This window comes from Pseudomonas sp. BS3767 (assembly GCF_900099665.1).
In the GTDB taxonomy this organism is placed as follows: Bacteria; Pseudomonadota; Gammaproteobacteria; order Pseudomonadales; family Pseudomonadaceae; genus Aquipseudomonas; species Aquipseudomonas cerasi.
In genome coordinates, this window is record NZ_FNCX01000002.1 from 748476 (window position 1) to 806146 (window position 57671).

Here is a 57671-nt window from a genome sequence, read left to right on the forward strand (position 1 = left end):
CCTTCCAGGTGTCCAATATTTGTTTTAACCGAGCCAATACCGCAGTAGTTCTTCCTGGACTGCGGGTCATCGACAGCGTGGCTCGCCTGAGCGAAGGCTTTCTTAAGCCCATGGATCTCGATAGGGTCACCCAACGGCGTGCCGGTGCCATGGGTTTCGATATAGCTAACATCGCGAACATCAATATTACTGCGTCGATAAAGCTCTGCGATCAGGTCCGCTTGCGCCTGAGGGTTGGTCACGGTCAGTGAGCCGGTTTTACCCCCATGGTTGTTGGCAATACCTCGCACCACGGCGTAGATGTTGTCCCCGTCCTCAATGGCCTTGTCCAACGCTTTGAGCAGCAAAAGCCCGCCGCCCTCACCGCGTACATAACCATTGGCGCGGTCATCGAAGGTATAGCTCTTGCCATCTTTAGAGAGCATTCCATTTTTGGTAAAGGCGATAAAATGCTGCGGGCTCCAGATTAAATTCACCCCCCCGGCCAAGGCCAGCTCACACTCGCCGGACTTGATGGCATTGACCGCTAACGCCAACGACACCAGCGAGCTTGAACAGGCGGTATCAATGCTGATACTGGGGCCTTTGAGGTCAAAGTAATAAGAGATCCGGTTGGATAAAATCGAGTACGCCGTTCCCGTCGGAAAGTAAGGATCAATCGGCGTGTGATTCAGCGCCAACAGCTCAGCGTAATCCCAGTGACACACCCCCATAAAAACGCCGGTGTTCGTCCCCTTCACGCTGGATGGGCATATCCCTGCGTCTTCAAAGGCGTGCCAGGCCATTTCCATGGCAATACGTTGCTGGGGGTCCATGAACTTGCTTTCACGGGGCGAAATCCCGAAGAAATTGGCATCGAAGCACTCGATATCGTCGACGAACCCGCCCCAAATACTCGATGTTTTATCGCCGCCGGTTTTAGGATCACCGTAAAGCTCAGCCTTCGACCAACGCTTTTCATTCACCTCACTAATCAGAGACTTTCCAGCTTTAAGCTTGCTCCAAAAGGCATCAATAGAGTCTGATTCAGGCAGGCGAAGGCCAACCCCGACAATAGCGACCTGGGTGCTATCTAGGTCAGTTTTTGTGCTTGACATAAACGTTGTCCCTTTGGTTTCTAGTGCCTTGCGTCTACGGCTTGAACCAACAACTTATCCACCCGGCAAGGATTGATATAAGCCGCGCCCTGACGTTTGACAAACCATTTATCCAGCTCGATCAAGGACATCAGATAGACAAACGCCTGGTTGTCTCTGACTGTTATGTCTTCACCGCCGGCAAGGGTTCGTTCGACCACTTTTTTGATCAGTGCTTTTGCAAACACCGGATTAATCAGCTCGATGGCGTCCAGCGCATTGGACTCGCAAAGATGATTGAGATAATCGAGGGCGTGTTCGACAAACGGCCCGCTGTCCGGCGCACGATACGGTGTTTTGGCTTTATGAATGATACGGTCCGGCAGAATTCCATCGTAGGCCATGCGCAGCATGTACTTTTCAGTAAAGCCATCGTCAAAACGCAAATTGATGGAAGAGGCGAGTTTCTGCACATTGATGTCGAGGAATGGACAGCGGTTTTCAATACCATGAGCAAGGCCCATACGCTCGCCCTGGCTACTGAGGAGATACCCGGAAAGCAAGGTATTGAACTCCAGCCACTGGGCTTTTTGTGTTGGGCTTAACGCGCTGTACACCGAGTCTTTCGCCACCCATGCCTGAATGCCAGCAAATGGATCATTCTTGGTTTTCAGCAACCGACTGGCAAAGCGCCCATTTTGAAAACGTATTTCGTGGGAGAACAACCCAGGGATTTTTTCTTTCGCATAAGCGTTATAGAAACCCATCAAGTTCGAGTCATTGTCTTCACTGAAGCTTTTCATGTAAGGATACAACTTGGCCAGCAAGCGTTTCTTCTCATCGTGATCAGTGGCGTCCCACTGGGAGCGCAACAGAGTCTCTTTAAAGATGTTGTAGCCCAGAAAGACTTCATCCGCTCCCTCTCCGCTCAGAATCGCTTTGATACCGGTCGAGCGAACATGCTTGGATAACATGTACATCGGCACGGGCGCGGTACGAAACAACGGCATTTCAGCATGGAAAACCGTCGCCGAGAAATTATCAACAATGTCTTTATGGTTAATAATCAGCCGTTCATGCTTGGTCGAGAACAACGCAGAGACGAGTTGTTGATCACTCGACTCATCCAGGTTCTTATCTTCAAACTCCACAGAAAACGTGCGCAGCGGCTTTTGCTTGATGATCCTTGCCGCAATACTGGTCAACACGGAGGAGTCAACACCACCACTGAGGTACAGCCCCATAGGCACGTCACTGCGCAGTCTGAGCTTGACCGCCTGCTCAAGAGTGTTGCGGATTTCTTCCTTGGCTTCATTTTCAGTGCCATCAAAATCCACAGCGCGAAAATCCAAGGCGTAGTAGGGCCGGATCTCACACTGAGCCCCTCGCAAGGTCATGATGGACCCAGGTGGCAGCTGACGAATGCCCTGAAACGGGGTTTGCGATGGCAGGGGTGTCCAATGGGCGAGGATTGAGGATAAGGACATTTCGTCAAACTTGAACTCAAACCCTGGAAAGCCAAAAAAGCACTTCATCTCTGAAGCAAAAAGATAACCACCGTCGGTTTGCGTATAAAACAGCGGGCGCTTACCAAAGCGATCGCGCGCTATAAATACTTCATCTTTAACCGTGTCATAAATGGCGAAGGCGAAAGCGCCATTAAATTTTTCCAGGGCCTCATCACCCCACTCCATCCAGCTGTGCAACACCACTTCGGTGTCGGACTCAGTGGAAAAATGGTGTCCCAAGACCTGCAATCGACGCCTTAGCTCGATGTAGTTATACAGTTCACCGTTGTATGAAATCCAATACTGACCTGTGCTATCGCTGAGGGGTTGAATACCTGCCGCAAGGTCAATAATACTTAAACGCATGGTGCCGAGGCCCATGGAATTATTGACATAATACCCTGCCTGGTCGGGGCCTCGATGTTCAATCATTGAAAGCATATTTTTTATGACGGTGGTTTCATCGAGATTTTTATTTTTAACACCAAAGAAGCCAGTTATCCCACACATAAAAATAAACCCACCAAAGTTTAAGTTGGCACCCCACACAGAACTGTAGCGCCCTACCGCCTTAGCGAAGGTCGAAAGTCCCAATCACGGCTTGGAGTTTTTTTTGCCAAGGTCAACGCGCACGCGCCACAAACACCGAATAATATTACGGAGAAAAGCATCGACAAACTTTAGCTGCCCTGCCTGACTGACAACAGTATCTGATGGACTGGTGGGCCTCTAAACCGCACCTCGGAACTACCGGGTGGCCGTTGCCCGTTTCTCGACAAACTCTACCATATTCTGGACAGAAACCAGCACATTGCCCATCATATCTTCCTGGGTGAACACAATACCAAACTCCTTCTTCAAGAAAGAAATAAGTTGAATATAACCTACCGAATCGATCAAGCCGAGTTTGATGAGATCATCTTGTTCTGTTATATCCTCATCGAACTCAAATAAGAAATTTTGAGTCAGATAGGATTTGATTTTTTCTTTCATGTATTCACTCTTTCATAGCCATTGCACATTCCACCGCAACGGAGGGACTTTTAAACGCACCCTCAACGAATAGATCAAGCCGACCCGGCCGACTCCAATTCTGCGCGCTCAAAAGGATATGGATGCCAGTCTTCATTATCATGACTGGTCACTGCCAGGCTTTTATCCCGTTCGTAGTAACTGGTAAACTCCGGAATAATAGCTTGCGTCCGACGCATGATCCTGTTGTGGTTCGAGACTAGCGCACCACGCTTGTGCATGGTGCCATTGCAATTCCAGATCAGAAAATCGTCCTGCTTCCAAAAGTGCTCATAAACGTATTGATCTTTAATTTGATGATCAAACAGAAACTTTAAGAGCCTGTAGCTCTCTGACTTACTCAGCCCTTCAACACGCTCCATAGTGTTGTAGTTCAAATAAAGATATTTCTGCCGCGTGATCGGATTGGTTTTAACTAATGGTTGGCTGACCGGTTCAGTACGCTGAGGATCGACAAAGTAGTGAACCACTCGAAGATTATCAATACGCTTTTTCAGGCTGTCTTCCAAGTCATTATAGGCGGCAACAGTGTCGCAAAATAACGTTGCTCCGCCTTGTGCGGCAGCCAGCTCTGCATATAAGCAATTAATCGTTTCAACGTTTATGGCTTCCGAGTCGCCAGTGTGCCAACACGAAGTTCCCTTACCCTTGGTATGATTGTCTTTCTCATCCCATATCGCATGCTCATCCTGAGTTTTGTCGCAAAAATCCGGGCCATTCACAAAATACAAAATCTCCCCATGATTAATTAGCGGCAGCCCATTAGGAATCACCTCGTCATCACCAAAAGTAGCTGTCTCTATCTGCGGCGCCCAAGAGTGTAACTTCAGGTTCGGATTGCCCAGCAGTCGCGTGACTGCGATTTGCTCTCTCCGTGTAAGATTTTGATTCCTGAATAACACAAACCCGCGATATGCCAAGCATTTTTTTATCGCTGCGATCGTGTCAAAGGACAGATTTTTGTGCAGTTTTAAATTCTCGATTTCGACGCCAAAACTCTGAGCTGGGTATGATATTTCAAAAGGAACACTTGATAATTTTAAACCCATGACAACCCCCCAGAACTTTAATCTACACTGATTGAGTTAACGTTTATAAATACCTTGAAGCTCGGGTCTGTAAGAATCACCTCACCGCCCTCCTATTCAGATTTCTTTCAGCATGGAGTCAAGAACATCGCCCTGGCCGAACCCAGGATCTTCGCCACTGCTTTAACGCTTCAGCAAAAACTATCACTGAATGAAAATACCAACAAATTATATAAATTCATCCTTGATGTATTTTATTCATTCCGCGTCATCTATTCCTTGATGGCTTCTTGCTCGCCGTTTGCGGGCCACACATAGATGGCCAATAAATATCACTTCGCTCAGCTCTTTAATCAGTCCTCTATCCCAGCCATCAATCGTATTCCCCATAGGAAAATCGGCGACCTTATTGGCACTGTCGGTGGTGCCGCCCAAGGGGTCACCTGGGCAATAGCCTTCTAAGGTGACGTCCAGCTCAGAAACCACGATCACCCAACCATAACCCCGTTATCTTGCCGCTGATAGCCTGGAGACGGAGCTTGGACCTCACCCATGCGCCCAGTGTTTCCCTGTCCGATGGTGTTCAATACCATTCGACCTCATCCGACGATGAAGTGGAGGGACAGGAGGGGGGACAAAAGGGACGACAAGGGAAACCCGCGGCTAAGATAGACCGAGTACCAGAGCGTGAAGTTGCTCGGCATCCAACCGGTAACCACCCCAGTTCGCAGCCCGCAGAACAACGGCATGGCCAAGAGCTTCATGAAGACGATCAAGGGTGGTTGCGTGGCGTAAGCGTCCAAGCCAGATCGAGAAATTGGCTCTGTATAACCTGGCAATGCCTTCGAATACTACAATGAACAGCATCCGCACAGCGCCTTGAACTATCGCTCACCGAGAAAGCTCAGGCGCTTGGAGCCGTATCAATTTAGCAGGGGTTGGTGTACGGCTTTACGGGGACAAGGCCACGGCAAGATTGACATACCAAAATAACCGGACAAACATTATAGCCCATGTATTCGCCCAAACAATGGAGTGCTGGCTAATATGTTTTCAAAAATCCCCTTAACGTCTCTACGATCATTCGAGTCAGCGGCTCGACTAAGCAGCTTCAAAGCGGCTGCCATTGAACTTTTTGTTACTCCTTCAGCGATTTCACATCAAATAAAATCACTAGAACACTGGCTCGGCTTATTGCTTTTTGAGCGAGTAGCCAAGGGAGTCACCCTAACGACTGAAGGGCTTGATTTATACAAGAATATCCATCAGCATTTTTCAAGCATAAACCAAAGTCTTAGTCAACTACGCTCACAGACCGACGAGAACGCAATCACCGTCACAACCACCCATGCATTTGCCTCATTGTGGCTCATTCCCAGATTAGGGGATTTCTACCGCCGCCATCCAACGATGCAAGTCAACATCATCACCAGCAAAACACAGGCAGACCTGCACAGAGACGCCAGTATCGACGTGGCTATTAGCAGCGTTTTCGAAGAGGTCCCTGATACCTATCAGCTACATCTAATGGACGAAAGCTTTCAGGCCTATACGTCCTACAGGACGCCCTTATCTGGAGAAACAAGGTCCCCACTCATCAACGTTCGTTGGGAGGCTGATGGCCATAACCCATTCGACTGGACGACTTGGTGCCAAGCGGCGGGACACGACGATTGGCTGGCCAACGCCACTTTCATGGAGTACGACGATGAACATCATGCTTTGCAAGCTGCAACTTCTGGCTATGGGATGGTGCTCGCCAGCGACGTCTTAGCCGTCGACAGTGTTACCCGAGGCTTTTTAACGCCATACAAGCCCGAGGTTAAACTAACGGGGACCCATTATGTCTCGGCCTGTGTACCTGGCAGAGAACGAAATCCGCCCGTCAGGGACTTCCTTGACTGGCTCAGTAAAGAAGCCTCTAAACATCTTGTACTGCAACGCCTCCTCACAGAGTCCATAGACTTTAGCGCACACAAAAATCCGTTGAGGAACGACCGGAATCAAAGCATGCTCAAGCTCCAGATATACTAACAATGAGACTAGGAGTTCGATGCTCTGCCCCCCATGGATGGCAATGGAGACCACGTAGATAGGCATAAATCGCCATATGCCATCAGGCAGTGACGAGTCACTGAGCTACAGTTGCAACACCGCAAACCATTCAACATCACCTGTACACTAAAACCGCGCAGCCGTACACACACCTTTCTCCTATCGTCGCACACATCAATATCCATCCGTATGCGTCCGACCCAGTCATCTACCCAGCCCGACAAAGCCAGGGCATGGTGTGCACTTAAATTTAAGTGGACACCCGTTCTAGCTTTTTAAGCGGTTATTTCATGCAGCCAACACGCCGTTCCTATTCCAAGCCCTTCAAAGCCCACGTCATTCAGGAGTGTGCCCAACCCGGCGCCTCGATTGCCAGCGTCGCACTCAGCCATAGTCTCAACGCAAACCTCGTCCACAAATGGATTCGGCTGCAAGCGCAGAAAAGCCCGGCGCTCCCACCTGCATTTATTCCGTTAGCCATACCGCCGGCCGGTGCAAACTCCCATGGAGATGCAGTACATCCACAGATCCCGCTCGTTCATGCAAGTCATCAATGTTTTGAGTGATCACGGAGACGTTATACCCTGATTTGGCCAGTCGACTCACCGCGAGATGTGCATCATTGGGAGCTGCTTTAGAGACCTGTTGGCGCCGCCACAGGTACCATCCCCATACCAACGGAGGATTTTCACGAAAGGCCTTGGCTGTTTCCATATTGCGCAGATCGTATGAAGCCCAAATACCGGTCAATGGATCGTTGTACGTGGGGATGCCACTTTCAGCTGAGATTCCCGCACCCGTGAAAATGACGATCTCGGGGGCGTGGGACAGGGCCTTAGCGGCGCTTCCAAATTCAGGCACAGAACATCCAGTCCAGAAGGTTTAACCAGTATTTTGCCCTCTACGTCCCCCTCGGCTTCACCCGCGCCGTCGCCTCAGCCACCAACGGATCATCCGGCCAGTAATGCTTCGGATACCGCCCTTTCAAATCCTTCTTTACCTCAATGTAGGTCGACCGCCAGAAGTTAGCCAGATCCTGCGTCACCTGCACCGGGCGACGTGCCGGGGACAACAAGTGCAGTTTCAGCACCTGCCGCCCATTGGCAATGCGCGGCGTATCGGACAAACCAAACAGCTCTTGCAGCCGCACCGATAGAATCGGCGGATGTTCGCTGTAGTCGATACGGATATTCGAGCCAGAGGGCACTTGCAGGGTCTGGGGTGCCATTGCCTCCAACTGTTGCGGCAATGGCCATGGCAGGAGGTTGCGCAGGATGGAGGACAGGTCGAGCTGGCTGAAATGGCTGAGCCGGATAACTTTGCCCAGGTAGGGCATCAGCCAGTTTTCCAGTGTCGCCAGCAGTTGTGCGTCACTCAGATCAGGCCACTCGCTTGCTGAGCTTTTCTCGATATCCAGGCCGCGCAGCAGTGCAACACGCGCCTGCCATTGACGCAGTTCCGGCGTCCAGGGCAGCAGTTCCAGGCCTTTGCGACGCACCAGCGCCAGCAGCGCGTGGCTGCGGGTTGTCTCGTCGAGGCCGGTCAGTGGTTCGCGACTGATGATCAGTTCACCGACTTTGCGCTGTCGCTCTGCGCGGAATACACCTTCGCGTTCGTCCCAGTCGATCTGGTCCACGCTGATGACCTGCTCGGCCAAGACCGAATCGAACAGTGCCGGATCGAACTCGGCGGCGAGGTAGATGCGTTCTTCGCGCTGGCCCTGACGACTGCCCAAATCCGCGATGACCAGCCACGGCTGTTTCATCAGTGCATCAGCCTCGGCGAACAGTGCCGCGCGACCATTGGCCAGTCGGTATTCGGCGCCGCCCGCTCGGCGTTGCTGTGCGACGCGATCCGGGTAGGCCAGCGCCAGCAAGGCGCCCAGCCAGCGGGAGTGGTCCGGATCGCCGACCGGGCTGTTCGCTGTGTCGCGCAGATAACCGCGATATTGCCGCGACAGTTGTCTGGCCCGTTGTACCCCGCCTTGTGCGCCGCGCGCCGCGCGTTCGGTGCCGGCCAGCAGGGTCAGGCGGCTGTGCAGGTCCGCGCCAGCGCCGCGCAAGATATCGCGCTCGCCCAGCAAGGCCGCCACGTCGCACGCCAGTTCGCCCAGCCCCAGCGCATGGCCGCGCAACAGCAGATGGGCGATGCGCGGATGAGCAGGCAGCTCAGCCATCGCCTGACCGTGTGGCGTCAGGGCTGGCGGCTGACCCGGCTGATTGTTCAACGCCTCCAGACGCACCAACAAATCCTGCGCCTGTGCATAAGCCGCGGCTGGCGGTATATCCAGCCAGACCAGTTGCGCAGGCGTGACGCCCCAGCGAGCCAGTTGCAGCGCGAGCCCGGCGAGGTCCGCCTGAAGAATTTCTGCCGCCCCGTAGGCGGCCAGTTGATCGTGCTGCGCTTCGGACCACAGCCGATAACACACGCCCGGCTCCAGCCGCCCTGCCCGGCCAGCGCGCTGGGTGGCGCTGGCACGAGAGATGCGCTGAGTCTCCAGACGCGTCATGCCGCTGCCCGGATCGAAACGCGGCACCCGCGCCAAGCCGGCATCTATCACCACGCGCACGCCGTCGATGGTCAGACTGGTTTCCGCAATGTTGGTCGCCAGCACCACCTTGCGCGTGCCCTTGGGAGCCGGTTCGATAGCCGCGCGTTGCGCATTCAGATCAAGCTCGCCATGCAAAGGGCACAGCAGAATGTCGGCGCGCTCACCCAGTGCTTCCGCCAGTTGCTGGTTGACCCGACGAATCTCGGCCTGCCCCGGCAGAAACACAAGCAGGCTGCCGGACTCGCTGCCCAGCGCATCCAGCACCGTCTGCACGACACGCGGCTCGACAAACTCACCGGGCTGAAAAGGACGCCCCCACTGCATGCTCACCGGAAACATGCGCCCATCGCTGCGCACCACCGGCGCGTCGTCCAGCAACGCCGCCAACCGCTCGCCTTCCAGCGTGGCCGACATGAGCAGAATCTTCAGCGGTTGATCGTCCCGAAACAGTTCCCGACCATTGAGGCTCAGGGCCAAGGCCAGATCGGCATCCAGACTGCGTTCGTGAAACTCATCGAAAATCAGCAGCCCCACACCTTCCAGCGCCGGATCGTCCTGCAAACGACGCGTGAGGATCCCCTCGGTGACCACTTCAATACGCGTCTTCGGGCCGACCCGGCTTTCCAGACGAATCCGATAGCCCACCGTCTCGCCGACCTTCTCGCCCAGCTCACTGGCCAACCGCTCGGCAGCCGCTCTCGCAGCCAGGCGCCGAGGCTCCAGCATCAGAATGGTCTGCCCGGCCAGCCAAGTCTCCTCAAGCAGCGCAAGCGGCACGCGCGTGGTCTTGCCCGCGCCGGGAGGGGCTTCGAGTACGGCTTCATGGCGCGTGATCAGGGCCTGGCGCAGGGCTGGCAGGACGGCATCGATGGGTAACGAGGTCATGGGGGCTCCCAAGTAAGCTGGCTATTGTAACGGGTAACCATCCCAACTTCGCCTGACGCCTTTCACTCCAAGCGCGCTAACGCATAACTTGCCGGTGCCATGAAAACCCCGTGAGATGTTCGCACAGAGTCCGCCCCGCCCAAAGCTTCGCATCTGCATCAAATAGGTCACGAGAGACAGTGCGAGACTTGATCTCATCGATATCCTGTATATCCGTTGCAAATACGTAGCGGTTGGCACCATTGAGGATCATCGTCCGAATAAATTCTGCTTCGGTAAGACTCAGCGTGGTGCCTCGTTGAGGGGGTCGATAGCCAACACAAGCGAATAGAAGATGCCTGGGGCTCAAAGGAAGGAAAAGTTTTGTGCCTGGCACACCCCTGCCACCTTCAAGGCTCAGTTTGCCGTTCGCTCCAACGCCGAGCCTCGTGAACGGGTTATCGGTGGTTGGCCAAGTAATTCCAGGTGGAGCCTGCAGCAGGGTCCATCGATAAGTTGGCATACGATGGATTGTGCTCTTGAGGATGTGTTCGAGCTGTAAGCGTACGGGCATCCCCCCTTTTCTGAACACACTGAGTCAGGCTGAATATTGAGACTAATCGTGTGCGCTTTGCCAATTCAGTCATTTGGGACGTTTAATGCCGGGAACAACCATTACGCTTGAGGCAATCCCGATTTATCGGAATTGCCGCGTAATCAGAAAACCTGAGCATTTCGGGCACGTTGCTTTCAGTGCCTGGCTAGTCCGAGGTTAGCCCTCAGCTTCCCTAAAGCCTTTGTCATACCACAAATCGGTTAACCAACTGATTCAGGTTAACAGCCAGTTTTGACATTTCACCGCATGCACTTGCTGTCTGGCTGGCACCCGCAGCGTTTTGCGCTGCTAACTCGCGGATACTGACCAGATTGCGATCAACCTCGCGGGCTACATGCGATTGTTCTTCAGAGGCCGTCGCGATCATGAGGTTACGTTCATTGATCTGAACAATGGCCGTGGCTATCTGATCCAGCGAGGTACTGGCTTCCTGGGCGACGCCAAGCGATTCGGTCGCAAGGTCTCGGCTCGTGTTCATTGCCTTCACGGCCAGATCAGAATCGTTCTGGATGGCAGCGATCATCTGCTCGATTTCCTGGGTCGACACTTGAGTGCGATGGGCCAAAGCTCTTACTTCGTCCGCAACCACCGCAAACCCACGACCTTGCTCGCCTGCGCGTGCTGCCTCAATGGCTGCGTTCAAAGCCAACAGGTTGGTTTGTTCTGCAATTGCCCGAATCACCTCGACCACTTTAGTGATGCTCTGGGCACGATCTGACAACCCTTGAATCTGCTCGCTGGTGTTTTCAACGTTACCGTTCAGCGTTTGAATTGACTTTAACGTCTGAGCCACCCGCGCCAAACCGACCTCTGTATACCCTTGGGTACGCTTCGACTCTTCAGAAGCTGACTCCGCATTACGTGCGACCTCATCAACTGCCGCGCTCATTTCTGTGACCGCTGTGGCTGCTTGATTGACCTCGTCATTTTGGGCGACAAGACCACGACTCGACTCCTCAGTGACCGCTGTCATCTCTTCTGACGCAGAGGCCAGTTGGGTGGACGAGTCGGATATCTGCAGAATCGTGTTGCGCAGGTTTGTCTGCATCTGCGCAAGTGCTTTCAACAATCGCCCTGCTTCATCAGTCCCGCTAACCAATACCTCCTTGGAGAGGTCACTGGCCGCGATACGCTCCGCGACGGACAACGCATCGTTAATCGGAGAGGTAATACTTTTCGTCAGCAGTAATGCCAAGCCAATCGTCAAAATGACTACGCCCGTTATAAGGCCAACGACAAGCCACAGGCCGTTGTTATAGAGATCGGTTGCGGTTTGCCCAGCCCGAGCTGCACCCTCGTTGTTAAAATTGGTCAAGTCTTTAATCTGCTGCTCCATCGCATTCGTGAGCGGGCGGATACCTGTACTCACCAGGTTGACCGCTGAGGCTATGTCACCTTGTCTCATCAACGGTTCGAGAATATCCAGTTGTTTGGAATAGGCATCGGCGCTGTTTTTTACTGGCGTGTAAAACGAGCGCTCTTTATCGCTCGCTATCAGTGGCTCATAGCCCGCCACCGCATCGGTGAAAGCCTTGCGATAGCCAGCGAAGTTTTCAATGTTCTTTTGAATGGATTGAGGGTCAGCGAGGCCTCGCTGGGTCTCGAGCCTCAGGCGAAGTGTCGCTTTGTCCATCAACGCAGTTTGTCGGATGCTGGCCATCCAATTGAGTTCGACGTCTTTTTCGGCATCCCGTAGCTTGCCCATTTGGAGGACTGCGAATATACCCAGCACAAAAACTAGAATGATGATTGAAGTGAAAAACAGGGCCGCTCGTGGAGCTAAATTGAGATTTCTAAGGCGCATGTTAGATTCCTGCTCTCCAATGATGGTTGACATATTCAACAAGCTATCGACCCAAAATTGGAAACTTTAAGCTTTTCGTCAAGAGGCGATGTGGCTGCTGGACGGCTGTCAAAACCTGGCATGCATATTCAAAGGCAACGAAGCAGGTTGAATGATCAGGCCAGCGGCACCAAAGGCCTACACCCATCGCAATTGGGGTGCATGGCAATGGGGTTCAGAAGGCGAGACGGGCAGCAAGTCGGCCATAATCAGTATTGGCCTGTGCCTAGAACGGGCTGGCATATGAACTGCTTTCTGGTGGTGTCGGCCATTGCTCGTCCCTCGACGCAGTTGCGACCTTTGGTTTTAGCAGAGTAAAGAAGTAGATCTGCTTCCCTCAGGGCGGCTATATAGCCCTCCTTCTCCGGTGCGTTGATCGCCACCACACCTGAACTGATTGTTACATTCCCGACTGGACTGCCGGAGTGCTCTATAAATGAGTTTTCAATGGATAACCTGACTTTTTCGGCAACGCTCAAAGCACCCGCTAAATCTGTTTCAGCTAGCAGGATCACGAACTCCTCACCGCCATACCGTGCCGCTAGATCGCCAGCCCGGTTGATGCAGCTTCCGATGATCCCGGCTACCTGGCGCAGGCAGTCGTCCCCCCGCAGATGGCCGTAGCAGTCGTTGTATTGTTTGAACCAGTCGATATCCAACAAAATGATCGCGATGACCGAGTTATTTCGAGACGCTCGTCCCCACTCTTTTTGCAACGTAGCGTCGAAGCAACGTCGATTGGCCAAATGCGTCAGACTGTCGGTCTGAGCGATGACCTCAAGCTCGGTTCGGGCGCTGCTCAGCTCACTTTCCGCAGTGATCAAGTGCTGAATTTGCCTGTACAACAAGAGACCTAGCGAAGCCAAAGATAAAGTGATCATAGCCACCAGAGCCATGGATCGATACGCATAGGCCCACCAGGGGGCGAATACATGCTGGCAGGAAACGCCAGCAGCAGCGACGATGGGCAACCCGGAAACCCGCCGATAGGCATAAATCCTTTCCACGCCATCCACTACAGACTTGATCATAGCGGTACCGCTATCACTGTATGGCAGGTAACTGGTGAAAAGATCCCCTTTGGCCACATTGGTTGTCATAAGTGCCGTCATTGTCGGTCGCCGAGCCAGCAAGTCGCCATTGTTCAGCGCGAGAAAAATAACGCCCTTGTCGTCCACATCCATGCGCTTGAAGAATGATTGGAAATAGGCAACGGGCACAGTCGCTAATGCCACACCTGCAAACGTACCGTCGGCAGCATTGATGCGTCGACTGATAGGGATAACCATCTCCCCCGTAATGCGACTCTCGACAATGGAACCGACGTGGATGGACTCATCGGCGTTATCGCGGTGATACGCGAAGTACGCGCGGTCGCTGTTGTTTTTCACCTGTATACCTTGGGAAAAGGAGTTGGCGACCCAGTTGCCTTGGGCATCGTAGATGAAAAGCCCCTGGATGCCGTCCACATTCACCACATCCTGGGCCATCAGTTTCGCCAGTCGAGCTTGCTGAGCCCCCTCTAAACCGTCGCGCTCCACGCGCTCCACGAGATCACGCAGCGTATTATCAGCTTGTCGTACCGTATCCCGAGCTTGCTGCTCGGCGGCAAGAACGATGTTTGAAACCGCAATTTTGGCTGTAGCTACGCGCTCACGCTTGGACTGATTCATCTGCCAGGCTGTAGCCAAAATCAACGAGAGACACACTAGAGCAATGAAGCCAAGCAGTGCTTTGGTGAGCATGGAAGGCGCGAGTCTGGTGGAGGTAAGGTAAAAAGGCTTCATAGAGGGCGTCATCAAATTGGCTTTTGAGCGCTCTATGCAGCTTTCGTACCTTAGTAGTGAGGCTGGCTAGTTAAACAGCAACTTGTCTGCCAGTGCCCTTAGTTGGCACTTTTCCTCGTTCAAAGCCAAGGCGCTGTCTGATCTTATCAAAAGGATATTCGCGTGCCTCACGCAAACGGCTTTGAACAAAGCGGGATCGATCTGAGCCAGGCTGATCAGGGCTTTCATCAGGCGCAGATCCACTTCGATGATTGCTGCGCCATCTCTGGCTATCGGCGCAAAGAAGTCATCGAACAAGTCGTCCACAGTCAAACCATGCAGAAAAACCTGGCCGCAGCTTTTTTCATGCTCAGGGGCAACTGGCTGTGGCTTACACCACGTAGTCAAGCTACGTACGCCTCGCCCGATGACATCAATGGCCGTGCCGGGGTCATTCACTGCGGAAGACAGCGCGCGGGATGCTATTTCCGACAGCACTGAAAGTCCAAAGCGGGGATCGTGTTCGAAGGTTCTCCGGGTGCCTATTGTCAGCGTAGCGAGCACCTTCTCCGACAGCTCGCCAGTGATCTCGACAGACTCTTTGGCCAGCGGTACGAGATAGGCCAGCGGCCTCCCCAGGTGGACGAAACTACCGGGGAGAATATCCACGAATATTTTGAGGTTTCCGGCCTCCGCTACCTCGCTCAGTGCCTGAACATCGATATGCTGTACATATCCAGTCGATTCACTGGTAACGATCTGAGAGCCGATAGGCACAGTCCACCCCTTTGGGAAAGCAACTCCGCCCAGGTATGGCCACCGTACTCTATGATCGATTGCATCAATGGCCGCTTTCTCCACCAGATCAATCGTCTCGCCCATTCGCCCCAACTTTGAAAGGTGATCAATCCAGCGCAGAAGCGTGTAAACGATGAGGATGACCACCACTATGGTCGCTGCGAACAGGAGTACGCGTCCTTGGGCGCCATAGACTCCAGTGCTCAAGGCGATGATGCCTACCAGGCTAAATAGAAATGAGCCGATGAACGTCGCGAGCGCGTTTTGTGTTGTCGTGTCCTCCATTACCAACGTCGTCGCACGCGGTGTTACGCCACTGCTGGCCGCGCCGTACGCTGTCACCATAGTGCTTAGCGAAAAGGTGGTCACTGCAAGCATGCTGGAGGCAATGATGCTCAGAATCTTGTCAACGGCATCTGCACCTATACGGTGCCGACAGAGAAAATGGAATCGAGTCCTTGAGCAAGATTGATATCAAGGCGGTCGCTACGCCCAGCAGTGAAAACAAGGTAGCTCTGAGCCAAAGCTTCTTTGTAAGTTGCACCAGCATCCAATGCCATCGAGCGATCATAGCCTTACCTTTTTGGACAACTGCTTCGGAAGCAAACGGAATCATCCTCCGACTACCTAGACTGATTGAGTTCGTTCACCAACAGAAGGTTCAGCGCATAGGCGCCTACCCCACCGTTTCGCCGACCTTCTCGCCCAGTTCACTGGCCAACCGCTCGGCAGCCGATCTCGCGGCCAGGCGCCGAGGTTCCAGCATCAGAATGGTCTGCCCGGCCAGCCAGGTTTCCTCAAGCAGCGCAAGCGTCACGCGCGTGGTCTTGCCCGCGCCGGGAGGGGCTTCGAGTATGGCTTCATGGCGCGTGGTCAGGGCCTGGCGCAGGGCTGGCAGGACGGCATCGATGGGTAACGAAATCATGGGGGCTCCCGGAGAGATGCAGGGAGCATACCGGGGTGGGGTTGGGGAATCAGGCGGCGTATTTTAGCTGAACGGCAGTCGCCAGAAACACTGCCGCCAGCACGCCTCACGCCGAAAAGTCAGGTCTTGAACTCGTTACCGTTCTCATCAATAAGGCCATTGTCGTATTTCTTGCGCAATTCTGGATCGGACAAAATCCTGAACGCATTTGAAATCACTTTGAAACGCTCAGTCGCCTCAGCCTCGTTACCGACGTTCTTATCAGGATGATTCTTCAGCGAGGCTTTCTTGTAAGCCTTTTTGACTGCGGAGAGGTCCGCCGTCATGTCCGAGAGGCCCAGATGCGCGTACAGCGGCTTGACGGGTGGCGTGGCGGGGCCGGAATCGTCCACCTTCGCGGACGCGCCAGCAGCGGGCGTGTCGTGGGGCCGATCTGCTGACGGCCGCTGAGCGCCTGCACGGGGCTCGGCTTTCGGCGGTGGCGGCGGCGCGCTGTTGGCAGCCTGGGGGCGAGTGCGTGGAGGCGTTTGTGGGCGTGCTTGCTGTTGAGTGCTTTCAGGTCTCCAGGACGGGCCCGGCGTGGGTCGTCGCACGCGATCGGTGTTCGACTGACGAATCTCGTTGATCAGTTGATCAGCGATGTCGTTCATCAGTTTGTTCAGCTTCAGGTTGCTGGAGAAGAACGCATAGTTCGCCTCACTGTTGTGCTTGCCATACTCAGGTTCGGGCTTGACCATCGCCTCAGCCAGCGTCTTGCCCAGAGAGAACAGCAGGTTGCCCTTGCTATCGCTGACGCCCAAAAAGCTCATCACGTTGCGCATCGACTTGTCGCGCTCCCAGACAACGCTGGCCACGTCGAAGGCAGCTCGCGCCAGATTGAATCGGCCTCCCCCTTCGTGCGTCTCGACATGGGTCACCGGTTCCTTGCCACGCAACGCGTCCAGGATTACCGCGAGGCCTTTCTGCTGACGCTCGTTGAGCCGGCCTGTCCGCTCCAACAATGAGCTGTTGACCTGCAACGCCACTTTGCCAGCGATATGGCTGACGACGTTCATCGCGCGGTCTATCGTTGGCTTTGTCGAATCGCTGAGCGCCACACGCGCCAACGAAGATGCAATGCTGGTGAGGTTGATCATATGCGTCCCCGGAAACTCATTGTCGTCTTGGTGGCAAGCAACGGGATCTGGTTCCACGGGCGAGTCAATATTCGATGCAGGGCTCGGGTATAAGGCTCACGGCGTTCCGTTTCGGCCGTGCAAGCGGTAGCCGGGACGTTCGCTCAGTCGTTCGTAATAGGCCTTCACTGCCGGGAAGTCCGGATGACTTAACGGGGTTTCAAACCAGCGATTTACTGAAGGCCCATCGGGATGTCTGCCAGCGAAAACTCGCTGCCGCTAACGTACGTCCCGGTAGCATCAAGCTGTCGATCCAGGATCGCCATGTGTCGGGTCCATTGACGGCATCCGGCAGCCAGCGCGTCAGGGTCTTGATGGGCGACGCTGTGCCTGACCAGCGACATGAAGGCATAACCCCAGGATTTGTTGAGATCTGTGGCCTGCCAGTCGATCCATTGATCCACTCTGGCTCTGGCTATTGCGTCCGCTGGATAGAGATGCACGGCGTTGTCGCGGTTCGCCAGGTACCTGATGATCGTGTTCGACTCCCACAGAACGAAGCCATTGTCCTCAATGACTGGAACCATCGCATTGGGGTTGAGTGCCATGAATTCAGGCGTGTTGGTTTCCCTGAAACCAGAGCCCCAGTCCTGCCGTTCGAACGGAATTTCCAACTCTGCACAGGTCCAGAGCGCTTTGCGGACATTGATCGATGAGGCTTTGCCCAGTATCTGTAGCATTCCATGCTCCTTATGGTTAGCCCGCCTTGGCCGCCATCGCAAAAATCGAATCACCCACGATTATTTGTAAAGTCATTCACGTCCATCGGTACCAATTTTTTATTAAATGAATACTCACCGCCGAGTTCATAAAATTTCGCTTTGGTGTAAACATAGATTTTCTTGCTGGTCGCAAACATAAATGTGTCGGAAGACGCCATATCAGCAAATCGCTCAGCGCCAGAGGTATGCAGAAAGACGAGATCATTGCCTACCACCCCCAGCAGGCCTTGACCCCAATTATCATACTTTAAAAAATCTTCTAACTCTCTATGCCCCGCACATTCAGAAATACCGTGCTCAGGACAATCAACAGGAATCAACGGACGAAAATCGTATAAATCAATGTCGCCAATACTCAAACCGCCGACGAACATCTCGTTGCCGCTCATAGAGACACTAAGACTGCGCCACTTTTTGTCATCACCCAAGGGAAAAACCACCGAAAAAAGATGTGGATCTGCGCCCTTTATCTTTCGTCCCCCATAGTAAACAGAAATATCGTCTTTGGCGTAATAGGCAAGCTGATCAGTCTGCCAGTCAACACCCCCCTGAAGGCTGCCCTCCAGCGGCTTGAAGGAAGGCGAGTAATGTGCCACCAGGTTAAGCTCGCGCGTCTCGATCGAGTTGATCTGACCTTGTTTTGATAACAGGCATGAAAACGAAAAATTACTAACCGCTCCTGAGGCATCACCGGCGCCAGTGATGCAGGGTTTCTCCTTATAACGTACTTGGTTCATCCAATAGACGTCGTCGTCAAGCACCACGTAATGGGCAGAAAGAGTACGAAGATCCGAAGAACACTTTCGTGTCTTCTTTTTTGAATCATCAATGGTCCCGTCTCCATTGAAGCGTCCGCTAACAACCTCCTCGCATACGACATTGATATGATCATTACCCATATCACCGGGCAGAGCTTCATATACGGCATGGCCAACAAAACCCAGTACTGCCAGCCCTCCCGCGATTATCAACAGTCTAGGACCCGGTCTCACATACATCTCCTTATGTTTAGTGCTGCTGGAGGCTGACAGACTTGCTTCGCCTCATTATTCATGACAAGCATGTTATGACGAAGAGCGTTACAAACTGCGTCCCCACGCAGAGTGTGGAACGAGCGACTGCATTCAGCCCGCCTTGGCCGCCATCGCCGTTACTTCCACGCGCATGCCTTCAACCGCCAACGCAGCCACACCCACTGCTGCGCGCACGGGCCACGGCTTTTTGAAGAAGCGTTTGTACACTTCATTGAAAGCCGCCCGGTCCGCCATGTCGGTCAGGTAGATGGTCAGGTGCATGACCCGGTCCATCGAGCTGCCGGCGCGTTCGAGGGCGTCTTTAAGGGCACGCAGGGTGCATTCGCTCTGCTCGGTGATGCCGCCCAGTTCCAGGCTACCGTCGGGATGAGTAGGGATCTGGGTGCTGACCAGCACGCCGTTGAAGTCGGCGACGTCCGACGAGATGGACTCCGGATCTGGATCGGGGGTAAAGGTGATGTCTGCGTTTGCCATGGGATCTCTGCTTTGCAAAGGATGGAAAACGCCAAGCCTACCCGAGCGACAGGTGGGGGTCGAGCCGTGGGCTTTGTCGCGGAAAGTTGAAATGCGCCGCGTTGCTCTACAGAATCGCGCCCGGACCCGGCCATGCTGTCGGACGTTTGGGGTGAAAGGGGTTGCCGTTGAACGAACAGAGATTGTCCATGCGACTTGAGCGTGTGGCGACGCACGTACCCGCCGGTGCACGGCTGGCTGATATCGGCTCGGATCACGGTTATCTGCCGGTCGCGCTGCTGAACCGCGGCGCCATCTCGGCGGCGGTGGCTGGCGAGGTGGCATTGACGCCGTTCTGCGCAGCCGAGCGCACCGTGCGCGAGAACGATCTGGAGGATCAGGTCAGCGTGCGCCTGGCCGATGGTCTGGTGGCGATCGAAGCGCAGGACGCGATCACGGCGATCAGTCTCTGCGGCATGGGCGGCGAGACGATTCGAGACATCCTTGAAGCGGGCAAGGCGCGCCTGAGCGGTCAGGAACGCTTGATCCTGCAACCCAACGGCGGCGAGCAACCGTTGCGTGTCTGGCTGATGGAGCATGACTACCGCATCGTCAGCGAAGAGGTGCTGCGGGAAAACCGTTTCGACTACGAAATCATCGTCGCCGAACGCACAGGCCCCGTTAAGTACACGGCTGAGGAACTGTATTTCGGCCCGCTGCAGATGCAGGCGCGCAGCCCGGCGTTTCTGCTCAAGTGGCAGCGTTTATTGGGCAAAAAACAGAAAACGCTGAACAACTTCGAAAGAGCACAGAAAGGCGTGAGCGAAGAAAAAGGGCAGGAGGTTGCGCAGCAGATTCGCTGGATTAGCGCATTGCTGGCCTGAAAATCGAACTCATGCCCGAACCTGCTCTCAAACCCGCATGATCCGCAGTTCAGGCTTTTATGGCGCCTCAAGCTGGTGGTGTCAAAGTTGCAATGTGTGACGCGGAGCGTCACGAACTGCATTCCCACGCGGAGCGTGAGGAACGAGAGGTGTGCGGGAGATTACTTCTCGTGACCATGCGCGGCGCAGGGCAATCAGCCCGGCGCGCCTGTTTGTCTCGCGCCAATGCTCTGCGTGAGGAGCGAGAGGTGTCCGGGAGAATGCTTCTCGTGACCATGCCCGGCGCGGGCAATCAGCCCGGCGCGTTTTCTGTACAACCATCGACGGGAGCAACACGACCATGTATTCAGACGCACTTTCCTGGGGCCACGGGCCTCGTCTGTTCGAGGTCTTCCTTGAGCCAACCTGCCCCTTTTCGGTCAAGGCCTTCTTCAAGCTCGATGAACTGCTGGCTCAGGCAGGAGAAGACAGGATCACGGTCAAAATCCGCCTGCAATCGCAGCCCTGGCACATGTTTTCGGGTGTCATCGTGCGCTGCATTCTGGCGGCTGCGACCCTTGAAGGCGGCAAGCAAAGCGCCAAGGCGGTCATGACGGCGGTTGCGTCGCACCGTGAAGAATTCGAGTTCGAACACCACGCCACCGGCCCGAACATGGACGCGACGCCCAACGACATCATCGCGCGCATCGAGCGTTACAGCGGCCTGGCGCTGGCGGAGGCATTCGCTAATCCCGAGCTTGAACAGGCCGTGAAATGGCACGCCAAATACGCTCGCCAGAACGGCATACATGTTTCGCCGACCTTCATGATCGACGGTCTTGTGCAGCCGGGCTTGAGCAGTGGCGACCCCGTGTCGAAGTGGGTCGCAGAATTGGGTTGAGCGGCGGGCTCAACCCAGCGCACCGATCCGCTCATTGATCCATTCACGGCTGCGCGCCAGCGCCTTGCGCGCCAACGTGGTCGGGAAATGGATGAAGCCGTGCGGCGACTCGGGCATGAGGTGCATTTCGACCTCTGCCGAGTTGGCCCAGCGCTCGGCCATTTGCAGTGTGTCATCCAGCAGCGGGTCGATCTCTCCGACGAACATCAGTGCGGGCGGAAGGCCGGTCAAATCGCCATACAGCGGTGACAGTGGCGGCTCGCGGCGTTTATCGTCGCTTCGGTCGGGGGTAAGCGCGCGCATGGCGCCGACCATGCCCGGACCGTCCAGCACCAGCGTCTCCGGCCCTGCGGTACGCACGCTCTTGGTGCCCGTCAGGTCGTAAACGCCGTAGTACAGCACCGTCCCCACTATCCGCTCGAGCAGATCAGGTCGGCTTTTCAATTTCAGAAGCGTGGCTGCGGCAAGATGTCCGCCAGCGGATTCGCCGACCACGATAACCGGCAGGCCGGCAAACTCCTCGCAGTCTTTGCCCAACAGCCAGCAGGCGGCAGAAAAACAATCCTCCATCAGGCCCTCGATGGGGGTTGTTACAGCAAGTCGGTAATCAACCGAAACAATGGCTACGTCGCAGGCGTTGACCATGCCGACGTTGAGATCATCGTTCATCTGGGCATTACCGATCACCCATCCGCCGCCGTGGATGTCGAACACCACGCCCTTGGGTTTACCTTTGGGACGGATGATGCGCACGGGCACCGGTACGTTATCCGAGCTGACCGTTCTTTTCTCGATGCGCAGGTCATGGCCTCCCGGTTTCAGGGCGCTGCCGATCTGAGCTGCACGCAACAGCGCCTGAATCAGCCGGGGCGTGACGCGATTGCGAATCTGGAAACGCGGCATCCGCGCGAGGGTTTTATTAAACCGTCGTACTTCTACCAATTCCTGCTCACTGGAAGGCCAAGGCTGTTTTGTGTCCACTTTCTGCTCTCTTGTCAGGCTGACGTATGCAGGGGCGCGCAAAGCGGTTTGCCCCCACCTGTACCTGAGAGGCTTTTAGTCGTAGAACGGTTCAACGGATGCCCGACTGCCCACGAAAAAACTGTCCGCGACCAGCCGCAACGGTTGCAGGTCCAAGTCACTGGCTTTATCGCCGATCAACTGTTGGAAGTGGCGATACACCGCTGCGTACTCGCCCTCTTCCGAAACAGCCTGACGCACGCCATCGATACTCAACACTGCACCGCCGCTGTCCAGGCGCAACGTCCCCTCAGCGCAGCGAATCTCGATGCTCCAAAGCTCGTCGTGACCATGATCGAAATCGAACTCGGCGCGGATATCGAGATGGCGCGTGTCGGACATTTTGATGGACGCAGCGATAGGCGACTGGCAATTGCTCGGCACGCGCAGTTCGGCAGACTCGACGAACAATGACAGTGGCAGCAGGTGGGTCACGATCGACAGGGCATTGATGCCCGGATCGAACACGCCAAGGCCACCGGGCTGCCAGATCCACGCCTGACCGGGGTGCCATTTGCGCACGTCTTCTTTCCAGTCGATCTGCACGCTGTGCAGGGTGCGGGCGGACAACCACTCACGCGCCGCTTCGATACCCTGCGCGTAACGCGAATGCCAGGCAAACAGACCGCTGACGCCCTGCTCTTGCACCTGGGCCACCAACGCCATCGCCTCACCCAGGGTCGCGCACGGCGGTTTCTCGACCAACACATGTTTGCCAGCCGCCAACGCTTCCTGCACCAGGGCAAAGCGACCTTGCGGGGGCGTACAGAACGCAATCGCGTCAACCTGCAGCCCGCTCGCAAGCAGTTCGCCCAGGGATTTGAAATTCTCTACCCCGGCGCACGGCTGGCCTTGCGTGGCCACGGCCACCAGCTCAAACGCGGGGTTGGCGTGGATCGCCGGGACGTGTTGATCCTGCGCAATCTTGCCGTAGCCCACCAGACCGAGACGAATCGGTTGCATACATGACTCCTGAGTTTTTGTAGTTATCGTGCGGCACAGTAAACCAGATGTTAATCGTGGTCGGTAAGGGGCATCGGCGCGGGAGCTGTGTTCCTGGCCGATCTCACCTTCGATAATCTTCAGCGCCCGCTCAGGGCCTTCGTGAGCAAGCTCACTCCTACCACTGCGATGGCTCCGCATCCCATGTGGTTAACTTAACGGCCGCAGAACCACGCCATCACTCAATAGTCTTAGCCTTGCAGTCATTGCCTTGTATAGTTGCCCTCTTCATCTCAGGAGCTTTCCATGCGCATTCCTTCTCGCTTGATCGGTGGCGTTCTGGTCGCCACGTTGCTGACTCAGATTTCGGCCTGCGGCAGTATTTTCTATCCTGATCGTCGTGGTCAGATCGATGGCAAGGTTGACCCGGCCATTGCGGCGCTGGATGCTTTCGCGCTGCTGTTCTATATCATTCCAGGGGTGATTGCGTTTGCGGTGGACTTCGCCACTGGTGCGATCTATTACGGGCCTGGCGAGCATGCGCAGATCGATCCGCAAAAGCTGCAAAAAGCGCTCAAGGCTGACGGCAGTGTCGACAACACCAAGCTGCAAGCCATCATTGAAACCGAGCTGGGCCGTTCCCTGCCGTTGAACGATCCACGCCTGATCCAGCACAAAGGCAGTGTCGAACAACTGGCAGCACTGGGTCTGGTCCCGGCTGCCTGATATCAATTCCGTTCAAGGAAGCGTCATGAGCACCACTGCCGAACATTCCCGACTGCTGCGTCTCGCGACACGGGCCTCGCTGGCAGTTGCCACGACGCTGATCCTGGCCAAGGGCGTTGCCTGGTGGCTGAGCGGTTCGGTGAGTCTGCTGGCCGGTCTTACCGACTCACTGCTCGATGGCGCCGCCTCGTTCCTCAACCTGCTGGCGGTGCATTACGCACTTAGGCCTGCAGATGACGATCATCGCTATGGCCACGGCAAGGCGGAAGCGCTGTCGGGCATGGCGCAGGCGTTGTTCATCACCGTCAGTGGTGTGCTGATTGCCGTTCAGGCGGTCGAGCGCATCCAGAATCCCGAACCGCTGGGCGCGCCGCTGCTGGGCATGGTCGTGATGGTGGTTTCCATCGCGCTGACGATCGCGCTGCTCACCCTGCAATACCGGGTGATCAAGGCGACCGGCTCGGCAGCGATCCGCGCCGATTCGCTGCACTACCGTTCAGACCTGCTGCTTAACGCCAGCATTCTGGTGGCGCTGACGCTGGCGTATTTCGGCTGGCAACAGCTGGACGCGTATTTTGGGCTGGGCATCGCGCTGTATATCTTGTGGAGCGCCTTTCAAATCGCCCGCGAAACGATATCGGTGTTGATGGATGCGGAGTTGCCGGCCGATGTCAGCACTCAAATGCTGGCACTGGCGTGCGATGTGCCGGGCGTGCTCGGGGCGCATGATCTGCGTACACGAATCTCCGGTAATCACTGGTTTGTGCAATTGCACCTTGAGCTACCGGGCACCCTGACGCTGTCGGTCGCCCACGCCATTTGTGATCAGGTGGCCGACGCCATTCACAAGCAATTCCCGAAGGCCGAAGTGCTGGTGCACGCCGACCCTCAGGAAGTCGTCAAGCAGGCCAGTGCCTGACCGGCATCAGTTGACGCTGTAACCTCGCCCCGCCAGGCACGCGCCCATCGAGCGACGATACAGATCGACCATGTCAGGCGATGGCTGACCGGTGACATTGGCCGGGTCGAAACCGCTTTGCTCCGCAGCCCAGCGGTAGCACTGGTATTTATCCAGCTCGACCTGCTGCGGGCTCTGCCCGTTGGCAGGGTAGGCCACCGGATCATAGCCATTGCCCTGTTGTTCGGCCGGCGGAGCCTGATACACGGCTTCGTTCTGCGGCGGATTGACCACCACATAGTCCTGACTGTCCGGCTGGTAGGCGTAATAGGTGCCGGCAGCCAGAAACAGCAGGCTGCTGCCGATCCATACTTCCTGAGAGTAGGACGGTAGTCTGCTGACACGCACGCCGTAGGGCGGTGTCACCACGACATAACGCGGGCCTTGCGGGCGATACCAGTAGCCACCCGAGTAGTAATAGTCCTGCCCACGATAGGGAATACGCGAGTAGCCACCCGGTACACGATCTATCGCATAGCCAGGCCGGTATTGCGGGCCGGGTCCCCAGCCATTGCCACGCCCATCGGGGCGTCCTTCCCAGTGATCATTAGGGCGACCGTTACCGGCCTGCCAGTTGCGGTTGTTGCCGCGTGGAATGTCCTGGTAATAGCCCTGACGCGGCGGCTGGGTTTGCCACGCCTCTTTCGGGCCGCTCTGAATCGGCAGGTTGTCCTGAGCCTGGCGCAACTGCTGACGCTGCTGGTTTTGCTGCTGCTGAATCTGGCGCTGCTGATCGCGCTGTTGCTGCTCGATCTGCTGTTGCTGCTGGCGCTCGACGTTGCGCTGCTGAAGCTGCTGTTGCTGGATCTGCTGCTGTTGCTGACGCTCGACCTGACGCTGCTGGTTCTGCTGTTCCTGAATCTGGCGTTGCTGATTGGTCTGCTGCTGGTTGATCAGTTGTTGCTGCTGACGCTCGAGCTGGCGCTGCTGGTTTTGCTGCTGTTGGATCTGCCGCTGCTGATTGCTCTGCTCTTGAGCACGCTGTTGCTGCTGCTGACGCTGCTGCGCGTTTTCACCAGGGCTGCCGTAAAGCGGATTGCGCGGCGGTTCATCACGTTCGTCGGCCAGCGCGTGAGCACTGATGCTCAGACACAACAGACTTACACCCGCAAACTGCCAGATGCCAGATTTCATGCTTTCCTCACTAGAGCGCGGGTTGACGTCATTAAGACTGTTTAAGCGTAGCGCCGTTCTGCGCACTTTATCAGCAGACAAAGAAAAGGGGACCAAATGGCCCCCTTGAGATACTTCGTCCTGGCGCAGCGCTTTTGACGCTGGCTCACCTCATGCCGTCTTCTGGACAGTATGTAGCCCGGGGGCCTGACACACCCTGTTGGGTGGGAGGCCGCGACTGGCCTGATTCGGCGGGTCGCGCTGGACGCTGTGTCCGGGCAGTGATTCTGTTTAAAAGAATAGGCCTGAGGCTGAGGCAGAAGATTGCTAATATTGCGGATTGAAACATTACTTGCGCAATTTTTGACTTCAGATGAATAATCCAGCGCAATTGAATTGATAATGGGGTGCATCGTGAGCAAGCTCGACAGATACGACCTGAGCATTTTGGCTGAATTGCAACGGGACGCACGGATATCCAACCAGGAATTGGCCGAACGCATTGGTCTGTCGCCGTCGCCCTGCTCGCGCCGGGTCAAGCAACTGGAAGACGACGGTTACATCGTGCGCCAGGTTGCCCTGCTGGACCGCAAGAAACTGGGCCTGAACCTGACCGCCTACGTGCTGATCGGCATGGACCGGCACACACCCGAGCGCTTCGAGAACTTCGAGCAGCAGATCCGCAACCTGCCTCAGGTACTGGAATGCAGCCTGGTGACCGGCATGGACGCGGACTATCAACTGAAGGTGGTGGTGCCGGACATGGATCACTATCAGAAGCTGCTGTTGGGCCATCTGACCCGCATCGAAGGCGTGACCAGCGTCAAGTCGAGTTTTGTCCTCAATCAAGTGCTGGCCAGCACCGAAATGCCGCTGACTCACCTGCGCAACTGAGCCAGCACCGGTATCACAGTTTTGCGGCGACTTCCCTGTACTGGCCCTGATCCAGGCCCTCCAGCGTCCAGTCGCCAATCCTGACCCGCACCAGCCGCAGGGTCGGCAAGCCGACGGCAGCGGTCATACGCCGCACCTGCCGATTGCGCCCTTCCTTGATCACCAGCTCCAGCCAGCTTGTCGGCACACTCTTGCGAAAGCGCACGGGCGGGTTGCGCGGCCAGAGTTGCGGTTCATCGAGCCGCCGCGCTTCGGCGGGCAAGGTCGGCCCGTCATTGAGCTGGACACCGTCGCGTAACTGCTGCAACTGCTCATCGCTCGGCTCGCCTTCGACCTGTACCCAGTAGGTCTTGGCCAGCTTGTGCTTGGGATCGGCAATGCGCGCCTGCAATTGGCCGTCGTTGGTCAATAGCAGCAAACCTTCGCTGTCGCGATCCAGACGCCCGGCCGGATAGATGCCGGGGATCTTGATGAAGTCCTTGAGCGTGGCGCGCCCTTCCTCATCGCTGAACTGGGTCAGCACGTCGAAAGGCTTGTTGAACAGGATCAGCCTGGGCTCGGCCGGTGGCGCTTTGGCGACACGCCGGGCAGTGCCTGTCGGTGTGGAGGCAGGACGGCGGGATACGGGGCGTTGGGTGCGGGACATGAGAATTCGGCAATCGGAAAACAGAAAGGGCCACTTTAGTGGCCCTTGGTGCAAATACCAATCTATTAACGGCAAGCCATCAACGGAATGGCGGCTCGTCGAAGCTGCGCAGTTTGCGTGAGTGCAGCGAGTTCACCTCGGTACGCAGCAGGTCCAGCGCAGCGATGCCGATTTTCAGGTGCTGACTGACAGCACGCTCATAGAACGCATTCGCAGAACCCGGCAGCTTGATTTCGCTGTGCAGCGGCTTGTCGGATACACACAGCAACGTGCCGTAAGGCACACGCAGGCGATATCCCTGAGCAGCGATGGTGCCGCTTTCCATGTCGACCGCCACTGCGCGCGACAGGTTGATCAGCGGACGTTCCTGAGCCCAGCGCAGTTCCCAGTTACGGTCGTCATAGGTCAACACCGTGCCGGTGCGCAGGCGCTTCTTGAGCTCTTCGCCGCGCTCGCCGGTAATCTGCGCAGCCGACTCCTGCAAGGCCAGTTGCACTTCGGCAAGCGCCGGAATCGGGATATGGGGCGGCAGTACGCGGTCGAGAATCCCGTCGCGACGCATGTAGGCGTGAGCCAACACGTAATCGCCGATGGTCTGCGACTGACGCAGGCCGCCGCAGTGACCGATCATCAGCCAGCAATGCGGACGCAGCACCGCGAGGTGATCGGTGATGTTCTTGGCGTTGGACGGGCCGACGCCGATGTTGACCAGCGTCACGCCATGACCGTCTTCGGCGATCAGGTGATATGCCGGCATCTGATAGCGGTGCCAGACCACGCTGGCGACGATGGCCTGGGCTTCTTCCTGGCCCATGCTCTTGTCGACCACCACGTTACCCGGCAGGACCATGCGCACGAAACGCGGGTCTTCGCGGAGCTTTTCCAGGCCGTGCAGAATGAACTGGTCGACATAGCGATGGTAGTTGGTCAGCAGGATCCACGGCTGCACATGGCGCCAGTCGCTGCCGGTGTAATGCACCAGACGGCGTAGCGAAAAATCCACCCGCGCAGCGTCGAACAGCGCCAGTGGCAGCGGATCGACGTTGGCCCAGTCGTAGAGGCCGTCGGCAATGCCGTCGGTGGCAGCCGACAGGTCGGTGCTCGGGAACACTCGTGCCAGCGCCGCCGCGGTGACGCCCGTGCCGGCCAGCTCATCGCCCTGCTCGACCACGTAAGGATAAGGAATGCTCTGCTCGCTCATACCGACTTCGACCGTCACGGTGAAATCGTTCATCAGCGGGACAAGTTGTTCGAGCAGGTACTTTTTGAAGGCCTTGGGCTGCGTGACGGTGACGCTGTAAGTGCCCGGCAGTTGCACCTTGGCGTAGGCGCGCGTAGTGACCGGCACTTCGCCCTGGCATTTGTAGACCAGGCGCAGTTCCGGGTAGCTGAATTGCGCTCGCTCTTCGGCAGTGGGTTCAACGCGGTCTTTCAGGTAGCGCTTGAGCGCCTGACTCAGCGCACTGGTGGCGCGTTCATGCAGCTCGGCGAGCCGTTCTACAGCCTGCTCGGCGGTGTCGACAACAACAAAGGCTTGGGTCACGATTCATGTCCTGTCTGATCTTGCAGACGTGCATCGTAACGGGTTCGCGTGCTCATGCCACCTGCGGCGAGGCCCTTTGCAGCAATGTTTCTACGTCAACACCCTTGGGCAAAGCGCCATACACCCGCCCGCCAGACACCAGTCGACCGGCAATGAAGCCGTCACTGACCGCCGCGTTACCCGCTTCCAGCAACAACGTGCCCTGCAAAGCGATGGCGATGTCTTCGGTCAGTTGGCGGGCGCGGTACTGAATGTCGCCGGTGTCCTGAAACGCCGCCTTGAGCTTGCCGATATGTGCCGCCAGCTGCCGGTCGCCATGTCCGTCGCCCAGTTCGTCGAACAGCGCATCGAGTGCGCCGGGCTCCTTGGACAGGGTTCGCAGCACGTCCAGGCATTGCACGTTGCCGGAGCCTTCCCATGTCGAGTTGACCGGCGCTTCGCGGTACAAGCGGGGCAGAATGCTGTCCTCGACATAACCGGCGCCGCCCAGGCACTCGGCGGCTTCGTTGATCATGGCCGGGGCGCGCTTGCAGATCCAGTATTTGCCCACTGCCGTGACCAGACGCACAAAACGCTTTTCGTGGTCATCATCCAGGTGATCAAGCGCGCGCCCCATCCGCAGGGTCAGGGCCAGCGCGGCCTCGCTTTCCAGTGCCAGATCAGCCAGCACGTTCTGCATCAACGGCTGCTCGGCGAGCAACCGGCCACTGACCGTACGGTGCGCGCAATGGTGAGTCGCCTGAGTCAGCGCCTGACGCATCAGGGCACTGGAGCCAATCATGCAGTCGAAACGGGTCATGGCGACCATTTCGATGATGGTCGGGACGCCGCGCCCTTCTTCGCCGATCATCCATGCCAGCGCGCCACGAAACTCGACTTCGCTAGAGGCGTTGGACCAGTTGCCGAGCTTGTTTTTCAGGCGCTGAATGTAAAACTCGTTACGCGTGTCGTCCGGCCTATGGCGCGGCAGCAGAAAACAGCTGAGGCCCTTGTCGGTCTGCGCCAGGGTCAGGAATGCATCGCACATCGGTGCCGAGCAGAACCATTTGTGCCCGACCAGCTCGTAGGCCTGGCCGGGGCCGCCTGCTCCCACCGGGAACGCACGCGTGGTGTTGGCGCGCACGTCGGTGCCGCCCTGCTTCTCGGTCATGGCCATGCCGATGGTCGCGCCACGCTTGTGCGCAATGCCCACGTTGCGTGGATCGTACTCAGTCGACTGCACCTTGGGCAGCCAGATTTCAGCAAGATCCGGTTGCAGCCTGAGCGCAGGAACGCTGGCGAAGGTCATGGTCAGCGGACAGCCGCTGCCAGGGTCTGCCTGGGTATGCAAATAACTCATGGCCGCACGCGCCACGTGAGCGCCGGGCTGCGGATCGGTCCATGGCAACGACGGGATGCCATGCTCGATGGCCGTGCTCATCAACTGGTGATACGCCGGGTGGAATTCGACCAGGTCGATGCGGTGCCCGTAACGGTCATGGCTGGCAAACTCAGGCTTGTGCTGGTTGGCCAGAAAGCCCGCCGCCATCAGCGGGCCACCTGCCAGCGCACCGTAGGCATCGATACGCGACTGCGCCCAGCCCGCCCCGAATCGCCTGCTCCATTCCTGAAGTGGCACGTCGATACGGTAAAGGTTTGCCCCGTCCAGCAGCGGCGGTTGATTGGTGACTTCGTGGGTTTCGGCGAATTGATTCAGGTTCATGAGTCATCTCCTGCCTGAGTACACACACAACATGCACACAGTGAATCACGCACCCGGCCCTCGCAAAAGTGCCGTAGCCGCCTAACCGTCGGCGCTTTCAGCTGATGACGCTATAAGGCCGCTTATATACCCCATTGAGCCTTGAGTTCAGGCGCCCTGCGCACCGCGCCCGGCACGACCATCAGCATCGGCACGCTCAGCGTGAAACAGCTGCCCTTGCCGGGTTCGGAACGATGACTCAGTTCGCCGCCCTGCAACTCGACCAGTTTCCGGCAGATCGCCAGTCCGATGCCCAGCCCGCCGTATTCGCGGGTCATGGAGCCGTCGACCTGAAAGAAGTGCTGATACAGCCGGGCTTCGTCCAGGCGGCTGAAGCCGATACCGCTGTCCATCACTTCGACCCGCAGGTACAGGCGCTCCAGGTCTTGCGGATGGCCACTGAAACGCACCTGCACCGCGCCCTTCCGGGTGAATTTGATCGCGTTGTCCACCAGACACTCGATGCACTGGTAAAGCTTGCTCGCGTCGCCACGAAGGCTCGGCGGCAGTTTATCGTCCAGATCGAGCGTCAATATCAGGCCCTTGGACTGAGCCGCGCCGCTGAAACGCTCCTCTAACCTGTCAGCCAGATCCTCGGGGGAAAACGCCTCGCAGTCGGCGTACAGCACACCGGCCTGCAGCTCGGTGAGGGTCAGGATACCGTTGATCATGCTCATCATGTCGCGTGCCGAACTGGCGGCGGTTTGCTGATACATCTCGACTTCGTCGTCCATGTCCAGCGTCTGCATGACCTCCAGCGATCCGATCACCCCGTTCATCGGCGTTCGCAGCTCATGGGTGAGCGTGGCAAGGAACTCGTCCTTCAGCCGGTTGCTGTTGGCCAGTTGCTGGTTGAGGCGCTCCAGATCCTGACCGGCGGCCAGCAAGGTTTGCGCCTGCTGCCTGCGGGCGTGATTGATACGGTCGGCCAGCGCCATCGACAGGAAGGCCATTTCCAGCACCGTGCCGATGTGCGAGGCGTACATGGTCAGGAAGGTATTGGGCAGATAGCCAAGCAGCATCAAGCCGAAGATCAGTCCGCTGACCATGAATACCGACCAGGCAAGTACGAAGTAGCGCCCGACCCGTTCGCCTTTGATGACCGCAACGATACCCGCCAGGTAGATCGTCAGAGAGCCCGCCATGACCAGCTGAGTGGCACCGCGCAGAGCCGGCCCGTAGCTGAGGAACAAGGCCATGAACATGACCAGTACGGCAGCGCCGATAACCGCCAGCAGCAGCCGGTCCAGCCAGCGGCTCAATTGTGCGGTGCCCAGAAAGCTACGCGAAAACTGGCATGCGAATAACGTCGCCAGCGACATCAGGAAGGGGGTCGACGCATTCGCCCACCAGGGGCTGTCAGGCCACAGGTATTCGATGGCGACGCCGTTGATCGACATCTGATAAAGCCCGAACGAGGCGACATACAGCAGGTAATACAGGTAATCCACCTCACGAACGCTGAGGTAGATGAACAGGTTGTAGACCAGCATGCCCAGGAGCACGCCGTAGATCAGACCGAAGACGTAAACCTTGGTGGGCTGAGCGTCCAGATACGCGTGGGTAGACCAGAGGTTGAGCGGTGCCTGAACAGAGCCTTCGCTGCGAATACGCATGTACAGGGTTCGCGCCTGGCCCGGCGGCAGGTCCAGCTGGAAGAGGTAGTTGTTCTGGGCGAACTGGCGGCTGGAGAACGGCAGCATGTCTCCGGTCTGCCAGACCCGCCCGGGATTCCCGTCGGCATCCGGGACATAGAAATCAATGTGGTCCATTGGCGGATAGGCCAGTTCCAGCAACCAGTCGTTATGGATGCTGGCGTCCGTCGGGCGATAGGTCAGCTCGACCTTCAGCCAGAAGGCGGAACGCGAATACCCGGCGTTGAAGGTCCCGGCAGGCACGGGCTGAAAGGCACCGGCGTGAGCGGCGGCACTGACGCTTTCGATGGTCGCCTCGCCGGTCGGGTCTTCAAATACCTGAATGGCACGGCCCAACGGCAGAAAACGAGTGTTTTCATCAAACTCGACTGCATGACTCTGCAACGGCAGCCAAAGAGCCAGAATGATCAACAGATAGCGCATTGAAGCCCCAAGGTAGGTCGTCGCGTTCAATCCATCCATTGATTACGACGTCCCGCAAATTTCTATCCTTGAAACAGGCTAATGATTCAAACAGACCGTTGAACGTGCACATGTACCGGCAGACATCAGTAAAGACGCGAACCGTCACTTGTCAGCCTTGCCACTCAAGCATAGCCGCTAATAGCTTAAAGACAGTATCGCGATCAAAATCAAGGCAATAGCTCTATATCGGTGACCGCAAGGCAAACATGAGTACTTTTTAAGGTTTTGTCGAGCCTGCCGTTGTCACCGATCGGGCTCAATCCGCAAGAAAAAACCGGCACCCCGAGCGGCCCGCGAAAGGTTTAGTGATAAGCTCGCGCACCATGAATATCTATAGCTCCCGCCCCGTAGTCCTTTGCCTGTCCGGTCACGACCCTAGTGGCGGCGCCGGTATGCAGGCCGATATAGAAGCCCTGCTCGCCCAAGGCTGCCATGCCGCTCCGGTGATTACCGCGCTCACCGTGCAAGACACGGTGAACGTCAGTGATTTCCGCGTGCTGGATCGCGAATGGGTGATGGCGCAAGCCAATGCAGTCCTCAACGATTCGAGCGTAGCAGCCGTCAAGCTGGGCATGCTGGGGTCACTGGAAATGGTCGATACGGTAGTCGAACTGCTTTTGGCCCACCCGCATTTGCCCATGGTCTGTGATCCGGTGCTACGCGCTGGCGGCGGCGGCAGACTGGGCAAGGACGAGGTCGGCTACGCCATGCGTGAACGCCTGTTGCCCCTGTCGACCATCGCCACCCCGAACCTTCCGGAAGCCCGCATCCTTGCCGAGCTTCCCGAAGGGACTGCGGACGAGTGCGCCGACAGACTACTGCCGTTTTGTGAATATCTGTTGATCACAGGCGGACATGGTGACGAGCAGCAAATCCATAACCGTCTGTACCTGCATGACGGCCGGACCCACACTTTCGTCTGCGAGCGTTTGCCCGGCAGCTACCACGGCTCTGGCTGTACCCTGGCCAGCGCACTGGCCGGGCGCATCGCCCAGGGTGAAGAGCTGGTCAGCGCGGTGAAGTCGGCACTCGACTATACCTGGCGGACCCTGAGGGATGCCGAACAGTTGGGCCGGGGGCAATTCGTGCCACGTCGACTGCCGCTGGATTTTTGCTCGTAACACATCGCCATGAGGGTCGATTCATGAAACTGCGTGGCCTGTATGCCATTACCGACAGCCAGTTGCTGTCCGGAAAATTTCTGTCGTATGTCGAAGCTGCGCTGGACGGCGGCGTGACGCTGCTGCAATACCGCGACAAGAACAGTGACGAGTCCCGGCGTCTGCGCGAAGCGACCGAACTGCTCAAGCTCTGCGAGCGCTACAAGACCCGGCTGATCATCAACGATGACGCTGAGCTGGCTGCGCGGCTGGGGGTGGGCGTGCATCTGGGACAGTCCGACGGCTCGCTGCCCGATGCCCGCGCCCTGCTCGGACACAAGGCGATTGTCGGTGCCACCTGTCATGGCCGCGTGGAGCTGGCCGAGCAAGCCAAGGCTGACGGCGCGACGTACGTGGCATTTGGCAGGTTCTTCAATTCCCTGACCAAGCCTGGCGCCCCCGCTGTACCGCTGGACCTGATCGCTCAGGTGCGTGCCAGGGTCCACCTGCCGATCGCGGTGATTGGCGGCATTACCCTGGAGAACGCACCGCAACTGGTTGAACACGGGGCCGACCTGCTCGCCGTGGTGCACGGCTTGTTCGGCGCTGAAAACACTCAGGAAGTGACGCGCCGGGCAAAAGCTTTCACGGCGTTGTTGTAGAGCGGAATGGTCGTGGGCCAGAAACGGGCGACGCTTCGTTTTCTCGCGAAGGCGATGGTTCAGAATGCTCTGTTTTCGGGGCCTGCACTGCCCCCTTCGCGAGCCAGTACGTGGATCCTCCTTCATTTGATATAGTGCGTGTTCCTGCGCCTTCTCTGGCTCATGCCACCCAATAAAGCAGCCCTCCCTGAAGCTGCCCGCCTCGGCTGACCCCAGCGTAGACACGAATTCCCCGTTTCAAAGCAGAGACCCGATCATGTCCCGTTCCGAAACACTGTTCGCCAACGCCCAAAAACACATCCCCGGCGGCGTCAATTCGCCGGTTCGCGCCTTCAAGAGCGTGGGTGGTACGCCACTGTTCTTCAAGCACGCTGCGGGCGCCTACGTGACTGACGAAGACGACAAGCGTTATGTGGATTACGTCGGCTCCTGGGGCCCGATGATTCTTGGCCATAGCCACCCCGACGTGCTCGACGCCGTGCGCAGCCAGCTGGAACACGGCCTGTCCTACGGCGCACCGACGGCCATGGAAACCGAAATGGCCGACCTGGTCTGCGAACTGGTGCCATCCATGGAAATGGTTCGCATGGTCAGCTCGGGCACTGAAGCGACCATGAGTGCAATCCGTCTGGCCCGTGGCTTCACCGGCCGCGACAGCATCCTCAAGTTCGAAGGTTGCTACCACGGTCACTCCGACAGCCTGCTGGTCAAGGCCGGCTCCGGTGCGCTGACCCTCGGCGTGCCCAGCTCGCCTGGCGTACCTGCTGCTTTCGCCAAACACACCCTGACCGTGCCCTTCAACAACCTCGACGCCGTGCGTGACCTGCTGGCCGAAGTGGGTCAGGAAGTGGCGTGCATCATCGTCGAACCCGTGGCTGGCAACATGAACTGTGTGCCGCCTGCGCCTGGCTACCTGCAAGGGCTGCGCGACCTGTGCGACGAGCACGGCGTGGTGCTGATTTTCGATGAAGTGATGACCGGTTTCCGCGTTGCCCTCGGTGGCGCACAGGCTTACTACGGCGTGACGCCCGACCTGAGCACTTTTGGCAAAATCATCGGCGGCGGCATGCCGGTCGGCTGCTTTGGCGGCAAACGCGAAATCATGTCGCACATCGCACCGCTCGGCCCGGTCTATCAGGCCGGCACCCTGTCGGGCAACCCGCTGGCGATGGCGGCCGGCCTGACCACCCTGCGCCTGATCAGCCGTCCGGGCTTTCACGATGAACTGAGCGACTACACCCGCCGCCTGCTCGAAGGCCTGCAACAGCGCGCCGATGCCGCGGGTATCCCGTTCGTGACGACTCAGGCTGGCGGCATGTTCGGTCTGTATTTCAGCGAGGCCGACCAAATCGTGACGTTCGAAGACGTGATGACCAGTGACTCCGAGCGCTTCAAGCGCTTCTTCCACCTGATGCTGGAAGGCGGTGTTTACCTCGCGCCGAGCGCTTTTGAAGCGGGCTTCACTTCCATCGCCCATGGCGATGCCGAGCTGAAACTGACCCTGGATGCCGCAGAAAAGGCATTCGCTGCGCTGAAATAAGCTCGTCAGGCATCACTCGCGCAGGGTGTCAGTGAACCGGCGCGAGTGATGACTGCGAATGAAACTGAACGTTAAGTACGTATTTTGCTTCTACAATGCAATGCGAACGCTGCACAGACACGCTGACAACAACCCTCTTTCAGGTAATCCGCCCGTAAAAAAGGATGTTTTCAGGCCGTGCAGCAGAAAATCCGTAAAGACTTTGTAAGGTTGGCTCTGCTTATTTCATAATGCGCAGCCAGCACGTTTAGCTGGTCGGGCATGCCCGCACCTTTTTCAGAGGTAAGTCGACTCCCATGAACCGCACCGGCCGCACCCTTGTATTGGGCTGCCTGTTGCTTGTCTATCCTCTGCTGGCAACTGCCGGCGGCAACTCGTTGTTAGTCCCGGCGATGGGTCGTTGCACCCTCAATACCCAGCCAGAGAACCTGCCTGCAGCGCTCGAAGCCTGCCAGCAGGCCGCCAAGGGTGGGGACGCGCAGGCGCAGTACGAGTTGGGTGAGTTCTATTACGAGGGCAGAAATGCACCTCGCGATTTGTCGCAGGCGCTGAATTATTTCGAGCAGGCTTCGCTGCAGGGCCATGCCCAGGCGCAGTATCAACTGGGCTTGATGTTCAGCCGTGGTGAAGGTGTGCAGGCCAACAACATTCAGGCCTACATCGTGCTGAAGATGGCCGCGGTCAACGGTTCGGAAGACGCGCTGGACGCTGCCGACGAAGTCTCGGCGAAGATGCCGCGTGACGAGCTCGAAGTCGCCACTCAGGTACTCGGGCAGATTTTCCGCAAATACCTGCTTGAACTGCAGACCGCCGAAGGTCGCAGTCCTTTTTCTCCGTTGCCCTGATCAGGAATCTTTCAGGGCAATCGCGATTCACACCTGCAACGCTTACTTTTCCGGCATCGGCATGGGGAACGGCATCACATTGCTGCTGCCGCGCGCTTCGCTGATCTTCGGCGTGCCCATGCGTTCGACTTCATCGATGCGCACAATCGAATGCATCGGCACGAAACTGCGCACCACACCTTCGAACTGGGCCTTGAGCTTCTCTTCGCTCGGGTCCACCACAACGGTCGTGCGCTCGCCGAAGACGAATTCTTCAACTTCCAGAAAGCCCCACAGATCACTTTGGTAGATCTGCTTGGCGTACATCTCGAACACCTGTCCCTGGTTGAGGAAAATCACCTTGTAGATTGGAGCTTCGCGTTTGGTCATAACGGGCGGGTAACGATCGGAGATGAAAAAGGGGCACGGACTATAGCATGTCCGCCCGCCTCGTCGGACAGCCGACGCTAGGAACCCGAGCCCTTCATCCTTATAATGCGCGGTTCACTGACACGGTTGATCATCACGCATGGCCAAAAAGCTTTATATCGAAACCCACGGTTGCCAGATGAACGAGTACGACAGCTCGCGCATGGTCGACCTGCTGGGCGAACATCAGGCCCTGGAAGTCACCGCTCGCGCGGAAGACGCCGACGTGATCCTGCTCAATACCTGCTCGATTCGTGAACGCGCCCAGGACCGGGTGTATTCCCAGCTCGGCCGCTGGCGTGAGCTGAAGCTGGCCAATCCGGAAATGGTTATCGCTGTCGGCGGCTGCGTGGCCAGCCAGGAAGGCGCAGCCATTCGTGATCGCGCGCCCTATGTGGACGTGGTGTTCGGCCCGCAGACCCTGCACCGCCTGCCGGAAATGATCGACGCCGCACGCGTGACCCGCTTGCCGCAGGTCGATGTGTCGTTCCCGGAAATCGAAAAATTCGACCACTTGCCCGAGCCGCGCGTCGATGGCCCGAGCGCTTATGTGTCGGTGATGGAAGGCTGCAGCAAATACTGCACGTTCTGCGTGGTGCCCTACACCCGTGGCGAGGAAGTCAGTCGCCCGTTCGACGATGTGCTGAGCGAAGTCATCCACCTGGCCGAAAACGGCGTGCGTGAAGTCACCCTGCTGGGGCAGAACGTCAACGGTTATCGCGGCACCACCCACGACGGCCGCGTCGCAGACCTGGCGGACCTGATTCGCGTGGTCGCCGCCGTCGATGGCATCGACCGAATTCGCTACACCACCTCGCACCCGCTGGAGTTTTCCGACAGCCTGATCCAGGCCCACGCGGAAGTGCCGGAGCTGGTCAAACACCTGCATTTGCCTGTGCAGTCGGGCTCCGACCGCATTCTGGCGGCGATGAAGCGCAACCACACCACGCTGGAATACAAGTCGCGTTTGCGCAAGCTCAGGGCCGCAGTGCCGGGCATCAGTATCAGTTCCGACTTCATCGTCGGCTTCCCCGGCGAGACCGAAAAGGATTTCGACAACACCATGAAGCTGATCGAGGACGTGGGTTTCGACTTCTCGTTCTCGTTCGTCTACAGCCCGCGCCCGGGCACGCCCGCCGCGGACCTCAAGGACGATACGCCCGAAGCCCTGAAGAAAGAGCGCCTGGCAGCGCTGCAACATCGTCTGAACCAGCAGGGTTTCGAGATCAGCCGGCAGATGGTGGGCAGCATCCAGCGCATTCTGGTGACCGACTACTCGAAGAAAGACCCAGGCGAACTCCAGGGCCGCACCGAGAACAACCGGATCGTCAATTTTCGCTGCGACAACCCCAAATTGATCGGGCAGTTTGCCGATGTACACATCGATGATGCGCAGCCTCACTCGTTGCGCGGCTCGCTGCTACAGTAAAGCTTGAGTGTCGCTGCAGAAACGAATCGCCGAATGAATTCGTTTCTGCGCGGTCCCTACCATTGAGCACGGTGAATCCCTGGCGCGGCCTTTAACAAGGCAACGCTTTCGCACAATCAGCGCTAGGGGTATTCTTCAATACATCTCAATTGCCGCCGGACGGCCATTAAACGACCTTGAACGCACCCATAGAACCTCATCGCTTCACCCTCGAGCCTTTCGAGGCCCATCGTTTCGCCAACTTGTGCGGGCAACTCGACGAGCACTTGCGCCTGATCGAGCAACGCCTGGACATCGAGATCCGCAATCGCGGCAATCAATTCGAGCTGATTGGCGACGCCAAACAAAATCATTCCGCCGAGAACCTTCTGCGCCGTCTGTACCGGGAAACCAAAGGTACCGAACTGACGCCGGACATGGTCCACCTGTTCCTTCAGGAATCGGGTGTGGACGGCCTCGACAATCACCCTGCCGCCGAAGTCGGCGTCTCGCTGCGCACCAAAAAGGGCATGATTCGCCCGCGCGGCCTGAACCAGCAGCGTTACGTCAAGGAAGTCCTCAGCAACGACATCAACTTCGGCATCGGCCCGGCGGGTACCGGCAAGACCTACCTGGCGGTGGCCTGCGCGGTGGATGCACTGGAGCGCGAGCAGATCCGACGCATCCTGCTGGTGCGCCCGGCGGTCGAGGCTGGCGAGAAGCTGGGCTTCCTGCCCGGCGATCTGGCACAGAAGATCGACCCGTACCTGCGCCCGCTGTACGACGCGCTGTACGAGATGCTCGGTTTCGAATACGTCGCCAAGCTGATCGAGAAGCAGGTCATTGAAGTGGCACCGCTGGCTTACATGCGCGGACGCACCCTTAATAACAGCTTCATCATTCTCGACGAAAGTCAGAACACCACCGTCGAGCAGATGAAGATGTTCCTGACCCGTATCGGCTTCGGCTCCACGGCCGTGATCACCGGCGACATCACCCAGGTCGACCTGCCGAAGGGCACTCGCTCCGGGCTGACGCACGTCATCGATGTGCTCAAGGACGTGCCGGGCATCAGCTTCACGCATTTCAAACCCAAGGATGTGGTTCGCCACCCGCTGGTTCAGCGCATCGTCGAAGCCTACGAGCGTTTCGACGACCGCCTCAGCGATGGTCCGTCGGGCAACAACAGTTACCCACGGGACAACCACCGCGATGCTTGAGCTGGACCTGCAGATTGCAAGCGAGACAAGCGCCCCTGACGAAGCCCGATTCCGCCTCTGGTGTGAAATGGGCCTGCGTCAGCGCAGTGCCGACTCAGAGCTGACCATCCGCCTGGTTGACGAAACCGAAGGGCGTGAGCTCAATCACACCTGGCGACACAAAAATTACGCAACAAACGTGCTTTCATTCCCGGCAGACGTTCCAGACGACATGCTGGACATCCCGTTGCTGGGTGATCTGGTTATCTGCGTTCCGGTCGTCAACCGTGAAGCCGTTGAACAGGGCAAGTCCGTCGACGCGCACTGGGCGCACATGGTCATTCATGGCTGCCTTCATCTGCTGGGTTACGACCACATCGATGATGAAGAAGCCGAAGAAATGGAAGCACTGGAACGAACGTTGCTTGAGGAGCTGGGCTATCCCGATCCCTACGCCGACGACGAAAGTGCCGACCATCCACATTCAGACACACCAAGCAAGGACCACGAGTAAGGGCTATGAGCGAAGACCGATCGAGCAACGGGCAAAAGTCATGGTTGGGTAAACTGACCCAGGCCTTTGTCCATGAGCCGAAAAACCGCCAGGAGCTGCTTGAGCTGCTGCGCGAAGCCCACCAGAACAAACTGCTGGACAGCGAAGCGCTGGCCATCGTCGAGGGCGCCATTCAAGTGGCTGACCTGCAAGTGCGCGACATCATGGTGCCGCGCTCGCAGATGATCAGCATCAAGGCGACCCAGACACCCCGGGAATTTCTGCCTGCGGTCATCGATGCTGCGCACTCGCGCTATCCGGTGATCGGTGAAAGCCACGATGATGTGCTCGGTGTGCTGCTGGCCAAGGATCTGCTGCCGCTGATCCTCAAGGCCGACGGTGACAGCGATGACGTCAAGAAGCTGCTGCGTCCGGCCACCTTCGTGCCCGAATCCAAGCGTCTCAACGTGCTGCTGCGCGAATTTCGCGCCAACCACAACCACATGGCCATCGTCATTGACGAATACGGCGGCGTGGCAGGTCTGGTGACCATCGAAGACGTGCTGGAACAGATCGTCGGCGATATCGAAGACGAGCATGACGTCGAGGAAGACAGCTACATCAAACCGCTGCCCAGCGGCGACTTCCTGGTCAAGGCCCTTACGCCGGTCGAGAATTTCAACGAATTCTTCGACAGCACGTTCTCGGACGACGAGTTCGATACTGTGGGCGGTCTGGTGATGAATGCCTTTGGCCATCTGCCCAAGCGCAACGAAATCACTGAAATCGGTGCCTATCGTTTCCGCATCCTGAGCGCTGACAGCCGTCGCATTCATTTGCTGCGCGTGACGCCCATTTCACGTCCGTAAACACTTGATGCTGCTTTAAGGAATCTACATGCGCTGGATAACCCGCCCCGGCTGGCCCGGTAACCTGCTGGCCCTGGCGGCTGGCGGGCTCACGACCCTGGCCCTGGCGCCTTTCGACCTCTGGCCTCTGGTGCTGGTCGCAGTGGCGATGTTCTATCTGGGCCTGCGCGACCTGAACCCGCGCCAGGCACTGGCCCGTGGCTGGTGCTATGGCTTCGGTCTGTACGGCGCCGGCACCAGCTGGATCTACGTCAGCATTCACACCTACGGCGGCGCTTCCGTGCTATTGGCTGGGTTGTTGATGCTGTTGTTCATCGCCGCCATTGCCCTGTTCTTCGCCCTTCCCGCCTGGGTCTGGGCGCGCTGGCTGCGTCGCAATGAAGCACCGCTGGCCGATGCGCTGGCCTTCGCAGCGCTATGGCTATGGCAGGAAGCGTTTCGCGGCTGGTTTCTCACTGGTTTCCCGTGGCTCTACTCCGGCTACAGTCAGCTCGACGGCCCACTGGCCGGGCTTGCCCCCGTCGGCGGCGTATGGCTGATTTCGTTCTCGCTGGCGCTGACTGCTGCACTGTTGTGCAACCTGCACCGCCTGCGTGCACGCAAATCGTTTCTGGCCATGGGCGTGGTGCTGTTGCTGGCCCCGTGGGTGACAGGCCTGGCCCTCAAGGGTCACGCCTGGACATCGCCGTCCGGCGCGCCACTGAAAGTTGCGGCGATGCAGGGCAACGTCGAACAAAGCATGAAGTGGGACCCGCAAAAGCTCAACGATCAGCTGGCGCTGTACCGCGACATGACCTTCCGCTCGCAGCAGGCAGACCTGATCGTCTGGCCGGAAACCGCCGTGCCGGTGCTCAAGGAAAGCGCAGAAGGCTATCTGTCGATGATGGGCAAGTTCGCTTCGGACCGCGGCGCTGCGCTGATCACCGGCGTACCGGTGCGTGAACCGACCGGGCGCGGTGAGTATCGTTATTACAACGGCATCACGGTCACGGGCCAGGGTGACGGCACCTACTACAAGCAGAAGCTGGTGCCGTTCGGTGAGTACGTGCCGCTGCAGGACCTGCTGCGCGGGCTGATTTCCTTCTTCGACCTGCCAATGTCGGACTTCGCGCGCGGGCCGAACGATCAGGCGTTATTGCAGGCCAAGGGTTATCACATCGCGCCGTTCATCTGCTACGAAGTGGTCTATCCAGAGTTCGCCGCAGGCCTGTCGGCGCAAAGCGACCTGCTGCTGACGGTCAGCAACGACACCTGGTTCGGCACCTCGATCGGCCCTCTGCAACACTTGCAGATGGCCCAGATGCGCGCCCTTGAAGCAGGCCGCTGGATGATCCGGGCAACCAACAATGGCGTGACCGCGCTGATCGACCCGTTTGGCAAGATCACCGAGCAGATTCCGCAGTTCGAACGCGGCGTGCTGTACGGCGAAGTGGTGCCCATGCATGAACTCACGCCTTATCTGCACTGGCGCTCGTGGCCGCTGGCGATTGTCTGCCTGCTGCTGTTTGGCTGGGCGTTGATGGCGGCACGGATTTCCAAGACCGTCTGACTGCACCAAGCCGGTTTCATCTGCCTGCAGGTGGAATCGGCTTCAGATGGCCATTGCTTCAAATGATCATTGCCCCTTCCGATAGATCCACGGATAAACCAGCAAGCCTGCGGCTTCATTGAGCAGCATCCCGCTCTGCGTGAACACGCGACTTTCAGGCAGCCAGCCGCCAAAAGGCCGAGCGTTGTCGACACCCAGATAGCCGACCGGCGCACTCACCACAGTAAAGCCCGCCTGCTCGAAGCTCCAGCGTGCCCGCGGCATGTGCCAGGCCTGAGTCACCAGCACCACGCGCTTGATGCCTTGCGGCTGCAGAACTGCGGCGCTCATGGTCGCGTTTTCCCACGTGGTGCGACTCAGCCCCTCCTGCCAGCGCACCGTCACAGCAAAATCGTCCTGCAGTGACTGCGCCATGATCGCCGCCTCGCTGGGCGGCTGGTCAAAATGCAGGCCGCCGGAGGTCAATATCGGCAGTCCGGATTCTTTCGCCAATCGAGCCGCCAGACGCAGGCGCTCCAGTCCAAGACCGGTGGGCGTGTCTGCACCCCAGGTCGGCGAATTGCGCTCGCGCCCATTGCCCAGCACCACAATGGCGTCGGCCTGCTGCGCCAGCGTCGCCCATTGCTGTTGCGGCAAGGGCGGGATCTGCTCAAGTTTACGCGCTGCGAACTCTACGGCGACCGGCAGGCTCATCAGCCACAATCCGCCGAGGCCGACCGCAAAGGATACCGTCGCCAGTCGTGGCCGGGAGCGACGCAGCCACCAGCCAAGAATCAGCAGGACAAACAGAATACCGGGCGGCAAAAGAAGGGTTTTGAGCAGGTAGCGCAAGGGCATCGGGACATCTCCATGAGTGCCCGCAGCCTAGAATGTTTACAGACACGCGACAATGCCAGAAGCAGGAAGCCCGAAATGGCCAGGCCCTTGGCCCGCGTGCAGGCAGGCAATGCCTAAGTGTTACGGCCCAGCCGCACTGACGCCCTGGCTCGTCGCCGATCTTTCAGCCACACGATGGTGGCTGACGCACGGGGCGACCTGCCATGCTCCGCAGCCGCCAGAGCGCTGCCCGCAGGCATGTCGACGACAACTGCGCCTGCGTCCCCATTGCCCTTTTCGAGATAGGCTTCGATCAACCGGAACTCGGCATGGCTCAACCCCTTGAGCTCAAGCTCGGCAGGCGACTCGTTTCGGAGCCGTACCGAGGTACTCGCCGTCTCGAGTGCCAGTCCGAGACGATCGATCAGACGCTCATACAGCCTGGTCAGGCTTGCAACATGCTGCAACTCTGTCATCCACTCACCTCATCGAAGATAATCATCACCCTCGCGTTTGAGCTTAGCGCTGCTGCAAGAACCGGTAGGGGACTACGACCAACGGCCAGATGAGGTTGCCGGCCGGGCGTTGAGCCCGCAAGGGACGCAATCAGGGTTTCCCTCGATAGACGGCCCTCATGTATGCTACTGCGCTTCCTGTAATTCCACTTCCGCGCTCTTGAGCCTGAACGCACCGCACAGACAGTTGCAAATGTCCGCCACGCGGTGCCGACCTGACTCGGCGAAGCAATGAAGAGGTCAAGGGTCACTAATCCTTAGTAAAAAGTAGCCATGCACGAACTCTATCAGCCCCGTGAAATCGAAGCCGCCGCCCAAACGTTCTGGGATGAGCAAAAGTCTTTTGAAGTCAGTGAACAGCCAGGCAAGGACACCTTCTACTGCCTGTCGATGTTTCCTTACCCGAGCGGCAAGCTGCACATGGGTCATGTGCGCAACTACACCATTGGTGACGTGATCTCCCGCTACCAGCGCATGCTGGGCAAGAATGTTCTGCAACCACTGGGCTGGGACGCTTTCGGCATGCCGGCTGAAAACGCCGCCATCGACAACAACGTCGCGCCGGCCAAGTGGACCTACGAAAACATCGACTACATGAAGACCCAGCTCAAGAGCCTGGGTCTGGCGGTGGACTGGTCGCGCGAAGTCACCACCTGCAAGCCTGATTACTACCGCTGGGAACAATGGCTGTTCACTCGCCTGTTCGAAAAGGGTGTGATCTACCGCAAGAACGGCACCGTGAACTGGGACCCGATCGACCAGACCGTACTGGCCAACGAGCAGGTCATCGATGGCCGCGGCTGGCGTTCCGGCGCGCTGATTGAAAAGCGCGAAATCCCGATGTACTACTTCAAGATCACCGCGTACGCCGATGAGCTGCTGGAAAGCCTCGACGAACTGCCGGGCTGGCCTGAACAGGTCAAGACCATGCAGCGCAACTGGATCGGCCGTTCGCGCGGCATGGAAGTGCAGTTTCCGTACGACCAGGCCTCGATCGGCGAAGCCGGTGCCCTGAAAGTCTTCACCACCCGCCCTGACACCCTGATGGGTGCGACCTACGTCGCGGTGGCGGCCGAACACCCGCTGGCAACCCTGGCCGCGCAAGGCAACCCAGCCCTGCAGGCGTTCATCGATGAATGCAAGGGCGGCAGCGTTGCCGAAGCCGACGTTGCCACGCAGGAAAAGAAAGGCCAGGCGACTTCGTTGTTCGTCGAGCATCCACTGACTGGCGAGAAACTGCCGGTGTGGGTCGCCAACTACGTGCTGATGCACTACGGCGATGGCGCGGTCATGGCTGTACCGGCGCACGACGAGCGTGATTTCGAGTTTGCCACCCAGTACGGTCTGCCGATCAAGCCCGTGGTCCGCACCAGCGCCGGCGACGAAACACCTGCCCCATGGCAGCCGGCCTACGGCGAGCATGGCGAGCTGATCAATTCCGGCGAATTCACCGGCCTGACCTTCCAGGACGCGTTCGACGCCATTGAAGCCGCACTGGTCAAGAAATCCCTGGGCCAGTCCCGTACCCAGTTCCGCCTGCGCGACTGGGGTATCAGCCGCCAGCGTTACTGGGGCTGCCCGATTCCTATCGTGCATTGCGACACCTGCGGCGACGTGCCGGTCCCGGAAGACCAGTTGCCGGTTGTCCTGCCGGAAGACGTCGTGCCCGACGGCGCTGGCTCGCCACTGGCACGCATGCCCGAGTTCTACGAGTGCAGCTGCCCGAAATGCGGCGCACCGGCCAAGCGTGAAACCGACACCATGGACACCTTCGTCGAGTCCTCGTGGTACTACGCACGCTATGCCTCACCGCATTACGAGGGTGGTCTGGTCGAGCCGAACGCTGCCAACCACTGGCTGCCGGTGGATCAGTACATCGGTGGTATCGAACACGCGATCCTGCACCTGCTCTATGCGCGCTTCTTCCACAAGCTGATGCGCGACGAAGGCCTGGTGACCTCGAACGAACCGTTCAAGAACCTGCTCACCCAGGGCATGGTCAACGCCGAAACCTACTTCCGCATGGAAACCAGCGGCAAGAAGACCTGGATCAACCCGGCCGATGTGACCCTCGAAAGAGACGCCAAGGCCAAGGTGATCAGCGCCACATTGACCAGCGATGGCCTGCCGGTGGAAATCGGCGGCACTGAAAAGATGTCGAAGTCGAAGAAAAACGGCATCGACCCGCAGACCATGATCGACCAGTACGGCGCCGACACCTGCCGCCTGTTCATGATGTTCGCCTCCCCGCCCGACATGAGCCTGGAATGGTCCGACTCGGGCGTCGAAGGTTCGCATCGTTTCCTGCGCCGCGTATGGCGTCTGGCCCAGGCGCACGTGGCTCAAGGCCCGTCGACCGGCCTGGACGTTGCGGCATTGTCCGATGAGCAGAAAGCCATCCGCCGCGCGATTCATCAGGCGATCAAACAGGCGAGCCAGGATATTGGCCAGAACCAGAAATTCAACACCGCTGTCGCGCAAGTGATGACGCTGATGAACGTGCTGGAAAAAGCCCCGCAGGACACACCGCAGGATCGCGCACTGATGCACGAAGGCGTGGAAACCGTCGCCCTGCTGCTGGCGCCTATCACGCCGCACATCAGCCACGAACTGTGGAAGCAACTGGGCCACAATGAGCCGGTGATCGACGCGGGCTGGCCTGCATTCGATGCAAACGCGCTGGTGCAGGACAGTCTGCAACTGGTGATTCAGGTCAACGGCAAGCTGCGCGGTCACATCGAGATGCCTGCCAGCGCCAGCCGCGAAGAAGTCGAAGCGGCCGCACGCGTCAACGAGAACGTATTGCGCTTTACTGATGGCCTGACCATTCGCAAGGTGATCGTCGTGCCTGGCAAGCTGGTCAACATCGTCGCAAGCTGATTGGATCGGGCGCCCGGCAAACGCAGGGCGCCGAACATATTTCCAGGGCACGCACTGGCGGCCCAAACGGATTCAAGGGGAGCATCAAGATGATCAAACGCAATTTGCTGGTGATGGGCCTGGCTGTTCTGTTGAGTGCCTGTGGCTTCCATCTGCGTGGCACCGGCACCACCGAGCTGGCGATCAAGGAGCTGGATGTCAGCGCCCGCAACGCCTACGGCGACACCGTGACGCAACTCACTCGCCTGCTGACCAGCTCTGGCGTCAAGGTCTACACGGGCGCGCCTTACAAGCTGATGCTGACCAACGAAGCCGAGACTCAACGGGTCATCAGCTACTCGGGCTCGGGTCGCTCGGCTGAATACCAGCTGACCACCACCCTGACCTATGAAGTGCATGGCGACAAGGATCGCTTCCTGCTTGGCGATAAAGTCACCGCAGACCGTTCCTACGTACACGACGGCAACAACCTGACCGGTTCCGACCAGGAAGCCTCTCAGGTTCGTCAGGAAATGCGCAACGACCTGATCCAGAAACTGATGGCTCGCTTGCAGCAACTGACCCCTTCGCGTCTGGACGAGCTGCAGGCCAAGGCTGATGCGGTTGCCAAGGCCGAAGCCGACGCACTCGAGGCTGCTCAGCGAATCCGCGACGAGACGCCTCAGCAGTCGCCTGTCGAAGTTCCAGCCAGATAAGTGTTCGGGGCCGGCTTTCCGGCCCCGACATGCTCTGACGCATGAAACTCGCCCCCGCCCAACTCGGCAAGCACTTGCAAGGCACACTTGCGCCCGTCTATGTGATCAGCGGTGACGATCCGCTGCTCTGTCAGGAAGCGGCTGACGCCATTCGCGCGGCCGCACGCCAGCAGGGCTTCGATGAGCGCCAGGTGTTCAGCGCCGACGCCAGCTTCGACTGGGGCACATTGCTCCAGGCGGGTGCCAGCATGTCGCTGTTTGCCGAACGCCGTCTCCTGGAGTTGCGTCTGCCCTCCGGCAAGCCCGGCGACAAGGGTGCTGCGGCGCTCATGGAATATTGCGCCAGACCTGCCGAAGACACCCTTCTGCTGATCAGCCTGCCCAAGCTCGATGGCAGTGCGCAGAAAACCAAATGGGGCAAGGCTCTGGTTGAGGGTGCGCAAACCCAGTTCGTGCAAATCTGGCCGGTGGACATCGGCCAACTGCCGCAATGGATTCGCCAGCGCCTGTCGCAGGCGGGTCTGGCAGCGACTCAGGACGCTGTCGAACTGATCGCGGCCCGGGTCGAAGGCAACCTGCTGGCCGCCGCGCAGGAAATCGAAAAGCTCAAGCTGATGGCCGAAGAAGGCCAGATCACCGTCGAGACTGTGCAGGCGGCGGTAGCCGACAGTGCACGCTTCGACGTATTTGGCCTGACCGATGCCGTGCTCAATGGCGAAGCTGCCCATGCCCTGCGCATGCTCGAAGGCCTGCGTGGCGAAGGGGTCGAGACGCCGGTGATTCTCTGGGCATTGACCCGCGAACTGCGCGCCCTGGCCAATATGTCGCAACAGTTCAGTCAGGGCGTGCCGCTGGACAAGGTCTTCAGCTCGGCACGCCCGCCGATCTGGGACAAGCGCAAGCCACTGATGAGCAAAGCCCTGCAACGCCACTCGGCAAAACGCTGGAGCCAGTTGCTCATGGATGCGCAACGCATCGATGCGCAGATCAAAGGCCAGGCAGCAGGCTCGCCCTGGAGCAGCCTGAGCAGGCTGGCGCTGCTGATGGCGGGGCAACGGCTGGCACTGCCTGCGGAGTAGGCAGATGTTGTCGACTCTCGTTCCCACGCTCTGCGTCCTCTTTTGACGTGGAGCGTCACTAACTGCATGCCGACGCAGAGCATCGGCACGATAATCAAGCGATGGTTCTATTCATGCCCCTTCGCGAGCAAGCTCGCTCCCACAGGTCTACAGTCACTCGGCCAATCACGTGCTCAGCGTCATAGCACACGACTATTAGACACACGCGCCGTTCTGCCCGATGATTTGCATCGCTTTACAACACCCATCAGGAGCACCCGCCATGAGCAAGCCAAAGCGGCCGAACAAGGCCAAATCCATCATCGCCCAGCCCTTGTTCCGCAGTCGTCAGGAACAACCCGCCAAGGGCAAAGGCAGCTACCGCCGCGAAGCCTTCCAGTCTAAAAGCTGGGAGGCTTCCTGCTTTATGGCAGCCTGATATCGAGCAACATTTCCGGGGCGCTTTCAACCGCTTAGCCGTGTTATGGTCTGCACCTAACGGTAATACCCTTGGACTCAAGCATGCCTTCTCGTTTTACCCATCGCCCGCAGCTGCGCCAACTCATCGCTGCCTCCAGTCTTGTTGCCCTGGTAGCCTGCGCAGAAAAACCCACTGCAGCCGATGCCACGCCTCTTCAATCCAGCAAGGTGCAGACAAACGCTCCTGCCGTGGCGCCTACGCCAGCGCTGGTCGTTGATGACAACCTCACGATTCAGCCCGCCGTCAGCTTCAGCGAATGGCAGGCCGGCTTTCGTGCCCAGGCGTTGAAGGCAGGTATCCGTGCGGACGTATTCGATCTGGCATTTGCCGGCGTCACCCCCGACATGAGCGTGGTCAAGGCCGACCGCAGTCAGCCTGAATTCAGCCGCCCGGTCTGGGAATACCTCGACGGTGCCATCTCTGCCGTACGTGTGCGCAAGGGTCAGGCGCTGCTTTCGCAGTATGCCGACGACCTGCAGAAGATCGAGCAGCAGTACGGCGTGGATCGTCAGGCGCTGGTCGCGGTATGGGGCATGGAAAGTAACTTCGGCTCGTTCCAGGGCACGCAATCCGTCATTCGCTCACTGGCAACGCTGGCCTACGAAGGCCGTCGTCCCGGTTTTGCACAGAGCCAATTGCTGGCCGCGCTGGAAATCATCCAGCATGGCGACATCACACCGGACAAGATGCTGGGTTCGTGGGCCGGTGCGATGGGCCAGACCCAGTTCATCCCAACCACCTACAACACCCATGCCGTGGATTTTGACGGCGATGGCCGCCGCGATATCTGGAACACCCCTGCCGATGCCCTGGCCTCCACCGCACACTACCTGCAAAGCTCCGGCTGGCAGCGTGGTCAGCCCTGGGGCTTTGAAGTGGTGCTCGGCTCGGGATTCGATTACTCGCTGGCCGACTCGACGACCCGCAAGAGTCTCGCTGAATGGCAACAACTGGGCTTGAAACAACCGGACGGCTCAGCCATTCCGGTCGCCGCCAGCCAGCAGCAAGCCACCTTGTTGTTGCCAGCCGGTTATCGCGGGCCAGCCTTCCTGGTGCTGGACAACTTCCGCGCGATTCTCAAGTACAACAACTCGACCTCCTACGCGTTGGCGATCAGCCTGCTTTCCGATCGCTTCAAGGGCGCGGGTTATGTAGTGGGCAGCTGGCCACGCGGAGACCTGCCGCTGAGCCGCTCAGAGCGCATTGAGTTGCAAACCCTGCTCTCGGCACGCCAGTACGACGCAGGCGCGCCAGACGGCATTATCGGCGCTAACACACGCAAGGCCATCCGCAGTGCGCAGCAATCGTTCGGCTGGCCAGCCGATGGTTATCCGACACATGAATTGCTGGAGAACCTGCGCAAGCCTGTCGGGCAGTAATCGGGAGGACGCGGAGCGTCCAGAACGGCATGCCCACGCGGAGCGTTGGCACGATAATCAACCGCAAACAAAAAGGGCCAGGTATCGCTACCTGGCCCTTCCTGTTTTTGCGGCGTGCTGTCAGAGCATTGCCTTGGCGATCTTGGCCTGCTCGTCGGCGTGGTACGAAGAGCGTACCAGTGGCCCGGACGCGACGTTCTTGAAGCCCATCTTGTAGCCTTCTTCGGCGAACCAGGCAAAGGTGTCCGGGTGGACAAAGCGCTGCACGGGCAAGTGATTGCGCGAAGGCTGCAGGTATTGACCCAGAGTGAGCATGTCGATGTCGTGCTCACGCATGCGCTGCATGACCTCGATGACCTCTTCGTCAGTCTCGCCCAGCCCCAGCATCAAACCGGACTTGGTCGGTACGTGCGGGACCATCTGCTTGAAGCGCTGCAGCAGGGTCAGCGACCACTGGTAGTCCGAACCCGGACGCGCAGCCTTGTACAGACGCGGCACGGTTTCCAGGTTGTGGTTGAACACATCCGGCGGCTCGGCGGCGGTGATTTCCAGCGCAACGTCCATCCGGCCACGGTAATCCGGCACCAGCGTTTCGAGCTGTACGCCCGGCGACAGCAGGCGGATTTCACGGATGCAGTCGGCGAAGTGCTGAGCGCCGCCGTCACGCAAGTCGTCACGGTCCACCGAGGTGATGACCACGTACTTCAGGCGCAGGTCGGCAATCGCGATGGCGAGGCTCTTCGGTTCGTTGACGTCGAGCGGCTTCGGACGGCCGTGGCCCACGTCACAGAACGGGCAGCGACGGGTGCAGATGTCGCCCATGATCATGAACGTGGCAGTGCCACCGGAGAAGCACTCGCCCAGGTTGGGGCAGGACGCCTCTTCACAGACGCTGTGCAGCTTGTGCTTGCGCAGCAATTGCTTGATGCGGTCGACTTCCGGAGAAACCGGGATGCGCACGCGAATCCAGTCGGGCTTCTTCGGCAGATCTACCGTCGGGATGATCTTGACCGGGATGCGCGCAACCTTTTCCGCTCCGCGAAGCTTGACGCCCGCTTCGACTTTCGGACGGGCCACTCGCTCGGAAACATCCAGCGTCGGGATCAGGGTTTGCACGGTGTCAGTCATAATGGTTTATTCCGCCCGTAAGGGTCGCCTGCTCAGCGTAGTCGAGGTGTTTGACGAGCTGCGCACGCAGTCGGGCACTTACCTCGGAAAATTCTATCTGCCCTGCCTGATCGCTCAGTTGGGTCATGGCCAGCCCCGCGTATCCGCAAGGGTTGATGCGGCGGAACGGCTCAAGGTCCATGTCGACGTTCAACGCCAGGCCATGAAACGAACAGCCGTTGCGAATGCGTAGACCGAGTGACGCGACTTTCGCGCCATCAACGTATACGCCAGGGGCATCAGCCTTGGCTGCTGCCTTGACGCCGTAGTCGGCGAGCAAGGCGATGAGGGTGTTCTCGATCCGGGTGACCAGATCACGAACACCGAAACCAAGGCGCCTGACGTCCAGCATCAGATAAGCCACCAGTTGGCCCGGGCCATGATAAGTCACTTGGCCGCCACGATCGACCTGTACGACAGGAATATTACCCGGCAGCAGCAAATGCTCGGGCTTGCCGGACTGTCCCTGGGTGAAAACCGGCGGATGCTGGACCAGCCAGACTTCATCGGCAGCCTCGCGGCCACGCTCGTCAGTAAAGCGCTTCATGGCGTGCCAGGCGGTTTCGTAATCGATCAGGCCCAGATCACGAAAACCCAGCGTACCCGCCATCAGAGCACCATGTGCACGAAACCCGTAGCGCGCAAGGCACTATTGATATCGCGCAACTGGTCTTCGCCGGTAGCAACAATGTGCAATTGCACAGTGGTGTATTTGCCGTTGCTGCTCTGCCGCTCGGCGAGCGTCTTGAGGTCGACCGTGGCGTGCTTCTTAAGCACTTCCATCACGGCCGCCGTAAAGCCCACACTGGTGTCACCGATCACCTTGATCGGATAGTCATTGCAGGGAAATTCGATTTTGTGCGACTTGATGTCGGTATCGGTCATGGCAGTAAAGGTCTCACAAGCCGTGACGACGGACACGCGGCCCGCTCAGATCATGAGCAGGCCGCGAGAAGGTCGGCATTGGTTACTGGATCAGTTGAACAAGCCGTAGAAGAACAGGCGGATGCTATCCCACACGCGGCGGAAAATACCACCTTCCTCAACCGCATCAAGGGCAATCAGATTGGCGGTGTGAACCACCTGATCGTCTTTCTTGACCTCGACCTTGCCGATCACGTCGCCCTTGGCGATTGGCGCAACCAGTTGCGGGTTCATGGTCATGCTGGCAGACAGCTTCTTCATGTCGCCTTTTGGCATGGTCATGCTCAGATCTTCAGCCAGACCGGCCTTGACCTGACGCTCTGTACCTTTCCAGACCGTGGCCTGAGCCAGCTCAGTGCCCTTCTGGTAGAAGTTCTGGGTTTCGAAGAAACGGAAGCCATAGGTCAGCAGCTTCTGGGTTTCAGCTGCACGAGCCTGTTCGCTGTTGGTGCCGAACACCACGGCGATCAGACGCATGCCGTCACGCACTGCCGAAGAGACCATGCAATAGCCGGCTTCATCGGTGTGGCCGGTTTTCAGACCGTCAACGGTCTTGTCGCGCCACAGCAGCAGGTTGCGGTTAGGCTGCTTGATGCCGTTCCAGAAGAACTCCTTCTGCGAGTAGATCGCATAGTGAGCCGGGTCTTCGTGGATGATTGCGCGCGCCAGGATCGCCATGTCGTGAGCCGACGAGTAGTGCTCAGGGTTCGGCAGACCGGTCGGGTTCATGAAGTGGCTGTTGGTCATGCCCAGATCGGCAGCAGTCTTGTTCATCATGTCGGCAAAGGCATCTTCGCTGCCGGCAATGTGCTCGGAGATCGCGACGCTGGCGTCGTTGCCCGACTGAATGATGATGCCGTGCAGCAGGTCGCTGACCGTGACCTGGCTGCCGACCTTGATGAACATCCGCGAACCGCCTGTGCGCCAGGCGTTTTCACTGATCGTCACCGGATCGTTTTCGCCGATCTGGCCGCGACGGATTTCCAGGGTCGCGATGTAGGCGGTCATCAGCTTGGTCAGACTGGCAGGAGCCAGACGCTGATCACCGTTGTTCTCGACCAGGACGTTGCCGCTGGTCGCATCCATCAGCACGTAGGCCTTGGCCGCCAGTTGCGGTGCAGCAGGCGTCATCTGCTCTGCCGCCCACACAGTCGGGGTGATAATCAGTGGAACAAGCAGGCACAAACGTTTTGCAAAGGTGGTGATGTTCATCCGTCTCTCGAGAATCCTAATGGGCAAACATGCCCTTGCGGGCAAAACTGAACAGACCGGCGAAGCGAAACGCCTCGGTACGGCTCGTGGCGCCAGGCTGTAACCCTGGCTGACAAAGTCGCCTGTTCGACACACGACCTTGTGGGCAGTTACCTGCAACGCTTGCCCTGAAAGCAAATCTGCGCCGCCTGCGACTGCATACCGTCCCCCATTGCTGCCGGGGAACGATTGTCGAAAAAACTTACTGATCCGATGTCACTACGCTCGGCTGACCCAGATTGGCCGACCTGACGCTGTTTTGCAGCTGCTGGGCTTCACCCTGCGTGTCGATCGGTCCCATCCGCACTCGATAGAGCGTTTGCTGATTGCGCGCTATCGAGCTGACGAACACCGGCGCTCGAACCATCCCGCTCAATTTCGACCTCAGGAGTTCCGCAGCGTCCGGGTTGGCGAAGGCTCCCACCTGGAGAAACAGCCCAGCGGCTTGTCCTGAAGCGTTTTTTTTTGCGTCAACCTGCAACGGCACGACAGGTGCGGCGTGCTGCTGAGGGGGTGGCGTGTACTGCTCGACGGTGCCGGTCGAAGTGGACAGCGCAGGCGGCGTCGCCTGGGCAACGACCTGCGGCTGATTGAGCATCAGCGGCGCCGGACGACCACGTTGCGCCCACCATTCCTGCGGGTCGATCCCTTCTACCTTGACGCGTGCAGTGCCGGTTTCGGCGTAGCCGAGCTTTTTGGCGGCCGCATACGAAAGGTCGATGATACGGTCGGAATAGAACGGCCCGCGATCGTTGACGCGCAGGATCACCGTACGATTGTTGTCCAGGTTGGTCACTTTGACATAGCTGGGCAGCGGCAAGGTCTTGTGCGCGGCACTCATGCCGTACAGGTCGTACACCTCGCCATTGGCGGTGTTCTGGCCATGGAACTTGGTGCCGTACCAGGAGGCGGTGCCCGAAGCGACGTAACGCTTGGCATCGCTCATGGGGAAGTAGGTCTTGCCCAGCACGGTGTACGGATTGGCCTTGTAGGCCCCGGTGTGCAGGGTCGGCGTTGCATCAGGGATACGCGAGACATCCACATCCCACCACGGCGCGCCGTCCTTGTGGGCCCGGTTGATATCCAGCCCCGGCATCGAGCGCACGACTGCACCGCCTTTTGGCGACTGCGACGACGTTGTGCGTGACGGCGACGAGCAGCTGGCAACCAGCACTGCCAGGCCGGTCAGCGCCAGAAGCTTGAATGATTGAAGAATTGGCGATGCCCGCATTACTTGACGCCTCGAGCTTGAACCAACGATTCAGACAGCTGATATACGGCCATGGCGTACATCACACTGCGGTTATAACGGGTAATTGCATAAAAATTGTTCAAACCCAGCCAGTATTCAGGACCATTGTCGCCTTCCAGACGAAACGCCGTCACCGGCATATCGTCGCGCAGCGCATCATGACTCGCCCAGCCCAGCTGTCGCAACTCCCCGACCGACATTACCGGATCAAGCGCAGGGCTCAACCCCTCGTCAACCCGGTCGCCACGCGCCGTGGCACGACTGACCACCGGCTGCCCGGCCACCCAGCCATGACGTTTGAAATAGCTGGCGACACTGCCGATCGCATCGTCCGGGTCGGTCCAGATATTGATGTGGCCGTCGCCGTCGAAATCCACTGCATAGGCGCGGAAACTGCTCGGCATGAACTGCGGCAGCCCCATTGCCCCGGCATACGAGCCCTTGAGGGTCAGTGGATCCACCTGCTGCTCGCGAGCCAGCAGCAGAAACTCGCGCAACTCCTTGCGGAAAAACTGGGCGCGTGGCGGGTAATCGAAGCCAAGCGTCGACAATGCGTCGATGACCCGATAGTTACCGGTATTGCGGCCGAAAAAGGTTTCTACACCAATGATCGACACGATGATCTGCGCCGGCACGCCGTATTCCTGCTCGGCACGCGCCAGGGCCGCCTCATGCTGACGCCAGAAGTCGACACCGCGAGCGATGCGCGTGTCGGTGATGAACATCGGCCGATACTCTTTCCACTGTTTGACCCGTTCGGCCGGGCGGGAAATGGCATCGAGAATGGCCTGCTTGCGCTCGACCTCCCGAAACAGACTCATCAACTGCTCACCGGCAAAACCATGATCGCGGGTCAGTTCACCGACGAATTCCGCCACCTGGGGCGAACCTTCATAGTCGCCCGCCAGTGCCTCTTGCACCGAGCCAAGGATGCCCACCAGACCGACCACCGGAGCATATCGAGCCCAGTTACGCATTGCTTGCATTGAATAGTTCACCTTAATCAAACCTGAGCGATCCATTTACGATGCGTATGGATCGACATCAAAACCCCAAACGCTGACAGTAGGGTCACGAGCGAAGTTCCGCCGTAGCTAATGAAGGGCAACGGCACCCCCACCACTGGCAGCAGGCCACTGACCATACCGATGTTGACGAAAACGTAAACAAAAAACGTCATGGTCAACGCGCCAGCCAGCAGTTTGCCGAATAATGTCTGCGCCTGTGCAGTGATCACAAGCCCGCGACCGATCAGCAGCATATAGATGATCAGCAGCGCACAGATGCCTACCAGGCCAAATTCTTCACCCAATACTGCAATGATGAAGTCGGTATGGCTTTCCGGCAGAAAGTCGAGGTGCGACTGGGTGCCAAGCAGCCAGCCCTTGCCGAACACGCCGCCCGAACCGATGGCAGCCTTTGATTGAATGATGTTCCAGCCGGTCCCCAGCGGATCGCTTTCGGGGTCCAGAAACGTCAGTACGCGCTGCTTCTGGTAGTCATGCATGAAGAAGAACCACATGGCCACCGCCGCCGGTACGGCCGCCGCCAATACGCTGATGATCCAGCGCCAGCGCAAACCGGCCATGAACAGCACAAAGGCACCCGAGGCCAGAATCAGCAGCGACGTCCCCAGGTCAGGCTGGCGCACGATCAGAATGAACGGCACACCGACCAAAGCGAGACTGACCGCCACATGCTTCAAATGCGGGGGCAGCGTGCGCTTGGACAGGTACCAGGCGATGGTTGCCGGCATGATGATCTTGAGAAACTCCGAAGGCTGGAAGCGGATCACCCCGGGAATGTTGATCCAGCGCGTCGCGCCCATGGCGTTGTGGCCCATGACATCCACCACTACCAGCAGCAGGACACCGATGACATACAGTACCGGCACCCAGCGCGCCATGAAGCGCGGCTCCAGCTGGGCGATCACCACCATCGCCACCAGACCGATACCGAACGAACTGGCCTGCTTGATCAGCAGATCCCAGTTCTTGCCGCTGGCCGAATACAGCACGAACAGGCTGCCCGCCGCCAGCGTCAGCAGCAGGATCAGCAATGGACCATCGATATGAATGCGCTGCAGAAAGGTAGCGCGGCGACGCATCACGTCTTCACTGGACAGGATGCGGTCGAAATTACTCTTCACGGGCCGCAGCCTCCAGATTCAGGGAACCGGCGTACTCGGGTTTGAGATGGCCGTTTTCGTCGAGCAACCAGGCGTCCAGGACCTGACGCACGACGGGTGCAGCAACGCCGGAACCGGA

Annotated in this window: 51 protein-coding genes and 5 pseudogenes (2 of these 56 cut by a window edge); 23 read left to right on the forward strand and 33 right to left on the reverse strand. The window is 58.2% G+C overall.

The genetic code is table 11. The annotated features are described in order from the left end of the window. The 5 genes from BLR16_RS07840 to BLR16_RS28545 form a co-directional block, all read right to left on the reverse strand. On the reverse strand, positions 1 to 1097 hold the start of the coding sequence (locus BLR16_RS07840) for an SDR family NAD(P)-dependent oxidoreductase (RefSeq protein ID WP_074805219.1). It extends 8599 nt beyond the left edge of the window; 1097 of the gene's 9696 nt are visible here — the first part of the coding sequence; the start codon lies at positions 1095 to 1097; its stop codon lies beyond the left edge, outside the window. Between the two features lie 20 nt (positions 1098 to 1117). After that, on the reverse strand, positions 1118 to 3133 hold the full coding sequence (asnB, locus tag BLR16_RS07845; protein WP_241197502.1) for an asparagine synthase (glutamine-hydrolyzing): 2016 nt from the start codon (positions 3131 to 3133) through the stop codon (positions 1118 to 1120). A gap of 198 nt (positions 3134 to 3331) precedes the next feature. After that, on the reverse strand, positions 3332 to 3577 hold the full coding sequence (locus tag BLR16_RS07850; RefSeq protein ID WP_074805222.1) for an acyl carrier protein: 246 nt from the start codon (positions 3575 to 3577) through the stop codon (positions 3332 to 3334). A gap of 74 nt (positions 3578 to 3651) precedes the next feature. After that, positions 3652 to 4665 carry a TauD/TfdA dioxygenase family protein gene (locus BLR16_RS07855; RefSeq protein WP_010418193.1) on the reverse strand — a complete coding sequence of 338 codons (1014 nt, stop codon included), beginning with the start codon at positions 4663 to 4665 and terminating at the stop codon, positions 3652 to 3654. 237 nt (positions 4666 to 4902) lie between these two features. Then, the gene (locus BLR16_RS28545) at positions 4903 to 5079 is read right to left on the reverse strand and encodes a hypothetical protein (RefSeq protein WP_154292360.1); all 177 of its coding nucleotides are present in this window, start codon (positions 5077 to 5079) and stop codon (positions 4903 to 4905) included. Positions 5080 to 5340: 261 nt separating this feature from the next. Here BLR16_RS28545 and BLR16_RS28830 point away from each other — a divergent pair. From BLR16_RS28830 to BLR16_RS07865, 3 genes and pseudogenes are all read left to right on the forward strand, one after another. Continuing rightward, a pseudogene (locus BLR16_RS28830) lies at positions 5341 to 5637 on the forward strand (integrase core domain-containing protein); the annotation flags it as partial. A 54-nt stretch (positions 5638 to 5691) separates the two neighbouring features. Then, entirely contained in the window at positions 5692 to 6678 is a 987-nt protein-coding gene (locus BLR16_RS07860; protein WP_161437884.1) for a LysR substrate-binding domain-containing protein, read from the forward strand. A gap of 311 nt (positions 6679 to 6989) precedes the next feature. Then, positions 6990 to 7265, forward strand: coding sequence for an IS66-like element accessory protein TnpA (locus tag BLR16_RS07865; protein WP_074805229.1), 276 nt, complete (start codon positions 6990 to 6992; stop codon positions 7263 to 7265). Here the strand turns inward: BLR16_RS07865 and BLR16_RS07870 are convergent. From BLR16_RS07870 to BLR16_RS07920, 10 genes and pseudogenes are all read right to left on the reverse strand, one after another. Next, a pseudogene (locus tag BLR16_RS07870) lies at positions 7186 to 7560 on the reverse strand (NAD-dependent deacetylase); the annotation flags it as partial. The gene BLR16_RS07865 and the pseudogene BLR16_RS07870 overlap by 80 nt on opposite strands. 40 nt (positions 7561 to 7600) lie before the next feature. After that, positions 7601 to 10135, reverse strand: a complete 2535-nt coding sequence (hrpB, locus tag BLR16_RS07875; protein ID WP_074805232.1) for an ATP-dependent helicase HrpB — start codon at positions 10133 to 10135, stop codon at positions 7601 to 7603. A 779-nt stretch (positions 10136 to 10914) separates the two neighbouring features. After that, complete coding sequence (locus BLR16_RS07885) at positions 10915 to 12534, reverse strand: methyl-accepting chemotaxis protein (protein ID WP_057423610.1); 1620 nt, start codon at positions 12532 to 12534, stop codon at positions 10915 to 10917. Between the two features lie 248 nt (positions 12535 to 12782). Continuing rightward, a complete protein-coding gene (locus BLR16_RS07890; protein ID WP_058417065.1) occupies positions 12783 to 14360 on the reverse strand; it encodes a sensor domain-containing diguanylate cyclase in 1578 nt (525 codons plus the stop codon). A 66-nt stretch (positions 14361 to 14426) separates the two neighbouring features. After that, positions 14427 to 15708: pseudogene (locus BLR16_RS07895) on the reverse strand (DUF2254 domain-containing protein). 108 nt (positions 15709 to 15816) lie between these two features. After that, positions 15817 to 16062 (reverse strand): annotated as a pseudogene (locus BLR16_RS07900) (ATP-dependent helicase); the annotation flags it as partial. Between the two features lie 119 nt (positions 16063 to 16181). Continuing rightward, a complete protein-coding gene (gene hopI1, locus BLR16_RS07905; protein ID WP_092194200.1) occupies positions 16182 to 17198 on the reverse strand; it encodes a type III secretion system effector HopI1 in 1017 nt (338 codons plus the stop codon). 96 nt (positions 17199 to 17294) lie between these two features. Then, positions 17295 to 17917 (reverse strand): annotated as a pseudogene (locus BLR16_RS07910) (glutathione S-transferase family protein). Positions 17918 to 17967: 50 nt separating this feature from the next. Beyond that, positions 17968 to 18957 carry a DKNYY domain-containing protein gene (locus BLR16_RS07915; RefSeq protein ID WP_080484237.1) on the reverse strand — a complete coding sequence of 330 codons (990 nt, stop codon included), beginning with the start codon at positions 18955 to 18957 and terminating at the stop codon, positions 17968 to 17970. A 126-nt stretch (positions 18958 to 19083) separates the two neighbouring features. After that, a complete protein-coding gene (locus BLR16_RS07920) occupies positions 19084 to 19467 on the reverse strand; it encodes a RidA family protein (protein WP_003340858.1) in 384 nt (127 codons plus the stop codon). 167 nt (positions 19468 to 19634) lie between these two features. Between BLR16_RS07920 and BLR16_RS07925 the strand changes: the two genes are divergently transcribed. Both BLR16_RS07925 and BLR16_RS07930 read left to right on the forward strand, forming a co-directional pair. Beyond that, positions 19635 to 20330, forward strand: a complete 696-nt coding sequence (locus tag BLR16_RS07925) for a tRNA (adenine(22)-N(1))-methyltransferase (protein ID WP_280178560.1) — start codon at positions 19635 to 19637, stop codon at positions 20328 to 20330. A 340-nt stretch (positions 20331 to 20670) separates the two neighbouring features. After that, positions 20671 to 21210 (forward strand): DsbA family protein, encoded by a 540-nt coding sequence (locus BLR16_RS07930; RefSeq protein WP_058398058.1) that lies wholly within the window; start codon positions 20671 to 20673, stop codon positions 21208 to 21210. Between the two features lie 9 nt (positions 21211 to 21219). Here BLR16_RS07930 and BLR16_RS07935 read toward each other — a convergent pair whose 3' ends face one another. Both BLR16_RS07935 and BLR16_RS07940 read right to left on the reverse strand, forming a co-directional pair. After that, entirely contained in the window at positions 21220 to 22191 is a 972-nt protein-coding gene (locus tag BLR16_RS07935; RefSeq protein WP_044309524.1) for an alpha/beta hydrolase, read from the reverse strand. Positions 22192 to 22266: 75 nt separating this feature from the next. Beyond that, complete coding sequence (locus BLR16_RS07940) at positions 22267 to 23193, reverse strand: Gfo/Idh/MocA family protein (RefSeq protein ID WP_074805240.1); 927 nt, start codon at positions 23191 to 23193, stop codon at positions 22267 to 22269. 285 nt (positions 23194 to 23478) lie between these two features. Between BLR16_RS07940 and BLR16_RS07945 the strand changes: the two genes are divergently transcribed. Further along, positions 23479 to 23898 carry a hypothetical protein gene (locus BLR16_RS07945; RefSeq protein WP_003368770.1) on the forward strand — a complete coding sequence of 140 codons (420 nt, stop codon included), beginning with the start codon at positions 23479 to 23481 and terminating at the stop codon, positions 23896 to 23898. A gap of 25 nt (positions 23899 to 23923) precedes the next feature. Then, positions 23924 to 24817, forward strand: a complete 894-nt coding sequence (locus tag BLR16_RS07950) for a cation diffusion facilitator family transporter (RefSeq protein ID WP_054081967.1) — start codon at positions 23924 to 23926, stop codon at positions 24815 to 24817. A gap of 6 nt (positions 24818 to 24823) precedes the next feature. On the opposite strand, the gene BLR16_RS29245 is transcribed toward BLR16_RS07950, so the two are convergent. Continuing rightward, positions 24824 to 25543: a DUF6515 family protein gene (locus BLR16_RS29245; RefSeq protein WP_058398091.1), complete on the reverse strand. Its 720-nt coding sequence runs from the start codon at positions 25541 to 25543 to the stop codon at positions 24824 to 24826. Here BLR16_RS29245 and BLR16_RS29250 point away from each other — a divergent pair. Together BLR16_RS29250 and BLR16_RS07960 are read left to right on the forward strand one after the other, a co-directional pair. Continuing rightward, positions 25535 to 26035 carry a hypothetical protein gene (locus BLR16_RS29250; protein ID WP_345945905.1) on the forward strand — a complete coding sequence of 167 codons (501 nt, stop codon included), beginning with the start codon at positions 25535 to 25537 and terminating at the stop codon, positions 26033 to 26035. The two genes, BLR16_RS29245 and BLR16_RS29250, sit on opposite strands and share 9 nt — an antisense overlap. 336 nt (positions 26036 to 26371) lie before the next feature. Next, the gene (locus BLR16_RS07960) at positions 26372 to 26863 is read left to right on the forward strand and encodes an Lrp/AsnC family transcriptional regulator (protein WP_003419292.1); all 492 of its coding nucleotides are present in this window, start codon (positions 26372 to 26374) and stop codon (positions 26861 to 26863) included. Positions 26864 to 26876: 13 nt separating this feature from the next. On the opposite strand, the gene BLR16_RS07965 is transcribed toward BLR16_RS07960, so the two are convergent. The 4 genes from BLR16_RS07965 to BLR16_RS07980 form a co-directional block, all read right to left on the reverse strand. Next, entirely contained in the window at positions 26877 to 27509 is a 633-nt protein-coding gene (locus BLR16_RS07965; protein ID WP_003368776.1) for a pseudouridine synthase, read from the reverse strand. A 79-nt stretch (positions 27510 to 27588) separates the two neighbouring features. Beyond that, positions 27589 to 29052: an AMP nucleosidase gene (amn, locus tag BLR16_RS07970; protein WP_003368777.1), complete on the reverse strand. Its 1464-nt coding sequence runs from the start codon at positions 29050 to 29052 to the stop codon at positions 27589 to 27591. A gap of 52 nt (positions 29053 to 29104) precedes the next feature. Then, positions 29105 to 30754 (reverse strand): acyl-CoA dehydrogenase family protein, encoded by a 1650-nt coding sequence (locus tag BLR16_RS07975; protein ID WP_074805248.1) that lies wholly within the window; start codon positions 30752 to 30754, stop codon positions 29105 to 29107. A gap of 122 nt (positions 30755 to 30876) precedes the next feature. Beyond that, positions 30877 to 32871: a sensor histidine kinase gene (locus BLR16_RS07980; RefSeq protein WP_003368780.1), complete on the reverse strand. Its 1995-nt coding sequence runs from the start codon at positions 32869 to 32871 to the stop codon at positions 30877 to 30879. Positions 32872 to 33236: 365 nt separating this feature from the next. Here BLR16_RS07980 and BLR16_RS07985 point away from each other — a divergent pair, with 365 nt between their 5' ends. From BLR16_RS07985 to BLR16_RS08000, 4 genes are all read left to right on the forward strand, one after another. Beyond that, positions 33237 to 34034 (forward strand): hydroxymethylpyrimidine/phosphomethylpyrimidine kinase, encoded by a 798-nt coding sequence (locus tag BLR16_RS07985; RefSeq protein ID WP_003368781.1) that lies wholly within the window; start codon positions 33237 to 33239, stop codon positions 34032 to 34034. Between the two features lie 23 nt (positions 34035 to 34057). Continuing rightward, a complete protein-coding gene (gene thiE, locus BLR16_RS07990; protein ID WP_003368782.1) occupies positions 34058 to 34675 on the forward strand; it encodes a thiamine phosphate synthase in 618 nt (205 codons plus the stop codon). Positions 34676 to 34931: 256 nt separating this feature from the next. Further along, positions 34932 to 36215: a glutamate-1-semialdehyde 2,1-aminomutase gene (gene hemL, locus BLR16_RS07995; RefSeq protein WP_003368783.1), complete on the forward strand. Its 1284-nt coding sequence runs from the start codon at positions 34932 to 34934 to the stop codon at positions 36213 to 36215. 296 nt (positions 36216 to 36511) lie between these two features. Further along, a complete protein-coding gene (locus BLR16_RS08000) occupies positions 36512 to 37060 on the forward strand; it encodes a tetratricopeptide repeat protein (RefSeq protein ID WP_003368784.1) in 549 nt (182 codons plus the stop codon). 42 nt (positions 37061 to 37102) lie between these two features. Here BLR16_RS08000 and BLR16_RS08005 read toward each other — a convergent pair whose 3' ends face one another. Continuing rightward, positions 37103 to 37429, reverse strand: coding sequence for a DUF1820 family protein (locus BLR16_RS08005; RefSeq protein ID WP_003368785.1), 327 nt, complete (start codon positions 37427 to 37429; stop codon positions 37103 to 37105). A gap of 139 nt (positions 37430 to 37568) precedes the next feature. Here BLR16_RS08005 and miaB point away from each other — a divergent pair, with 139 nt between their 5' ends. From miaB to lnt, 5 genes are all read left to right on the forward strand, one after another. Next, complete coding sequence (gene miaB / locus BLR16_RS08010) at positions 37569 to 38897, forward strand: tRNA (N6-isopentenyl adenosine(37)-C2)-methylthiotransferase MiaB (protein WP_003368786.1); 1329 nt, start codon at positions 37569 to 37571, stop codon at positions 38895 to 38897. Between the two features lie 176 nt (positions 38898 to 39073). Next, positions 39074 to 40096 (forward strand): PhoH family protein, encoded by a 1023-nt coding sequence (locus tag BLR16_RS08015; RefSeq protein ID WP_003431685.1) that lies wholly within the window; start codon positions 39074 to 39076, stop codon positions 40094 to 40096. Next, positions 40089 to 40589 carry an rRNA maturation RNase YbeY gene (gene ybeY, locus BLR16_RS08020; protein WP_003368789.1) on the forward strand — a complete coding sequence of 167 codons (501 nt, stop codon included), beginning with the start codon at positions 40089 to 40091 and terminating at the stop codon, positions 40587 to 40589. The genes BLR16_RS08015 and ybeY overlap by 8 nt, the downstream gene beginning before the upstream one ends. A 5-nt stretch (positions 40590 to 40594) precedes the next feature. Beyond that, entirely contained in the window at positions 40595 to 41437 is an 843-nt protein-coding gene (locus BLR16_RS08025; protein WP_003368790.1) for an HlyC/CorC family transporter, read from the forward strand. A gap of 28 nt (positions 41438 to 41465) precedes the next feature. Beyond that, positions 41466 to 42986 (forward strand): apolipoprotein N-acyltransferase, encoded by a 1521-nt coding sequence (gene lnt, locus BLR16_RS08030; protein WP_003368791.1) that lies wholly within the window; start codon positions 41466 to 41468, stop codon positions 42984 to 42986. 66 nt (positions 42987 to 43052) lie between these two features. On the opposite strand, the gene BLR16_RS08035 is transcribed toward lnt, so the two are convergent. Continuing rightward, positions 43053 to 43823, reverse strand: a complete 771-nt coding sequence (locus BLR16_RS08035) for a YdcF family protein (RefSeq protein WP_003368792.1) — start codon at positions 43821 to 43823, stop codon at positions 43053 to 43055. Between the two features lie 113 nt (positions 43824 to 43936). Further along, positions 43937 to 44278, reverse strand: a complete 342-nt coding sequence (locus BLR16_RS08040) for a hypothetical protein (RefSeq protein ID WP_058417074.1) — start codon at positions 44276 to 44278, stop codon at positions 43937 to 43939. A gap of 312 nt (positions 44279 to 44590) precedes the next feature. On the opposite strand from BLR16_RS08040, the gene leuS reads away from it, so the two are divergent. The 5 genes from leuS (at position 44591) to BLR16_RS08065 (ending at position 50810) form a co-directional block, all read left to right on the forward strand. Beyond that, a complete protein-coding gene (gene leuS / locus BLR16_RS08045; RefSeq protein WP_074805255.1) occupies positions 44591 to 47197 on the forward strand; it encodes a leucine--tRNA ligase in 2607 nt (868 codons plus the stop codon). An 89-nt stretch (positions 47198 to 47286) separates the two neighbouring features. Continuing rightward, entirely contained in the window at positions 47287 to 47892 is a 606-nt protein-coding gene (gene lptE / locus BLR16_RS08050) for an LPS-assembly lipoprotein LptE (RefSeq protein ID WP_003368795.1), read from the forward strand. Positions 47893 to 47933: 41 nt separating this feature from the next. Beyond that, positions 47934 to 48971 carry a DNA polymerase III subunit delta gene (holA, locus tag BLR16_RS08055; protein WP_003368796.1) on the forward strand — a complete coding sequence of 346 codons (1038 nt, stop codon included), beginning with the start codon at positions 47934 to 47936 and terminating at the stop codon, positions 48969 to 48971. A 262-nt stretch (positions 48972 to 49233) separates the two neighbouring features. Continuing rightward, a complete protein-coding gene (arfA, locus tag BLR16_RS08060) occupies positions 49234 to 49389 on the forward strand; it encodes an alternative ribosome rescue factor ArfA (RefSeq protein ID WP_002555325.1) in 156 nt (51 codons plus the stop codon). An 83-nt stretch (positions 49390 to 49472) separates the two neighbouring features. After that, complete coding sequence (locus BLR16_RS08065) at positions 49473 to 50810, forward strand: lytic murein transglycosylase (RefSeq protein ID WP_003368797.1); 1338 nt, start codon at positions 49473 to 49475, stop codon at positions 50808 to 50810. A 120-nt stretch (positions 50811 to 50930) separates the two neighbouring features. Here the strand turns inward: BLR16_RS08065 and lipA are convergent, their stop codons facing one another. From lipA to mrdA, 8 genes are all read right to left on the reverse strand, one after another. Beyond that, positions 50931 to 51938: a lipoyl synthase gene (gene lipA, locus BLR16_RS08070; RefSeq protein WP_002555327.1), complete on the reverse strand. Its 1008-nt coding sequence runs from the start codon at positions 51936 to 51938 to the stop codon at positions 50931 to 50933. Further along, positions 51931 to 52587 carry a lipoyl(octanoyl) transferase LipB gene (gene lipB, locus BLR16_RS08075; protein WP_003368798.1) on the reverse strand — a complete coding sequence of 219 codons (657 nt, stop codon included), beginning with the start codon at positions 52585 to 52587 and terminating at the stop codon, positions 51931 to 51933. Before lipB ends, lipA begins: the two co-directional genes overlap by 8 nt. After that, positions 52587 to 52862, reverse strand: a complete 276-nt coding sequence (locus tag BLR16_RS08080) for a DUF493 domain-containing protein (RefSeq protein WP_003368799.1) — start codon at positions 52860 to 52862, stop codon at positions 52587 to 52589. The genes lipB and BLR16_RS08080 overlap by 1 nt, the downstream gene beginning before the upstream one ends. A gap of 90 nt (positions 52863 to 52952) precedes the next feature. Then, complete coding sequence (locus tag BLR16_RS08085; protein ID WP_003431689.1) at positions 52953 to 54113, reverse strand: D-alanyl-D-alanine carboxypeptidase family protein; 1161 nt, start codon at positions 54111 to 54113, stop codon at positions 52953 to 52955. A 241-nt stretch (positions 54114 to 54354) separates the two neighbouring features. Beyond that, positions 54355 to 55383, reverse strand: a complete 1029-nt coding sequence (locus BLR16_RS08090) for a septal ring lytic transglycosylase RlpA family protein (protein WP_003431690.1) — start codon at positions 55381 to 55383, stop codon at positions 54355 to 54357. Beyond that, entirely contained in the window at positions 55383 to 56390 is a 1008-nt protein-coding gene (gene mltB, locus BLR16_RS08095) for a lytic murein transglycosylase B (RefSeq protein ID WP_002555333.1), read from the reverse strand. Before mltB ends, BLR16_RS08090 begins: the two co-directional genes overlap by 1 nt. A gap of 17 nt (positions 56391 to 56407) precedes the next feature. After that, on the reverse strand, positions 56408 to 57511 hold the full coding sequence (gene rodA / locus BLR16_RS08100) for a rod shape-determining protein RodA (protein WP_003368803.1): 1104 nt from the start codon (positions 57509 to 57511) through the stop codon (positions 56408 to 56410). Positions 57512 to 57542: 31 nt separating this feature from the next. Continuing rightward, positions 57543 to 57671: the 3' portion of a penicillin-binding protein 2 gene (mrdA, locus tag BLR16_RS08105; protein ID WP_074805258.1), read on the reverse strand. 1767 nt of this gene lie beyond the right edge of the window; the window shows 129 of its 1896 coding nt (coding positions 1768-1896); the start codon falls outside the window, past its right edge; the stop codon is at positions 57543 to 57545.

Coding starts and splice junctions, on each gene's coding strand:
- BLR16_RS07850 (WP_074805222.1), bottom strand. CDS start 3,577: ATGAAAGAAAAAATCAAATCCTATCTGACTCAAAATTTCTTATTTGAG.
- BLR16_RS07855 (WP_010418193.1), bottom strand. CDS start 4,665: ATGGGTTTAAAATTATCAAGTGTTCCTTTTGAAATATCATACCCAGCT.
- BLR16_RS07860 (WP_161437884.1), top strand. CDS start 5,692: ATGTTTTCAAAAATCCCCTTAACGTCTCTACGATCATTCGAGTCAGCG.
- BLR16_RS07865 (WP_074805229.1), top strand. CDS start 6,990: ATGCAGCCAACACGCCGTTCCTATTCCAAGCCCTTCAAAGCCCACGTC.
- hrpB (WP_074805232.1), bottom strand. CDS start 10,135: ATGACCTCGTTACCCATCGATGCCGTCCTGCCAGCCCTGCGCCAGGCC.
- BLR16_RS07885 (WP_057423610.1), bottom strand. CDS start 12,534: ATGCGCCTTAGAAATCTCAATTTAGCTCCACGAGCGGCCCTGTTTTTC.
- BLR16_RS07890 (WP_058417065.1), bottom strand. CDS start 14,360: ATGAAGCCTTTTTACCTTACCTCCACCAGACTCGCGCCTTCCATGCTC.
- hopI1 (WP_092194200.1), bottom strand. CDS start 17,198: ATGATCAACCTCACCAGCATTGCATCTTCGTTGGCGCGTGTGGCGCTC.
- BLR16_RS07915 (WP_080484237.1), bottom strand. CDS start 18,957: ATGTATGTGAGACCGGGTCCTAGACTGTTGATAATCGCGGGAGGGCTG.
- BLR16_RS07920 (WP_003340858.1), bottom strand. CDS start 19,467: ATGGCAAACGCAGACATCACCTTTACCCCCGATCCAGATCCGGAGTCC.
- BLR16_RS07930 (WP_058398058.1), top strand. CDS start 20,671: ATGTATTCAGACGCACTTTCCTGGGGCCACGGGCCTCGTCTGTTCGAG.
- BLR16_RS07940 (WP_074805240.1), bottom strand. CDS start 23,193: ATGCAACCGATTCGTCTCGGTCTGGTGGGCTACGGCAAGATTGCGCAG.
- BLR16_RS07945 (WP_003368770.1), top strand. CDS start 23,479: ATGCGCATTCCTTCTCGCTTGATCGGTGGCGTTCTGGTCGCCACGTTG.
- BLR16_RS07950 (WP_054081967.1), top strand. CDS start 23,924: ATGAGCACCACTGCCGAACATTCCCGACTGCTGCGTCTCGCGACACGG.
- BLR16_RS07960 (WP_003419292.1), top strand. CDS start 26,372: ATGGGGTGCATCGTGAGCAAGCTCGACAGATACGACCTGAGCATTTTG.
- BLR16_RS07965 (WP_003368776.1), bottom strand. CDS start 27,509: ATGTCCCGCACCCAACGCCCCGTATCCCGCCGTCCTGCCTCCACACCG.
- BLR16_RS07975 (WP_074805248.1), bottom strand. CDS start 30,754: ATGAACCTGAATCAATTCGCCGAAACCCACGAAGTCACCAATCAACCG.
- BLR16_RS07980 (WP_003368780.1), bottom strand. CDS start 32,871: ATGCGCTATCTGTTGATCATTCTGGCTCTTTGGCTGCCGTTGCAGAGT.
- BLR16_RS07985 (WP_003368781.1), top strand. CDS start 33,237: ATGAATATCTATAGCTCCCGCCCCGTAGTCCTTTGCCTGTCCGGTCAC.
- thiE (WP_003368782.1), top strand. CDS start 34,058: ATGAAACTGCGTGGCCTGTATGCCATTACCGACAGCCAGTTGCTGTCC.
- hemL (WP_003368783.1), top strand. CDS start 34,932: ATGTCCCGTTCCGAAACACTGTTCGCCAACGCCCAAAAACACATCCCC.
- BLR16_RS08000 (WP_003368784.1), top strand. CDS start 36,512: ATGAACCGCACCGGCCGCACCCTTGTATTGGGCTGCCTGTTGCTTGTC.
- BLR16_RS08005 (WP_003368785.1), bottom strand. CDS start 37,429: ATGACCAAACGCGAAGCTCCAATCTACAAGGTGATTTTCCTCAACCAG.
- miaB (WP_003368786.1), top strand. CDS start 37,569: ATGGCCAAAAAGCTTTATATCGAAACCCACGGTTGCCAGATGAACGAG.
- ybeY (WP_003368789.1), top strand. CDS start 40,089: ATGCTTGAGCTGGACCTGCAGATTGCAAGCGAGACAAGCGCCCCTGAC.
- BLR16_RS08025 (WP_003368790.1), top strand. CDS start 40,595: ATGAGCGAAGACCGATCGAGCAACGGGCAAAAGTCATGGTTGGGTAAA.
- lnt (WP_003368791.1), top strand. CDS start 41,466: ATGCGCTGGATAACCCGCCCCGGCTGGCCCGGTAACCTGCTGGCCCTG.
- BLR16_RS08035 (WP_003368792.1), bottom strand. CDS start 43,823: ATGCCCTTGCGCTACCTGCTCAAAACCCTTCTTTTGCCGCCCGGTATT.
- BLR16_RS08040 (WP_058417074.1), bottom strand. CDS start 44,278: ATGACAGAGTTGCAGCATGTTGCAAGCCTGACCAGGCTGTATGAGCGT.
- leuS (WP_074805255.1), top strand. CDS start 44,591: ATGCACGAACTCTATCAGCCCCGTGAAATCGAAGCCGCCGCCCAAACG.
- lptE (WP_003368795.1), top strand. CDS start 47,287: ATGATCAAACGCAATTTGCTGGTGATGGGCCTGGCTGTTCTGTTGAGT.
- holA (WP_003368796.1), top strand. CDS start 47,934: ATGAAACTCGCCCCCGCCCAACTCGGCAAGCACTTGCAAGGCACACTT.
- arfA (WP_002555325.1), top strand. CDS start 49,234: ATGAGCAAGCCAAAGCGGCCGAACAAGGCCAAATCCATCATCGCCCAG.
- BLR16_RS08065 (WP_003368797.1), top strand. CDS start 49,473: ATGCCTTCTCGTTTTACCCATCGCCCGCAGCTGCGCCAACTCATCGCT.
- lipA (WP_002555327.1), bottom strand. CDS start 51,938: ATGACTGACACCGTGCAAACCCTGATCCCGACGCTGGATGTTTCCGAG.
- lipB (WP_003368798.1), bottom strand. CDS start 52,587: ATGGCGGGTACGCTGGGTTTTCGTGATCTGGGCCTGATCGATTACGAA.
- BLR16_RS08080 (WP_003368799.1), bottom strand. CDS start 52,862: ATGACCGATACCGACATCAAGTCGCACAAAATCGAATTTCCCTGCAAT.
- BLR16_RS08085 (WP_003431689.1), bottom strand. CDS start 54,113: ATGAACATCACCACCTTTGCAAAACGTTTGTGCCTGCTTGTTCCACTG.
- BLR16_RS08090 (WP_003431690.1), bottom strand. CDS start 55,383: ATGCGGGCATCGCCAATTCTTCAATCATTCAAGCTTCTGGCGCTGACC.
- mltB (WP_002555333.1), bottom strand. CDS start 56,390: ATGCAAGCAATGCGTAACTGGGCTCGATATGCTCCGGTGGTCGGTCTG.
- rodA (WP_003368803.1), bottom strand. CDS start 57,511: ATGCGTCGCCGCGCTACCTTTCTGCAGCGCATTCATATCGATGGTCCA.